Genomic DNA, 57,671 nt, shown 5'->3' on the forward strand with positions numbered 1-57,671 from the left:
TCATGAGATCTAACTTTGATAAATCAAAGTTCTCTTTTAAACGTTGTAGTATAAATATGTGACGGATGTCATTTATAAACGATTGGTAATCCGTATCTTTGCGTCGATTAAATTAAACAGATGAATTTCAGTTTTGGTACCAGAAGAGAAGTTATGAAGCATATCGAAAAATATATGCTCGAAAAAATGCCTGAATATCTTAAACCCATAGATACTATCTGGCAGCCTTCCGATCTTTTACCCGATGCAAGCCGCGAGGATTTTTTTCAGGAGATAAAAACATTGCAGGAGAGCGCTGAAGGTCTTTCTTATGATCTTGTGGCAGTCTTGATTGGTGATACAATTACAGAAGAGGCTTTACCGACATATGAATCGTGGTTAACGATGGTTGATGACGTTTCTAAAGATGAGCAGGGTGGATGGATGAAATGGGTTAGACACTGGACCGCAGAAGAAAATCGGCACGGAGATCTTTTAAATAAGTATTTATATTTATCAGGGCGTGTGAATATGCGTCAAATGGAGATATCAACTCAGTACCTCATAGCCGATGGCTTTGACATCGGTACCGGCTCTGATCCTTATCGAAACTTTATATACACAAGTTTTCAAGAACTAGCCACCAATATTTCACACAGGCGTGTTGCTTCACTTGCAAAAAAAGATGGCGATACCTTGCTTTCAAAAATGTGCGGTGTAATCGCATCTGATGAAGCTCGCCATGCAAAGGCCTATATTGATTTCATAAAAAATATTTTTGCAGTTGATCCAAGTGAGGCGATGATCGCTTTTGAAGATATGATGCGCAAAAAGATTGTGATGCCAGCACATTTTTTACGTGAAGTTGGCTTGCAAATGGGTCAGACTTTTGGACATTTCACAGATGCTGCGCAGCGCCTTGGAGTTTATACCGCGGTGGATTACGTTGACATTCTAAAACAACTGATCGAAGATTGGCAAATTGAAAGTTGTAAGGAGCTCAATGAAGCAGGTGAGAAAGCAAGAGATTATGTTATGAAGTTACCAGACAGACTTTTAAGAATAGCTGAGAGAATGAAGAATCCCTCTCTGGAATATAAATTTACCTGGATCGCCGGGTAACTAAAACAAAAAAGCAGAGATTAATCTCTGCTTTTTTGTTTTGAGCCCTTGTCAGTGTTCGAATTGCTGGTTTGGTCGGATTGTTGTCCGCCAGAATTGCTGATACCTGTTTTTTTCTTGTCCTGTTTTGTTGAATGGAATGCTCTGTCAGATGTACTGTTACCCTGTGTTTGATTTTTTACTGTATTTTTCATAGCCAGAAATTTAATTCGGTAATAGAAATATAACGGCATATCTGTTCAGATGTTTAAATTTTCAGTAGTCAATTCACGGAAAGCGCCAAATCTTATTTTCGTATCTTTGCGGAATTGATATGGGAACAGCAGTTGATTTTGGGCATAAAACCTATAATTATTATGGTGCTTACCTTCGTAAAAAGTACGATGGCAAACGCGTATTTAAGATAATTGTTGACGGTGGATTCACCTGCCCAAATAGAGATGGGAGTAAAGGTTATGGCGGTTGTACCTATTGTAATGTAGATTCATTTACGCCCGAGTTGTCAAGGACACTGCCTACCATCCGTGAGCAGATTGAACAAGGGATGCAGCGTGCCATCAAAGGCTATGCTGCAGAAAAGTTCATTATTTACTTCCAGCCGAATACAAATACTTACGCTCCCACGCATTACCTAAAAATGATGTATGATGAAGCATTAAGTATAAATACTGAAAACATCGTTGGTTTATCGGTTGGTACACGTCCTGATTGTATTGATGCTGAAAAGGTAGATCTGCTGGAGAGTTATTCGGACAGATTTGATGTAGATCTCGAAATGGGAATGGAGTCAATTTATAACGAGACATTGGCTAAAATCAACAGAGGCTGCACACATGAAGAATTGGAAAAGGCGCTGACTTTAGCAGCAAACAGAAAACTTGACCTTTGCGTACATACAATTTTTGGATTTCCCTGGGAGAGTCGTGAGATGATGTTACGCTATGCCGACGAAATCAACCGCTTTCCGCAAATCAAGTTTGCTAAGTTACACCATCTTCATATTGTCGAGGGATCAATAATGGGTGTCAAATACAAACGGGAGCCGTTTAAAGTGTTTACCCTGGAAGAATATACAGATTTTTTGGTTGAATTTATTCCGCTATTACGACCGGACATCGTTCTTCAGCGTTTGTTTGGACTGGCGGACTATGATCTTTTGATTGCACCGAACTGGAACCTGAAAAAAGCCGAAATACAAACCTATATCGATAAGCAATTAGAGAGAAGAGGAGCGGTCCAAGGATCGAAGTATAAACCTTTTATATTATCTCCGCAGGCTGTTTAAATATTTCATCAATTTTATTCTTCCGATAGAAAAATATATCATTCACTTTTTTATAGACGATCAACTTGTCTATTAGTGTTCCTATTAAACCAAATGGAATAGCGTAAGTTAAAATGTCCCGCATCACCACGCCATTTTCAACTTCTTCGAAAACATGTTGATGTACCCACAATTTATACGGGCCGGACTTTTGTTCGTCAACAAAAAGCTTATTCCTTTCCACCTTTGTAATCACTGTAATCCATTTTAGCGGAATATGGAACAAAGGCGATACGGTATAGCTGATTTCTTGTCCTTCAAACATCTTAACATTCTCATTCCAATCTGAAATAATTCTAAAATTCATCGAAGGTGGAGTTATCAGGCCCAGATTTTCCGGGTTAGAAAAGAAATTCCATACATTTTCAATTGTCGCTGGGACGAATTGATCAAAATTTAATGTTGTAGTGTTCATAATCCTATTTTGGATGATACTTTATTGATTTTTCAGATAAAAATCCAGCAATTTAATAAATAGTACGGCTTATATTTAAAGAAATGGCCATTTTTTTAAAAAAAATTATGATTTTAATATAAAATAATCGTAATTCGTGATATTATTAAATTAAACAAACCAATAACCAATTAAATTTTCAAAAAGTGATAAAAAGAATTGTTCCTCTTCTGGTTTTAGCTGTTGTCGCGATAGGTTCAATATTCATTCCTTCGGTTTCGGCATTTAGTGACGTTAGTAAGTATAACGGTGCCGACATCGCATGGGTTTTAGTTGCCACAGCATTAGTGTTTATTATGACGCCAGGTTTGGCTTTCTTTTATGGGGGAATGGTTCACCGAAAAAATGTGCTGTCCACAATGATCAAGAGTGTGGTTGCGGCGGGCGTTGTAAGTGTTCTTTGGGTGGTTGTCGGTTTTAGCTTGTGTTTTGGTAAAAGCTATCATGGCGTTATCGGCGACCCTTCAACTTTTTTCTTTTTTAAAGGAGTGATGTCCGGCCAACCATGGAGTTTAGCGCCAACTATTCCTTTGGCTTTGTATGTGCTTTTCCAATTAAAATTTGCTATTATAACTCCGGGTTTGGTTGTTGGTGCCGTTGCCGAACGGATCCGTTTCACATCATACATATTATTTATTTTATTATTCAGCTTGCTTGTATACGCTCCACTTGCTCATTGGACATGGCATCCTGACGGATTTCTATTTAAGTGGGGTGTGTTAGACTTCGCAGGTGGAACCGTTGTTCATATTTCTGCTGGTTGCGCGGCTTTAGCAGGGGCCTTAGTTTTAAAGCGCCGAAAAGTTCATATTGAGCAAAAGGAAGTCCCTCCGGCAAATATTCCTTACGTACTTATTGGAACAGCGCTTCTCTGGTTTGGGTGGTTCGGATTTAATGCCGGGTCATCACTCGGTGCAAACGGTTTGGCGGTAGCAGCGTTCGCAACAACAAATACAGCTGCGGCTGCTGCCGGGATAGCCTGGATGTTTTTTGATGTCGCCCGCGGAAAAAAACCATCTGTTTTAGGATTTTGCATTGGGGCAGTTGTCGGGCTTGTAGCTATTACACCAGGTGCGGGTTTTGTGGCAGTGCCTCAAAGTATTTTTATCGGAGTTATCGCATCTATTATATCCAATCTGGCGGTGCACTGGAAACATAAATCGCGATTGGACGATACGCTTGATGTTTTTCCATGTCACGGACTTGGCGGTATTGTAGGAATGATTTTAACTGGAATTTTTGCTACCAAAACGGTTAATGCTGCTGGCAACGATGGCTTATTTTACGGAAACGCTGCCTTTTTCATTACACAGCTAAAAGCGTTAGCCATCGTGGTGGTATATAGTTTTACTGTATCATACGGCATTTTCAAGCTAATTAATCTGATACAACCGCTCAGGGTTTCAGAGCAGGAAGAAGAGCTCGGCCTTGACGCCACACAACATAATGAATCATACGCAACAGGATCTATAGTTATAACAGAAAGGGGAAACGCTATCGAAACAGAAATAATTCAATAAATCACATAATCACCTTATTTAACTAAACAACTTAACTATGCTAAAGAAAATTACCTTCATGGCCGCCATGTTCACTGGCGGAGCCTTCGGGGCGGATGCGCAGGATTCAACAGCCACATCTCCCTTACAAATTTCGGGATCGGTGGATACGTATTATAAATACGATTTTTCCGGAACGCCAAATATACCGACGAGCTTTGCGTCTGATCAGAATTCTGTTTCCCTGGGAATGATTGATCTGGCACTTAAGAAAACGACCGGTAAAGCTTCTTTTGTAGGTGAGCTTTCTTTCGGGCCAAGAGGGCAGGCACAATCAATTCCTAACGCTGACGGTGTTTATGACGAGACGACCAACAGCTTTCACATTCAAAATCTTTATGTGAACTATGCTTTTTCGGATAAATTTTCCATGACAGCTGGTTATATGGGTACTTTCATTGGCTATGAAATTATTTCGCCGGTAGGTAACTTCAATTATTCAACATCCTATCTGTTTACAAACGGCCCGTTTCAGAATGCCGGAATTAAAGGTACTTACGCATTTTCAAGCAAAGCAAGTTTGATGGTTGGCTTGTTTAACGATTGGAACGTCTATCATGATTTCAATGGCGTTTCACATATTGGCGCTCAATTGATGGTCGCCCCGGTAGAGGGCTGGACAGCTTATTTTAACTTTCTTTCCGGGCGGTCTGATGGGGCGCCGGGCACCGGAACTATTTTTGACCTGACAACAGCATATCAGATCACTAGCGGCTTTAAGCTTGGTTTAAATGCTGCGGACTACACCGTGTCAAACGATAATGGTGGTTACAGTGGAGTAGCATTATATCCCCAATATGCCTTTAATTCGTCATTCTCCTTAGGCCTTCGCGGCGAATACTTTAAATATAAAGATGTAGCTGGGGAAGAACAACCAGATTTTAAAGCAATTACATTGTCAGGAAACTTTAAATCGGGCGGTTTAACATTTATTCCTGAAATACGTTTCGATAAAAGCTCGAATGATGTATTTGCCAGCGGACCCAGTTTTGCCGGTAGTCCCAATACGTCAAAAGCTTCACAATTTTCTCTTGCGGTTGTGTATGCTTTCTAAATCATAAGATATAAATTGTAATTTAAGCCGTCTGTTCATAAAGCAGGCGGCTTTTTAATTATGAAACAGACGGTAATTTTTTTCTTTTTTTTAGCGATCTCCATTTGTGCCATGGGTCAAAAGCAAACTTTACCTATTGATGAGCAGGGAAAGTATACGTTGTTTGAAGTAGTTAATAAGCCAGGGCTTAACGTTGATTCTTTGTCTCTGCGAGCGAAATCTTTTTTTAAAAGCAGTGGCTACAAAACACTTAAATTGGAAAATTTACAGGGCGATTCGATATATTCTGCAAAAGGCAAGTTTATGGTGACCAAGGCGGTGTCTGGTATTGGCCACCCAAGCGGTGATGTGGATTATAAATTGGTACTCGAGCTTCGGAACGGCAAATACCGTTACAAAATAACCGATTTCGTTTATACTGAATATGAACGTGACAGGTATGCGAACTTTGTTCCGGGAACAGTAAAAACACCGCTAGAAACGCCACCCGGAAAACTGAATAAAAGCGAGTGGGAGAACACCATGAATTCTGTGACGATACAGGCAAAGAAGCTTGCACAGTCATTAAAAACATTTATAAACAATCCTGTCAATACGAATACAAAAAAGCAGGCGGATAAAAAAACCGAGAAAGTAGAAACTGATAAGTGGTGAAACTAGTTATTTAAGTTCCGATTCAATAATCGAAATCATATTGTCGAATTCTTCAACCGTATAGCCGCTTGATTGGTAAATTATCGCACCGCTAGCATTAACTAAAACATTTCTTGGTATCAACTGGGTTGCAAAAAGGTTATAAACGCGCCTTAGTTCGTCGGGGACAATTGGAAAAGTAAAACCGTAATGTCTTTTAAATCCATTTACAACACCCCATCGTTCATCACGTGCAAAAGATAGAACGGCCAGGTTTTCATTGCTGTATCTTTCCCAGATTTCTTTTTGGACACGAGGCAGTTCAACTCGGCAATGGCTACACCAGGTAGCAAAGAAGTTAATAAGAACTACCTTACCCCGATAGTTTTTAAAGGAATCGACTTTCTGCTTTTCTATACTAAAAGGAAAGTCTGGTACTTGGTCGCCGACTTGTAACAATGAATTTGTATAACGAGTTTCCATGGTTCAACCTGCCGTTTGTTGAAAAATTACTGAACCATTTTATTAGCACAGGCAGAGCTGGCAAAGGCTTCCGGTTTTGCTTTAAATACAAATCCCATACTTAGGATGTAACCCATAGCTTCATGCAGCGCCTGGTTTGATTTAAACATTGGGTTGGTGTTGATATCGGCATGAACTTCCAGGTCAACATCGTAAAGATCAAGTAAATCACACAGTGAATAAGCTGTTTCGATTGATTTTTGAACTTCCGTTAACATGCGTTCCTTTATGCTCATTTTTTTCGAACTGCGTTCCTGATGAATGAACATAAAACCTCCCTTTTTTTCACGAAGAAAAACGATGACGGTCGCAAAGTCAATTATTGAACCCTTTACCTGCGAATCGGTACCGACACATACTTTAAGTTTGTTACTCAGGGCATACTCCCGCTCAATTGCCTGCTTAACTTCCTGATGAATAGGTAGACGGATGAGTTCTCCGCTGAATTTTTTCCAGGTCATATATTTCAGTTTATGGTTGAACGACCTTTTCTGCGCTTTGCAAAATTTTTAGAGGTCTTATAAAGATAAAAGGATAAGTGATATAAAAAATGAAAAGGGGGGTTAATTAATTGTTAACATATTAACAGTCAGTAAGGTTTGAGATCACATAGACAATCTTTGAAGTACAATAATCACAAATGCGGAATGGACCCAGAACGGATTCTAGCCGGCGATATAATCGCAGCTTTTAGTTATTTTTGCCGTCAAACCTGATTTAAATGAGTACCAAGAAAATTGAGAAACGACCAATCGATATATATTTTGATCAGTACGCCGAATCACATCATAACCCGACAAACAAACTGATACATTGGATATGTGTTCCACTTATCTTTTTTAGTATATGCGGATTAATCTGGGCTATTCCTTTTCCTTATTTGAATTTCCTGGGAAAGTATAACGGATACATCAACTGGTTTTCTTTCGTGCTGGCGGCCGTTATTTATTATTACTATCGTTTATCGCCGGTGCTATCGTATGCCATGCTGATTCTGATTTTTGTTTTCAGCGCTGGTATTGTTGGTTTAGAAAAGATGAATACACTTAACGGCTGGCTTCCTATGTGGGTTAGTTGTTTGATTATTTTTGTTGTGGCCTGGATTGGGCAGTTTATCGGGCATAAGATTGAAGGGAAAAAACCATCGTTTTTAACGGACCTGAAGTTTTTATTGATCGGTCCTGCCTGGTTGCTGCATTTCTTATTTAAAAAGGCTGGTATCAGGTATTAGTTGGTAAGTCCTATTGACTTGCTTTGCAATTTGGAATAAACCCATCGCTGCATATTTGAGGCGTACGCCGAATGTTCCTGTTATCCGTCGAAAAAGCGTGGTGGGTGTCTTACAAGAAAGTACTTTTGGTTAGTGATGCACTTAAGACACAATCTATGCTGAACCGTCGAACATTCATCAAGCAAAGCCTTGTTGCAGGAGCCAGTCTTTATATAGCACCCCGTAACCTTTTGGCGGCTCAAAAGCAACCCGTAATCATGACCGTAAAAGGCCCGCTTCAGCTAACAGAAATGAAGTTCACTTTAACTCACGAGCATGTTCTTGCTGATTTTATTGGAGCTGAGAAATACAGCAAGGATCGTTACAATTCCGATGAAGTATTTGATAGGGCTTTGCCATTTCTTTTAGATGTTAAGAAACGCGGCTGCAGTACGTTTGTTGATTGCTCCCCTGCGTTTCTTGGCCGTGATGTTAAGCTTTTAAAACGGCTGGCCGATGCTTCCGGCTTACAAATAATAACCAATACCGGATATTATGGCGCGGTAAACGAAAAGTTTCTTCCAAAGTTTGTTTACTCCGAAACGGCTGAACAAATTGCCGCACGGTGGATAAACGAATGGCAGAATGGTATTGATGGTACCGATATTAAACCGGGATTTCTTAAGACAAGCGTTGACAAGGCACCACTTACTCCAACACAGCGAAAAATCATTGAAGCGGCTGCATTAACACATCTTGCCACGGGTTTAACTATAGCAATCCATACCGGGAACGGAGATGCCGCCCTGGAACATTTTAGTATACTGACTTCTAAAGGTGTCTCGCCGACGGCCAGAATATGGGTTCATGCACAAAACGAGTCAGACAAAAAGTATCATGTGGAAGCGGCTAAAAATAAAAGCTGGGTTTCGTTCGACGGAGTCAATCCGGAAACCATCCGCGTTAATCTCGACTATCTCCAAAGCATGAAAGATAATGGTCTGCTGAACCATGTGTTGGTTTCGCAAGATTCGGGCTGGTATCATGTTGGCGAGCCGAACGGGGGGAACTATAAAAACTATAATTGTATTATCGACCAGTTTATTCCGGCTTTAAAAAAGCAGGGGTTTTCGCAACAAGAAATTAATCAGTTATTCATCAGCAATCCGGCAGAGGCATTTGCAATACGTTTTAGAAAAAATTGAGAAAATAATCACATTTGGGATCGCCTATGTTTGGATTGGCATGTCAATGAAAACTTAGCAGTATGCTGTGTGCTTAATTGAAGATGGCAATTGTGTTACATTTTCTCAAAACGTATCTCTTTTATCGCCCTGTTGAGACCTTTCCAGACCATGCTCTTACCGTCTTTACTTACTTCCATTTCGTAATTGTTGCCGATCAAAGTTAAGTTAGAAAGATAATTTTCCTCAGGTTCAGTTATGTGAGAAGTTCCGGACGGAAACCTGTATTCAAATAACGCGAAAACCTGCCCGCCTCCTTTTTGGCTTATACGTTGATAATTGGCACCCATAGTAAAGCCTACCGGGTAAGTTTTATTTTTGAACCGGATATTTCCGAAGACGTCGTTTTTAACGGTGGCAGGTATGGTGTTGCTGTTAATGTACGAAATGGTTAATATTGCCAGGTCTGTTAATGTCGTATCCTTATAGATGTTGATTTCATTAGTGCTGGAAGGAAATGGCTTTACGTCGACCTTCTTCATAAGCCATAAGCCAGGCAGTAATCTGCCCATTGAATCGATTAATTCAATCTCTGCCTTTTTATAGTCTATTGTCTTTACAGGAACAGTTTCTTTTTTACAGGCATTAACAAGAAAGATACAGGCAACTAAAAAATAAATTATATAATTAATTTTCATAATAGTGAAAAGATAATTACTAAAATATGAAAATGTTTTTTCGGGAATAGTATTTTGTTGTTGTAAACTTCTTTTGAAAGAGATAACTGATTATCGAAGTACGGAATGTGCTTCCGAATTATGATTCAGTAAATTGAGAATATTGAAAAGTTAAATATCTAATAATGATTCATAAGCCTTACTCGAATCTGCTAAACACAACCTGATTATCTTCTTTCGCCTGAACGATATCATATGTGTTTGCTCCCCAGCCGGTAGCGTTAAACACTCCCGGAACATAGTTTATCGTAATTATTTTACCGCGCAGGTCGGTATTCAGTTCATCGACATTCAAACCTTTTTTAATCCCGTCGCGGATGTAAAAGACGCCTTCGAGATGTTCGAACCGGATAACGACATCATTCAACCTGTTTTGAGTAACAGATATCACGCGATCCTGCGCTTGTTTGGCTTTTTCAACACTTACTTTTTGTGGGCGGAAAGCAAAAACACTTGCGCAAATAGCTAAAAGAATCACCAGTGGAAGGAGATAAGTTTTGCTGAATTTTCTCATGGTTTTTAGTTTATTAAAGATACGTAAATCGTTTGTTAAAAGCTGTTTACGTTGAATTGTTTAACAGTTAACTCCGAAGATGGTTTTGTTGATATCAGGCATATATGAAAAGATATAGAAGTTATGAATTGACATTTTTATTCATTTTCTTCGAACCATTTAACCATGGAAGGCATATTTTTCTCAAATCCTCCGGGAACATCAAGATTTAGCATTCCTGCTTTTTTATCAGTTCGGTTAGCGAAAGTGTGAATAGTGTTTGTGGGAATTCTGACAAATGTTCCTTTGTCAGCGTCTATCCAATTGTCTGCAACAAGTATGGACATCGTGCCTTCAAGCACATAAAATATCTGGTCCTGATCATCATGTTGATGCGGGCCTGGACCGTTTGAGTTTGGCTCAAGCCACCATTCGGAAACGCTATATTTTTCGTCTGTCTCCTTTTCGTCTGCTTTAAAAATAGCGGTCATCGCGCCCAGCTTATAACTTCGTCCTTGTCCCGCACGCAGAATAATTGTTTGGTTCTGTTTCATAATAAATCGTTTAAACAGTTCAGGAAACCGTTATATAAAATTAAAGCTTATTGCCCGTCACAGCATGCTTTAATTTCACCCGGATGTATTGCTGCAAAAGGTTGGTATAAAGAACAAGGCTGTCCAGAGCAGGTTGGGAATCATGTTGTAAATTTCCGCGATCCTGTTTATTTTTTAGAGTTTCTTCCTTTCCGGCGAAGTCATGCCTGGTGATTTCCAATATTTCATGAACCGCGTAAGATCTTATCCATCTTCCTGCCCTTCGCCAACTCGTCGACGAGCTTATCCAAATATCGCACCTGCTGCGTCAAAGGATTCTCTATTTCTTCTACCCGATATCCGCATATTACTCCGGTAATGAGATACACATTGGGATTGACTGAAGCCTGTTGGAAGAATGTTTCAAAAGTTACCTTTTCATTTATTAATTCCTGCAGCTTTTGGTTATTAAAACCCGTCAGCCATTCTATCACCTGTTGCAATTCTTCTTTTGTTCTGCCTTTCTTCTCGACTTTTGCCACATACATGGGATAGACGGAAGAAAAAGTCATCTTTGCGATACGCTGATTTTGTGTATTGGAATTGTTCATAAGCAGTACTAATTTAATTAAATGGAGTTAAGAACCGTATCATCATTGGGCAGTTTAGAACAAACCTCAACTACAACCAAAGATTTTTACGTTCTTACCGGGATTTTTTCCATTCAAAGGTTCCATTCTGATTAACCACGATCTTTGTAACTCTTCCAGCTTCGCTTACAAATTCACCTGTCATATCGCTTATGTCTTTTAATTGAAATGTTGTCGGCGTTTTGAACAGTATCTCGAAAGTGGCCTGCCCCGAAACCTGTGCGAATAAGCTGTTACTTTTTTTGATAACGGTAATAGTTCGCTTCTGATCTGTTGTAAGTGTATAAGTTCCGGCGTATAAATCCAGGAATTCATCATTCAGTTTAATCTGTGTTTGTAAGGGCTGTCCTAATACTATCTCTGATATTTTCTCCGAGATCCTGTCTTTCGCCGCGTTTTCACAATTAAATAAGGCAGCAATAAAAACACCCTGCTGCGGATAGTAAATTTCATTGGTGGTGAAGCCGCTCATGTTACCTGCATGTTCAATAGATTTTATATTTCCCAAAGTCATGATAGACCAGCCATAACCATAACTGATTACCGACCCGTCTTTAAGTGTAAAAGGTGTAAATGCCTTCTCCAGGGTTTCTTTTTTTAGGATCTTATAACTTAAAAGACCATTAAACCATTTGAGCAGATCTTCTGTATTAGAAAGTAAACCGCCAGCTGCATAAGCAATAGTGGGACTCCAGTAATCGGCATTTTTAAAAACAGCTTCATCTTTGCGGTAGCCTTTAACCCTGTTCGGTATAATGATACCTCCACCGTCAAAATAACTGTGACTTAATCCCAAAGGTGTAAGTAAGTTATCCCGGACATACTGCTGGTAACTTTTTCCGGAAACTTTTTCGATGATGTACCCTAATAGATAATAGCCAGAGTTGCTGTACGAATATTTAGTACCTGGTTCAAAGGTCAGAGGATAATTTTTAAAACTGTCAATCAACTGCCTGGGTTTAAAATCCCAACGCTCCATAAAGGGATTCGGGTAGTCGATTTGCATATAATCCCTGATTCCGGAAGTATGCGTTAGTAAATTCTCTATGGTGATCGTGCGGCCTTTCGAAGGAAAATCAGTAACGAATTTCTGCAAACTATCCTGCAACGAAATTTTTCCCTGTTCAACCAACTGAAGGATGGAAACCGCCGTGAATTGTTTGGTGACGGAAGCAAGATTGAAAACCATACCAGGAGCCATCGCGACATTTAATTCAAGATCAGCACTGCCGAAAGCCTTTTTATAAATAGTTTGGCCGTCTTTTGCCACGAGTATGGCGCAGCCGGGTTCGGTTGATTGGAATTCTTTGGAAAGCAGGTTGTCGAGTTGCTGTTCAATCCGGTTATCCTGCCCATAGGAAAACGCGGCGCTTAAAAAAGAAATTAAGAACAGAACCAGGTTTTTATACATTTCCATTTTTAAAGATTATTATAACAGCCGTGTCGGTTCATGTCAGTACTCATTTTTTTGCCGGCTCATAATAAAGCAGTATTGGGCCGGCCGTAAAAGGTTTTGTCTTTACAAGTTTAAGGGAAATACGATCCTGTATATTTTTGAACAACGGTAAGCCTTTTCCAAAAATAACCGGATTAACACAAAGTTGATATTCATCAATTAAGTCAAGCTGCGCCAGGGCGACGATTAAACTTGGACTGCCGGCAAATAAGTCCTTGCCTTCTTGCTGTTTGAGCTCTAAAATTTCTTCGCGAACAATTTCGTTTTTCAACGTGGTGTTCTTCCACCCGGTAATTATCGGGTCGATAGCTTTCAGCGTGCGGGAAAAAACGATCTTTGGAATATTGTCAATGAGTATGGCAAAGTCATCCGTTGGTTTGTTGCCGGTGGGGTTTTTTACGATCGCCGGCCAGTAGCTTTCCATCAGCTGATAGGTTTTCCTCCCGTAAATCAGGGCACCTGCATTTCGTAACAGCTCGTTATAGTGTTCATGAATTTCATCGTCAGCAATCATGCCTGTGTGGTCGCAAAACCCGTCAAGTGACATGTTGATTGCTGCAATTAATTTTCTCATTGGATATTGTTTAATTCGGTTGTAAATTGATATATCGGCTATTATAGTTCAGGCTGCAAAATATAATGAATATGCTTTGGCGTTAAATAAAGGCAGAGTCCAGAAAAGTTCTCTCTCCGACAGGCAGCTATATTACTTTACTACGAAGCAATATAAATTGCCAGCTTCCGAACCTTCGATTATATAACCCGGCCTGTTATTTTGGTAAAGATAAATATGCTGATCAGTGCCTTTGAATGTCAGTTGATAAAGAGCGGATGCACAATCGTTAGATCCGGATATCACTGTGCTTGGACTAGTGAAGCGCAACGCAAATATTCCGGTTGAACCGGGAATAATTCCAATCTTTAAGCTGTACTGATCGCTGAATTCCGAAAACCTAAAAAAATTGGTTTTGATATTAGGTTCTGCAGGTGCGATATATGAACCGGACGCGACGACGTATTTGAAATGATTTGCAGCCGGGTCCAAACCAGTACTATTAACACTACCGCCCGTCATTCTCTCGAGGGAAATGGATGTTATGAAGTTTGTAGCGTTGCTGTAATTAACACTGGTGTTGGAGTTTTGCTCTATAAGTGTTACCGGAATATCGGAGACAAACCATATTGTATCACCAATGCTTATTTCATTTTTATCCGGGTAAATTTTTACGTCCCCTTTAAAAGTCAAAGGCTTAATATCGCAGTATTGGTCATAATCCATGCATTTTTGTAACAGCAATATGCCAAATCCAAGAACGTAAAGAATAAGAGATTTGCCGATCATCATTTTAAGGCCTGCTGGATTAATTTATAAATACCTTGTTCAGAGTGGGTTCGGGTAAATTAAAGATACGAAGTTCTATCTTTAACATGTGTTATTTTCTCTGCTGAAACGCGGATTCGCGATTATATCGTTTTATGAAGAAGCACTGATCGGTGTCAAAACGTGATTGAAAACAGAATCGAAAATTTAAGTAATCCTCGTTATAAATGAGGAAAATTATTGGAAATTTTTCTGTCGCGTCGAATCAATACTATGTACATCACCAATACAAAGCCTGCATAAACATACTGGGTACGGGAAACTCCTACTCCATAGGGAAACCAAATCCCGGGAACGATATTCAATGCAGAAACCTCCTGTGAAAACAGGCCTGCTGATACCAATACCACAGCAAACAAGGCCAGCCACTCTTTCCGCTTTTGCTTAAGAATTCCCTGGCAAGTGATAAACAGCATCAATGCGACAAACAATAATCGTGTATAGTCAGCAATTGACTGAAAAAAAGTATGATTAACAGGGGCTGATATCCATGGAAGCGCCAACAGCTGAAGCCCCATGTAAATTAAAGTTAGTGTAGCGATAATGTTAGGTATCCATTCCGGTTGGCGCAGTTCATACCATTCCCACCAGGCCATAAGCCAACTCCCAAGTATCAGGGATCTCAGGATAACGGTTGTCAGAATATCGTATTGATGTGTACTTTCTATTTGCAACCAGAAGTAAACAGCTTGATTGGTACGTATCAGCGCTAACGAGATCAACGCTATAACAAACCATTTGCAGGACGGGATTTGCTTTGTGTTTCTATAAATAATAAAGATTGTTACTGCCAGGAGAATAAAAATTAGCGGCTCTATGATCTCAACGATATAGCCTTTTACAGTTTGTTCCCACTGGAGTTTATAGGTTAATTCGACGCTGCTCTTTTCCCCAAGTTTAGGAGCAATATGAATACCGCCCAGATCGGGACCTTGGCTCAGGGTAGCTGCGCTCATCCACACCCTGAATGCAATGGTTACCGTGTTATTCTTTTTTAAACTGTCCGGTAATAGAAACATGCGGGGTTGGATGCTATAAGCCGTCGGAACTTTGCCAGAGAAATCTCCTGCACTGCCCAGCAATGAACCATTAATAAATAGTTGATAGGTATCATCAACCGCAGGAGGTCCTGCTAAAGCTAAATCGCTTCCTTTTAAACTATCCAATGAAACTTTCATCCGATACCAGGCGTACCCTGAGTAGGCAGGATACCCTTTGGCAGTCCATCCTGGTACATAGCCTGAGAGTCCCACGTCGCCATCATGTGCTCCGGGAGGTGCAGTAAAGTCAATGGTTTCCCATTCAGAATCATTAAAGTCAGACCGCGCCCATTGTAAATTATCCCCTGTCTTAAATTTCCATGGAGTATTAAGTATTATGATGGTTTTACCGGTGTCGGATTGCAGTATTTCGTTCATCGGAAACTTAAGAAACAACATGGTAGCTACCATCAAAAACAGCGTAATAATTGCCATCACATACAGGGTAGCAGAGATTCTTGTCTTTTGCTGCGTAATCATGTTATGGAAGTTACGAACTTTTAAAATTTCTATGATGTTTCCGTGTCGGATTAAGAGGCTAAATTAAATTAACTTCTTAGGCGGTGAATTGATCGGACGCTTAAACTATGCGGATCATTTGAAAAGCAAAACCTGTTTATATCGGTTCGGGTAGCCCCGTCGTCCGCTTTTACTCCTCGCGCCACCGCGCTATTCCGATCTTCGCTGTGGGGTAACCGCTTCCACCGGGTTTAAATCGGCAACAACAGTGCTGCTATTTAAGGATTGAGAAGTGAAAAGAGAAACTGAAAACATTCCGGCTGAGACGCTTGCGGGATACATTTCATAATTGTACTTCAAAGCGTGGATCCTGCAACGGTTTTAAAGTAGCAAATAAATGTTTCAAATCTTGTGTATCACAAGCGGACGCGTACGGGAGCAGGGATTTATTTCTTTCGTTGTTTGAATAACCAATTTGGTAGCGTTTCTCCTAAAAGTTGTGTCGTGAAAATATTGTCATGTGTTGTTGCTTTCAGTTTCCAAAAGCGAACGTTACTGCTCATCTCCTTATAAAATTGCTCATCGCTATTGATGGGGTTTTCGGTGTCGTCAATTCCGTGAATTAACCAAATAGGAATAGCTGCTAATTCGTTTATTTTGTCGAACTGTGGAATACCCGAAATGCTAATTCCTGCCGCAAACAGTTCCGGTCTTGCGGATAATGAATTAATTACTGTTGAACCACCCATTGAAAATCCAACTACATAAATCCGTTCAGTGTCTATATTTAAATTGGATTTTAATGAGTCAATAAGTTGTAATACAGAATTTAGGCTGGGTCTTGCTATCGAAGAAAGCACATTTCTCGATGTGTCCATTACATAATCAGAAGAACGGGTTGGAAATTGTGGTGCTAAAACGTATGCAGGATATTTCTTTTGAATATCAGGACTTGCAAATAGTTTTTGCAATAGTCCGAGCTGAGATTTATTGTCAGTTCCAATAGGTCGTCCTGAACCATGATAAACAACCACTAACGGATACTTCTCCGTAGATGTTAGTTGTTCTTTTTTCGGCTTATATAAACGATACTTAATTTCGATTTTTTCATTCCCGGTAAAAGTTGACGAATCAAACAGGTCGTTATCTAAACTTCTGATTTTTAACACCTCTTGTTTTGAAATAGTTGTGTCGGCAGTATAGTTAATAAAGGTTTGTCCAAATTGATTTTTATTGGTAGAACAGGATGTCAATAAAGCTATGGAAATGGATAAAGTGAAAAAAAATCGTGTCATTAATAATGTGCGGTAAAAAATCGACTGAATGTAAATGAATTTATTAAGATTACGAGTGATGGCTATTGCAACAGCGCTAACCGCTAGGGAAACCGCTAATCACGTTTTTGAGCAAACAGCCAATCCCATAAACCGGGTGTGATAGTTACTTGATTCCATATGTCATGGCCTTGGTCAGGAAATTCTGTATAATGTGGATGCCCTCCGGCTTTTTTAATTGCTTTAATCATATCTCTTGATTCCTTAACCGGCACATTTTTGTCTCGTTTACCATGAAAAGCCCATACAGGTAAATTAATAATTTTCGATGCAAACTTAGTATTGCCGCCACCGCAAATCGGTATGGCTGCTGCGAACATATCCGGCCGGGTACAGATAAACTGCCAGGTTCCGTAACCGCCTCGTGATATACCCGTTACATAACGTCTTTTTACGTCTATCCCTTGTTCCTTCAAATCAGAAAGAGCTTCATAAACTAAAGAATCTATTGATAAAACATCAGGTAGACCTCCCCATCCGGTGCCTGGCCTGCAATTGGGAACAAAAATGAATGCAGGATACTTTTCCCGGTAAGTATCACTTGACAACAGTTCAGCAGCACCAGCTTCATAACCATTATAAGGCAGACATATAACCAGCGGATACTTCTTTAGAGAATCGTAATTTTGCGGCTTGATTAAAATATATTGCAGCTGATCGCCTTTCTTGTCAGTAAAGGTTTTTGTGCCGCCAGCGAATCTTACTAATTTCTGTGCTTGTTCAGCATTATAGTTTTTCCAATATAAACTTGACGTGGTATCTACGATCAAGGATGCTCCTAATGTTAACGTAATTAGCGCTACAAGTCCCAATACAATTTCGAGATACTTTGGCATGCCATCATAACCACTACCAGCCTTTAATGTCCGAAGTTCGCTCAGGAAGTTCATGATAAAAAACAAAGAAATTAATCCTCCAGCCCTAGACGCCCCTTGGCTGATCGCTCCTAAAACTTTACTGATTTGCGGATTATGAAAATATATACTTCCAACAATTGCCGAAATCAAAATCAATCCGATCACCAAGCCATATCCACCCGTAACCTTTAACCAAAATTTTTCCCGTGTTTTGGATAGCAGAAGGGTAGAAGTATATAAAATGCTGGCAAATAAGAAACATAGCAGGGCTGGTAAATAATAACTTTTTAAAGCAAGTGATGAAATCAGCGTATATGTGAGTATGTTATAAATGGTGTGGGCCGCTAAGGCGATAATCCCGGTAAAAAATGCATACCGGTAATGTCGATGGTAATAATATTTCAATATCGTAATGGAACCTATAGTCGCGTTGAGATTCACCACAAAAAACCAAACAGCATAAGAGCTGAAAGTAAAGACCTCGAAACCAAGTAGAATACTAATCAAGCTGTTTATTAAGCCTGACATTATCGTAAGGGACAAGAAAAAGATCAAAACAATGTAAAAGCCTCTGGTCATACTGATTGGAATATTTTTGCCTGTTTACATTAGCACCTATTATTTCTTATATCGTTTCTTGATACCACCAACCTTCGCGAATGTTTTTATAATCTTTCCCTCTATCGTCAATTATAATTACTTCACAAATAAATGGGCTTTGTAAAATTCTGACGTTACTTGAATGTGGTAAGGTTTGTCGTAAATCAAATTCAATTGTCATTGTCGCTGAAGCTACAAAGTCCATCGCCAAACCACTGCTTTCTACTAATGTCAGAAACCATTTTACCTGTGGTCGGTGTTATCACCCTACCACCAAATGTGTTCCATATTAGTATAGTTGAATACCGACGGTCGCGGTATGGTGATAACACCAACCGCAGGTGAAATGACTGAGAACATTTAGTGATAGTTCATCAGGCGTTATCCTCGAATAACACCTGCGGTCGTGGTATGGTGAGAACGTCAACCGCAGGTGGAACTGTTTCCGGATTTTTAGTTTTACTCCCGGGATTTAATAAGAGCGTTATTTACCGCCCAGTTCATTCAAAATTCTCTGCGTAATAGCAACATGTTCCTTAAATACCGCTAATGACAAAGTTGCCAAATGCCTGCCCTGATTTTCAGCAGCTCCGGCCAGCTTACCTTTGCTTATGTAATTAGCGGCGAGATCGCGCAAAAATTCGTGGTTTTCGAGTTGTGCCGCAATGTATGCTTTGTCAAACTCAGGACCAGCCGGTGTATTGCTGATTTTAGCCAGTGTGGCTTTAGCTTTAGCGTCCATCGGAGGAACAGGTGTGCCTAAATCCGTTAAAACACCGGTGACAGCAATAGCCTCGGTCAGCTCAAATCCGGCAAATTCTTTAGCATTTTTATTGGTCGCTTTTGTTTTGGCAATCTGGCTTGTCGCCAGCGAAAGTTCGGCGGGTCCGATTACACCCATCCTGAATTCTTTTTCGTTTGAGGCTGCCGGATTACCGCTTAGGTTAGTCTCCGATGCATTAGCATTAGAAATGTTGAGAAGAGACGCTGCAAGTGATAGTCCCGCACTCATAGCAATTGTCCCTGTGACGGATTTCTTGACGAAATCTCTACGTCCCGCGTTGTTGTTGTTCATATTTCTGTTTTTAAATAGATGTCTTTTTTTAACAAGGCCCGAAGCGGGTTTGTTTGATAGCGAGCGAATTACAGTAAATGAAGCCGGGGCCAATGAAATAAATATTGTTGCTCGGATTTTACCTGTGGTCGGTGTTATCGCCGTACCACTAAATGTGTTCCATATAATGAGTAACCAAGTTGTCAGCTTGATTGCAATAATAGTACATTGCCGACGAAAGCCTATACTGCTCGGGCAATTCGCACAAGCCCGCTTCAACCGGATTATTATGGATGTAATCTATCTTTTGTTCGATGATCTCTCTGGTAAACATCGTCGCTTTGTAAGGTCTTCTTTCCCAAAAGTGATACATACGGTCTGACTGTGTGCTTCTGTATTTTTTTAGATCTTGTGGAAAATGCTTTATCAAGTTAAATTTTATCTGCTGTGCAGTAAATTTCAAAAATTGCTGTTGGACGCTTTTGTCGATCCATTCATCTTGCTTTCTCCACAGGACATGTACATGATTCGGCATGATTACGTATGCATAAATCCATATCCGTGATTCACGGACATGAAACTGCAAACTTTCCAGCACGATTTGCTGATGCCTTTCTTCCTTTAACAGCGGCTGCCAGTTTAAACAAGTAGCGGTAAAAAATTCTATGCCTGATTGCATAGTTGAATATAAACGAATTCGTATAGTTGGATGGCGACGGTCGCGGTATGGTGATAACACCAACCGCGGGGTGAAATCCCGGCAGAAGTATAAGATTACCTTTTACTGGTTGAATCGGCTCAATATAACCATATGAAAAGGCTTCATTTTTTACTTTACCCTTTGCATTTTGAACGGTTTGCCCAACTGCGATATATGAAAAACTTAAAAAAAATAACGATTTGTAGGTATTTCATTTTGAAATATTTGTCGATAATATAAGGTTGGCTCCAGCAATGGGACACTTGTGGCTTACAAATTTATCAATTCGATCAATCCGCCTGACGAAAATATCAATTCAATAAACGTAGCAATACTTATAAAATATAAACCTTAGGAATTATGAAATTTATAGTTTCGGCTTATACTGGAAAATAGAAGTAAGCTTGTCAAATAATCTCGGCTCCCGCAAGCGGGACGCTTGCGGGAGCCGAGATACATGAAGCAGCTATTGTTGTTTATTAATCTTTTGCCTTAAGCTTTGGTTGATGGCCTCAATTTTTTGATTAGCTTCTTTCAGCTTATTAACACGCTGTAATCTTTCAACTTTTTCGTCTAGGATTAGTTCGATTCCTACTTTAACTGCGTCAAAATGCATCAGGCAATCCTCTTCCGAAAGGGAATGAATTCCCAAGCTCATTATAGAATACAAAGCTTTGTTCTTTAATAAAAATTCTGGTAGATAATCAGTTAACAGAACAATTTTGCCATCCATCCTTTCCTTCCGAAACATTTCAGCATCTACTTTCTGCTCTTTAAACGCTAATTCGTAAGCTTCTTGAATAAGATCTTCAAATATTCTCCTTAAATATACAAAAGACCCTATTCCTACGCCATTCGCAGCTAATCCGACCGCCTTCCCTAATTCACGAAGTTTATCCTTGGAAAGAACACTACGATATTTTTTGAGATCTTGTATCTGAAAATCTGCTACAGATGGAAACTGACCAACTTTCATGAATTTGTTGGTTTTTGAGTCAAAATGGAAATAGTAAGTTAAGATATGACCATCTCTTACACACCGTATAGATGTACCTCTTAAACCACCATATTTCAAAATATATTCAAAGTCTTCTCCACCAGGATGCCCGTAGCCAACAAATGTTGTCGGTTTGTTGCCCAGAAAAGGATTGTTCCCTTCAACGGCATTTTTATCATAACTTCCTAGTGAGAAGGTTAATATATGTTTGAATGCTTCAAAGTTTTCGCCTGTAATCAAAAAGGGAGAGTACAACGGCATCTTAAAGAAAACATATTCTGCACTTAGCTCATCCATGCTTTTAATTTAAAGCTTAAAAATACATGTAAATAGGTTATCGGCTGTTTTTGATGATAAATATATTTAAAATTTAATTCGAGATTTGCTCAGGACATTCTTCGCGCGTGACCCTCCAACTTATTTTATAGAAGCCATCATATTTCCTGAACCAGCTGCCGTTTAGCCAGCTTCAACCATATACGCTACTTCTATTACTAAGATAGTTCTATCGGTCAATAACGACAGCCACGATTATTTTCACAATCAAAGACGTTATTTCACATATCGAGATGCACGTTGGCATTTCGAAAATTCTTTCTCGACCCGTTAACATCTGTTGAGGCTCAGCAAAAATGTATTCTTGGTCCGTGAAAGTTTGTTAGAGCTTCGTAAGAATATGTTCCTGCTCCGTAAAAGTTTGTTGGAGCTTCGTAAAGATGTGTTCCTGCTCCGTAAGAATGTGTTCTTGCTCCGTAAAAGTTTGTTGGAGCTCCGGGGAAGTGTGTTCTTCCACCGTGAAAGTGTGTTGAAGCTTCGTGAAAATGTGTTCTTGCTTTGTGATGATTTGCTGGTTGGCACAAAAAGCTCCCGGCTTTTTAAAAACCGGGAGCTGAGAAGTTAATTTCTGAAATGCAGCGCCGTTACCTGCTTGTATGTTGGTGAGTCAGTTCCAAATGCAGACTTCAGGTACGCTTTAACAAGGTTTACGACATTATAAATCCCCGTGTCGCCGTACAACACCGTGTCACGCTGGTCGCGGGCATTCGCCAGGGCGTTGGCCGACTGGATTACCGCCGTATTCGCCGCTTTCAACCGCTCGATCAACGCATTTAAAGAAGTGATTTTCAGCTCCTCTTCATTGGGCTGATAGCTTGCCTGCATGGAAGCTGTTTGAACTAAATTGCTGAATGATTCAATCTGGCTGTCGAAACCCTGCTGCGAAACGGACCGTGTTTTTACAGCTTCTTTGGCTAAAGGATCAACGGTAACAGCAACCGCTCTTTTCCCCTGGATTTTTCGATTGGCCGTTTTCGCATCATCCAGCGTCTGGCTCGATACGCCCATTGCCTTCATAGAATTCATAATGCGTGTCGACAATTTTTTCAATGGTTCAAACGCCATTTCCCGGTTGTTAGTAGCGTTGTCATATGCCGCTTTTGTTAAGCGGACCTGCTGAATAGCCGTTTGCCCGCTGAGAATCAAAGCAGAAAGCGCTTCGGGTTTAATAAGTGAATTGGAAGGATTGTACGATGCGCCGCATCCGTTGCATACAACGATCAGGTCTTCCAAATTGGCCACGTTTTTCTCGTGACCGGTTTCGTTTAGTTTACTCATCTTGTGTAAGATTTAAGTTTGATAATTGGGTTTATTAATTTGAATATAATAAAATTCGTAATCGGAAATAAAAGCGATATTAAAATTAAACCACTGTCATTCTGACGAAGGAAGAATCTGTTTTAGCAGCATTGAATCGGTAAACTTCTGTCGGTCTTCGTCGCTTAAAGATCCTTCGTGCCTCAGGATGACAAAAGCGTCAACCGGAACTCGATTCAGGTCCTGGCTTGGTTGTACTGATCATTCTGATGAAGGAGGAATCTGTTTTAGCAGCACTGAATCGGTAAACTTCTGTCGGTCTTCGTCGCTTAAAGATCCTTCGTTCCTCAGGATGACAAACGCGTTAAACCGGAACTCAATTCAGGTTCTGGCTTGGTTGTACTGTCATTCTGACGATAGGAAGAATCTGTTTTAGCAGCGCTGAATCGGTAAACTTCTGTCGGTCTTCGTCGCTTAAAGATCCTTCGTTCTTCAGGATGACAAACGCGTTAACCGGAACTCGATTCAGGTTCTGGCTTGGTTGTACTGTCATTCTGACGAAGGAAGAATCTGTTTTATAGCAGTACTGAACCCGGTAAACTTCTGTCCGATCGTCGTCGCTTAAAGATCCTTCGTTCCTCAGGATGACAAACGCGTTAAACCGGAACTCAATTCAGGTTCTGGCTTGGTTGTACTGTCATTCTGACGAAGGAAGAATCTGTTTTATAGCAGCACTGAATCGGTAAACTTCTGTCGGTCTTCGTCGCTTAAAGATCCTTCGTTCTTCAGGATGCCAAACGCGTTAAACAGGAACTCGACGACTACGCTATCCAAAACACAACGATATTAAACCGCCCGCTTTTTTGCCGACACCAGCAACCAAACAGCCATCGACCCATAAATAATATAAACCAGCGGAAGGTACAGTGAGGTATCCAGTAAAGTTCCCAGCGTATTTTCTACGTTTCCATAAACGGTTACCATACGAACCGCTAGCCGCAGCGCATTTATTAAGAAAGCAGCTTTGAGCAGCCAGACGATGGATAGTAAGCTTTTATAAGTGAGGAAAAGCAGGAAACTTCCGAGCATCTGTGCAGCCATCAGCGGAAAATACAGAGCGCCCTGAACCCGCTGGATGACGGTAACGATCAGTATAATTTGTTGCCTGGTGCTTGAGTTAGCGGAAGTATACGCTTTGGGTAAATACGTTTGGATATAGAGAAGTTCAACAGAGCGCATGATAATTTCCAGGAAAAAGAAAACGAAGAAAGCTGAAAATGCAATGATAGACCAGGCTTTATTATTTGCGTAATTGTCAAAACAAAGGGTGAAAAATAAGTAGAACAATCCGAACATGGCAATCAGCATGAGCCATGATCTTATAATATGGAGGGTATTTGCGCCCGCTAAAAAATCATCCAGAAAATTACCTGTTTCGGGTATTTTGTCAAATACCCATGCCTGGTAAGATTGGATAATGATGTAGATAATGGCAGTTAATCCCGCGCCGATTTTCATGTTGCTTGTAACCATATTACATTTTTGTTGAATGTTATTAATGATTTGCGGCGGGCAACCGGAATAAATATAATTACAAAACAGCGACTGGTAAAATTATCGCGTTATGCCATTCTGACGAAAGGAAAAGCCCGTTTGATAGCAGCATTGAAACTGCTAAACTTCTGGCGATGTTCGTTGTGTACGATCCTTCGCGCCTCGGGATGGCAAATTCGTATGACTGCTGCGTTAATATTATGGCGAAGCCGGAAATGCCGGTAGTAAACGTTCGTCTTGCAATGATTAATAAAAATGTCACATTGAGGCGCCCGAAATGCGACATTTTTATGAAACGAAGCAAGCAATTACGGTCAGGCTGAGGTGCTCGAAGTCCCGTAATTGCTTGCTTCGTTTCATAAGTAAATAATGCTACATCCCCTGCCAGTTAAACCCGGTCGAAGTGGATACCGGCCCGTGGCTAAGGCCCTGCAGTATGAACGAAGAACGGGGCTGACTTTAATCATGGCAACTGCCTTGCTTTTCAAAAATTATCATTCCCTTTTTGTCCATAAAGTTCCGCAGGGCTCTGCGGATTGACAAATAGAATACAGTCTCCGACTCGCCCGGTGAAATGGATCCGCCAATCTCAATATGCATTCATCCCATAACGAAACCCATTCCATTTACATTATCCTAACATTACGATAATTGTTCCTTAATTAACATCTAATGTTCAGGTAACATTGCGGTAATACTTTTGGCAGGAACTAAACTAGCAAAAGTGAAATATCTTCTAAAACGCTCAGCGTTACTGGTACTCTTAACAGTGCTCGTAACCGTCGCCTTTGCCCAAACCGGAAAAATAACGGGTAAAGTAACCGACAAAAAAACAGGTGAAACATTAATCGGCCTTTCTGTAAAACTCGACGGATCAGCGAAAGGTGCATCAACCGACGTAAGCGGCAATTATGCCTTAACAGGACTGGCGCCCGGCAAGTACACGATTGTTTTTTCATATATCGGCTACCAGCCTAAACGTATTACGGATGTCGACGTTCAGAACGGTAAGCCGGCCATTGTGAATGTAGTAATGGAAGACGCACCGTCGCAACGATTGGCGGAAGTGGTCATTACTGCAACCGCAAGGCAGGAATCGGTGAATTCGTTGTATGCGGCGCAAAAGAACAGGGCCGTTATATCCGACGGTATTTCTTCGGATCAGATTACCAGAAGTCCGGATAAAAGTACTGGCGAAGTTTTGAAACGGGTTAGCGGTACTACTATCCAGGACAATAAGTTCGTAATCGTTCGTGGTTTGGGCGACCGTTACAATAATGCCCGCTTAGACAATGCCAGCTTACCAAGTACAGAGGCAAACCGGAAAGCGTTTTCTTTTGATATCGTTCCATCAAACCTGGTAGATAACATTGTGATTAGCAAAACCGCTACACCGGATCTTCCGGGAGATTTCGCTGGTGGTTCAGTACAGATCATCACCAGGGATATTCCAGCGCAGAACTTCTTCACGGTAAGTTTAGGAGCAGGTTACAATTCACAATCAACTTTTAAAGATTTCTATTACGGGCCGAGATACCTTTCTGATTATTTCGCTTTCAATACAGAGCGACAATTGCCAACTACTGGCTTTCCAAAAAATACCAGCCAGACTTTGTCTCTAACGCAGGAGCAAAGCACCGCTGCTATAAAAAAACTCCCTGGTGTATGGAACATCGGAAACTCGCTGGCAGCGCCATCGCAAAATCATCAGCTGAGTTTAGGGAGAGTTAAAGACTTTAACAATGGCGGGCGTTTCGGCGTGATTGCGTCGTTAACCTACCGTAATTCGCAAACAACGGTACCCGACGCGGAACGCACTTATTTGTTTTATGACTATGATGATCGCGTTAACCAGTTTTCTACCGCGATTGGTGCACTGGCAAACCTTTCGTACACTAAAGGAAAAAATAAATTTAGCTTCAAGAATTTGTATAACCGGATTCTGGAAGACCGTTTTACCTATCGGGTAGGTTCTGATTTCACCCGCTCGAGTGATTTGCAGTACTATGCTTTTGATATGCTGCAAAAAGGTTTGTTGAAAACATCCGTGGAAGGTGAACATACACTCGGCGCGAATAAAAACAGGTTTACATGGAACCTGGCCTATTCAAATGTTATAAACAATCAGCCGGATCAGCGAAAAATTGGTTACCAAAGAACAATTACAGACAGGGATAATCCAGAAGTGCCTTACCTGGCAAGTGTGCTTTCGATCAACAAGGAGAATAACAGGCTGTTTTCCGACCTGAAAGAAAATATCTATAACGGAGGTCTTAATTACCAGGTTCCGTTGAAGATTTCCAGTCAGCCTGCAACACTGAAATTAGGCGCCGGTACGCAGTATCGTACCCGCGATTTCGCCGCCAGATTGCTTGGCTCCGTACTAAACGGATTTGATGAGGATGTACAAACCCGCCCAATAAATACTTTATATGGCAAAGACCTGGTAAACGCGAATTATTACAGGCTGGATGAAATCACAAGTTTAACCGACTCATACGATGCTAATTCCCTGACGAGCTTCGGTTACGCGATGCTGGACAATAAACTGGCAAATAAGTTGCGCGTTGTATGGGGGTTACGTGCTGAAAACTTTAACCTGAAACTTAATTCATTCCGTACATCCGGCGAGCCTTTGAACGTAGAACGCAATGATTTAGACTTATTGCCGTCGGCCAACTTCACCTATGCCCTTACTCCAAAGTCTAATTTGAGAGCTTCTTATTACCGGACATTGGCAAGGCCGGAATTTACGGAACTTGCCCCATTCGCTTATTACGATTACGAAGTGTTGGCGGTAAGGCAGGGTAACGAGAATCTGAAAAGCACCAATATTGATAACGCCGACTTACGCTATGAACTTTATCCCGGAACCGGCCAGGTGTTTTCAGTATCAGCTTTTTACAAGCATTTCAACAATGCTATCGAGCCGAGCATTGATGATGTAAATTCAACGCCGACCATCTCTTACTACAACACGAAACAGGCGGTTAATTATGGTGCCGAACTTGAGTTCCGTCACACGTTAGGCTTTTTGAAAGATAATTCCGAGTCGCTTAACAATACAACGATCTACGTGAACGGTGCTTACATTAAATCAAAGGTTAACAATCCTGCGAATGCTGGTTACCTGCGCGATAATCGTCCAATGGTAGGCCAGTCGCCTTATACTATCAACGCAGGATTGCAATATAATGCGTTTCAAAACGCGCTGAATCTAAGTGTTCTTTATAACAGGATCGGCAAGCGTATCACTAGCGTGGGTGGTCAGCGCCTGGAAAACGTTTGGGAAAATCCGAGAAACGTTCTCGACTTCCAGGCGAACTACCGTGTGATTAAAGGTAAGGGACAGATCAAACTGAATGTAAGCGATATACTGAACAATCAGTCATTGTTCTACTTTGACTATGATGGAAATGGAAAATATACACCGTTACAGTCAGCCCCTGCAGATCCCAATATACGCCAGGATGAAGTGTTCTCACGTTTTAAGCGTGGCGTTGACGCTTCACTATCATTCTCTTATAATTTTTAAAAATAAGTTAACAAACACTTAACGTCATCTTGATGCTGAGTTTATCTCGCAGAACGAATTTTGAACAATAAATTAATAGCAAACAATAACAAAAATGAAAAAACACTTAATTAAAGTTTTATTAGGATTATCATTGTTCTCGGCAGCATGCTCGAATAAAAATGATGATGAGCCTATACCGGAGCCACCTGTAACAGGAAGTGTTGTGGAAGTTTCTGGTGACATTAAAGCAAATACTACCTGGACAGCAGATAAAATTTACTTATTAAAAGGATTTGTTTACGTAACTGACGGCGCTACGCTAACCATTGAAGCAGGCACATTAATTAAAGGCGATAAAGCATCAAAAGCAACATTAGTTGTTACAAGAGGCGCGAAAATTAATGCAACCGGAACTGCTGATAAACCGATTGTATTTACATCAAACCAGGCAGCCGGCGCAAGAAGAGAAGGCGACTGGGGCGGAATTATCCTTTTGGGTAAAGCTCCGGTTAACCAGGCTGAAGGTGTTAAGATCGAAGGTGGGCTTGATGCTAAAAACGATCCTGCTAAATACATTCAGTATGGCGGGTCAGACGCGGCAGACAATTCAGGCATTTTGAAATATGTACGTATCGAATTTGGAGGTATCCCTTTCTCAGTTGATAACGAGATTAATGGTTTAACAATGGGCGGCGTTGGTAATGGAACAACAATCGACTATGTTGAAGTTTACCGTTCAGGTGACGATGCTTTCGAATGGTTCGGCGGAACCGTTAACTGTAAACACCTTTTAGCTATCGGATCATGGGATGATGATTTTGACACTGATTTTGGTTATTCTGGTAAAATACAGTTTGCATTGGCTCAGCGTTACCCTTTAGTTGCAGATCAGTCAGGCTCTAACGGTTTTGAATCTGATAACGATGGTAACGGTTCGACGTTAACTCCTCAAACTTCAGCGGTATTCTCCAATGTTTCTATCGTTGGCCCATACGCTGACGCTACTACTAAAGTTAATGGCTTCTTCCAGCATGCAGCACAAATAAGAAGGAATTCAGCAATCAGTGCATTTAACTCCGTATTCGCTGGTTTTCCCGAAGGAATTTATATCGATAATGACACTAAAACTGCTGGCGCTGAAACTTATAATAACTACGCTGCAGGGAAACTAGTGTTCCAAAACAACCTGGTGTATGGTTGCAATGCAAAGTCTAATGAAGTAAAAGGACAAAGTAAAGCATCTTTTGAAACACAGATCAGAACTGAGAACGTGTTTAATTCATCAAGCTATGCTAACGCTTTAATCACTGATCCTTATAAATATCCTGCTGATATAGTTGCTTCGACTTCGGCAATGTTAGGTAGCCCTAATTTCACAGTAAAAGCAGGTACGCCATCTGAAACAGGCGCAGCGTTTACTAATGCGAAATTAGCAGATGCTTTCTTTGAAAAAGTTACTTACAAAGGTGCTTTTGGCACAACTGACTGGTCTTCCGGCTGGGCTAACTATGCACCTCAGGCATTAGCTTACGATGCTCCGGGAAAAATAAAATAACATCATCATACGCTAATACATTTGTGAATTAAACCCTGCCGCGAGGCGGGTTTTTTTGTTTTACACGTTTCCTGCACATTTTTTATGTATTCACGATTTCTTCATAAAGCCATTTTAATTTTGCTTACCACCCGCTGTGTGCTTGGTTAACTTAACGTAATCTTAGCATTGTCAGATTCTTACCATTTCGTTAAAAATGCATGAATGGTAATCATTTGTTAACATTGTCTTAATATCTCCGCCTCAATTTTGTGCCATCAATAAGCACGAAATGAAAATTGTCAGATTTTTACTTATCACATTTATAAGCCTCGGCAGTTATGCTGGTTTATATGCACAGGTTACTACATCCCAGATAAGCGGGAAAGTAATCGATGCTAAAGGCGAGGCATTACCAGGAGTATCAGTAAGCGTAGTCAATACGTCAACTGGTACCAAATACGGCGCATCCACCAATGCTGACGGACGTTACACACTCACCAACATTAATCCTGGTGGCCCTTACACCATTACAGTTACTTATGTTGGTTTTACAAAACAGGAGTCCAATGATGTTAACCTTGGCTTAGGAAGCACCACGCTTAACTTCGCTATGCAGCAGGAAGCTACCGCTTTGAAAGAAGTTGTTGTTAGTGGTGCTAACCGTACGGCAAGACGCAACGGAGCGGGTACCAATATCAGCCAGGCGCAGATTAAAACGCTGCCATCATTAAGCAGAAGCTTGCAGGATTTAACACGCGTAACTCCCCAAAGCAATAACAATTCTTTTTTAGGAACCAACTTCCGTTATAATAACGTAACGCTTGATGGCGCCATAAATAATGACGCGATCGGTTTTAGTCCATCGCAGGGAGGACAGACCAATACCTCCGGCCAGCCAGGCAGCAGTACCCGTACAAGCCCCGTTTCATTGGATGCAATTCAGGATATCCAGGTTTACCTTGCTCCCTACGATGTGAAGATCGGGAATTTTACAGGAGGTAGTATCAATGCCGTGACACGCAGCGGTACCAACAAAGTAAGCGGATCCGTTTACGGTTTTGGGCGTAACTCTTCATTTATTGGACCCAATAATGCCGGCGACGGATCAAAAGAACCTAAAGGCTTTCATGAGTATCAAACCGGTGTCCGTTTAGGATTTCCTATTATAAAAGATAAATTATTCTTCTTTACAAACGAAGAAATTACCCGTCGTAACGACCCGATAATACTTGGTGCCGGCTCGCCCGACATTTCCAAAGTGATCGATTTGGCAAGCGCGCAAAAAATCAGCGACAGGTTGAGCAGCGTTTATGGAATTGACGCGGGTACTTATAATAACTACAAGATATTTTCGAACTCCAATAAATTCTTTAACCGTTTAGACTGGAATATCAACGATAAAAACCAGTTATCTATCCGGAATAATACCATCACTTCAGAAGCTACCAACCTGGAGCGTGACCAGCAGAACTTCCGTTTCGGAGGGATTGATTACAAGCAAACCAACAATCAATCATCCACAGTTGCTGAATTGAAATCGAGAGTTTCGAATAACCTGTCGAACAGTTTTATCGCGGGGTACTCCGATATTCACGATTATCGTGATCCATTATCCAACGCCGCGGTTCCTCAACTCCAGATCACCGGCTTAACATCCGGAACAACGATTTTCGCCGGAACAGACCGCGAGGCTAGTATCTTCAACATGAAGCAAAAAACGCTTGAGTTTACCGATAACCTGACATGGACAAAAGGAAATCATACGTTTACTTTCGGTACACACAACGAGCTTTACAACATTACTTACGGTTTTGTCAACTCGTGGAACGGTCGCGTGGATTATGCTTCCATTGCTGACTTCCTTAATAACAATCCAAGCCGCGTTCGTACCAATTATAACTATTCAAATAACTCACGCGATAATATCATGAGTAATCCGCCAGCGGAGTTTAAAGTGAATATGTACAGCTTATATGCGCAGGATGATATTCAGATCGGCGATAAGTTGAAACTATCTCCCGGTATTCGTTTTGATTTGGCTGACCTGCCGAACATGCAGCCTTTAAGCGATAAAACTATAAATGCGCCGGTTGATCCCAATTACGGAACTACCTATACCTACACTCAACCGAAAAATATTAAGAATGATTTTTTTGGAAAAGTTCAGGTGTCGCCGCGCTTAGGATTTAATTACGACGTCAAAGGCGACCAAAGTGTGATCCTTCGCGGAGGAACCGGGTTATTTACCGGCCGGATTCCTTTTGCCTGGTTAGGATATGCTTATTATAACAATGGCGTAACCTACGGAGCTTATGACAACCGCTCGTCTTCGAAACCATTTGCCCCAGGTTCTGATCCTATCAGTGATGGATTAACTGGAAATGGCGAGGCTGGCTTTGTTGCTGAGCAAGGCGTCAATACCAGCGATGCCAAAGGAGCTACCCAGGTGGATTTGATCGATAATAATTTCAAAATGCCGCAAGCCTGGAGAAGCAGTCTTGGCCTGGATTATACCACATCAAATCAATGGAAATTTACGGTAGAAGGAATTTATACTAAAGTTATTAAAGACCTTCAGTTCCAGCAGGTAAATTACGTCGATAATCCCACTTACTTCGCTTACGATACACAACATCAGCAGCCAATTTATTCAGGAAGCAAAATCAATCCTTTGTACACAAATGCTTACCTGCTTTCAAATACTGATAAAGGGTACCGTTATAGTATCACTGGCCAGGTTAGCCGCTCATTTCCTTTCGGTTTAGGTTTCATGGCCGCTTATACCTACGGACAATCGAAGGATATCACAAATGGTATTCGTAACTCGATGGAATCAAACTGGCAATTGAACCAGGCCCTGAATCCAAACAGTCCGCAGCTTACATACTCCAACTTCGATGTGCGCAACCGGATCGTATCGTCTGTTAACTACCGACTTAACTGGAATAAGAAAAATAAATACATTTCTAACTTCTCGTTATTTGTTAGTGCACAGTCTGGCGCGCCGTTTTCATATGGTTTCGTAAATGCTACGATCGACGGAACTGGTCAGCAGGTTAGTTTGGTTTACATACCAAACGCGGGAGAAACTTCAAAATTCTTCGCTGATATTCCCGGCGGAAAAACTGCGGTTCAACAAGCCTCAGAGTTTGATAACTATATCAACAACAATAAATACCTGAACGGTAGAAGAGGGGATTTCACCGAGCGTAACGGCGGTCGCACGCCATGGAACACTCAGGCAGATTTCCGTTTCTCCCAGGATTTCGTTATCAATAAGAAACATACCGTTACTTTTACATACGATATCGTTAACCTTACAAACCTGTTAAATAAGGATTGGGGTATTCAATATTTCTCTCCAAACACCTTTAACTCAATGGCTGGTGTTGGTTTGAAACAAACGACTGTTAAAAATGCAGCGGGAGCAACTGTTCCGTTAGTAGTAAACGGATATCCGGCTTATACGTGGTCAGATCCGGGAACTCCTTACTCAAAAGATTTCTTTGCATCACGTTATCAGATGCAACTGGGATTAAGGTATTCGTTCTAATAGCGGATATTGTATAATAAATAAACGAACAAAGGCCGGGATTTCCTGGCCTTTGTTCGTTTACGTAATTTGTTGTACTTATAGCGTATCTATTTCTTAGATAGAGTAATTCGTTTTGAAAGCAGTGTTCTTCCGTTGTAGTATCCGATAGTCCCGTTTTTCGCTTTTACTCCTCACTCATCCGCACTTCTCCAATTCTTCGTTCCGGGGTAACCGCTTCAACCGGGTTATAGTACACAGGGCAAACTTCCATAGTAACGCAAGCCTGTGCAAAGCACATTTCGACTCTGCTCAACGTGGTATTTTTAATGATTTAATTGCAGTTTGTAGCAGTTCATACAGCAATGGCCTGATGCTTGACTTTTTGGTACCGGTGCTATAGAATGCGGACATTGCAAGCTAAACCCGGGCAAAGCGGATACCGGCCAATGCGGTTAAGGCCTTGTGGCGTATTAGCGTAGCACGGGACGAAAGGACGAAAGGATTACTGGCATTGCTTTTCAAATAACTGCACAGTTATGTTATGAATTGCGCCAATTTTATTGACATCTCAACTTAATAGCATTGACTCACGTCTACGCGTTGTAAGTGCAGAGCAGGAGGAAAGACGAGATGTAAAGCACAATCATTTCAAAAACCTAAATATCACATCTAGACAGGTTGTGAAATAGTAGCCTATATTTGACAGATATGCATGTTACAAATACTAATCGTGACTATACAAGCATCAAAAATTCTTGCTTAACTTCTCAATCATTTCCGCCGGAATCTTTTCTACATCGACGATCAAAAAGCCATCAAGGCAATCAGCGAATTTCGGGTCTATATTGAAGCTGATAATCCGGGCATTTAAATTCATATATTGGCGAAGCAATACCGGAACTTTCATATGTGACGTTTCGATTTCGGAAATAAGTTTGTCAAGGTCTTTGAACGATTCTGTATCGTCAAGCAGAATATCGGCGTTGATGCTGGCGAAATCAACCTTGAATTTCTTTTTAGGTTTTATGTACTGGGCTTTCTCGTGATCAAACCAGTTTCTGGTGATGTAATCCACAATAATTGATTTGGATAGTTGTGAGAAGCGATTACTGATGCTAACAGGGCCGATCATGTAGCGATACCGTGGGTTGTCAATCAGGTACTTGCAAATTGCTTTCCACATTAAAAATAGCGGAAGCGGTTTGTTTTGATACTCTTTACGAATCCAGGAGCGGCCCATCTCGAGACAGCTGCGAAGAACCGGGAAAAACTGTTCCTTTATCTTAAACAGTTCGGAGATGTAAAAGCCCCGTTTTCCCATACTGTAAAAAATCTCGTCTCCTTTACCTATGCGGTAACCGCCCACAAGCATTTCGGCTTCCTTATCCCAGATGAAAAGGTGATTGTAGTAAATGTCATACTCATCGAGGTCGATCGCCTTATTGGTGCCTTCGCCCACTTCACGGAACGTCACTTCACGTAACCGTCCTATTTCTTTAATTGTATTGGGAATTTTAGAAGTTGGTACGATATATACTTCGTAATTCTTCTCATCCCATATTTTATAATTTTCCAGCTGGGCAACTTCTGAAACCAGGGCATCCGGTTTTACAGGAGGAACAATTCTTTCGGGATATTTTTTAATCTTAAAAAGATTACTCGGACTGAATAATTTCTTTTCGTTTTCAAGTCCGGCGCCCAGTGCATAGGTTTTAGCACGCAGGTAATTCAGTAAATTATTAGTGTTGTTGTGGTTTGGGACATCTTCAATGTTAATCGGCTTGCCAATTCGCAGTTTGATAGTATGTCCCTGTTTGTTAAATAGTTCGGAAGGAAGTTTTGCTGTCCGCAGAGTCGGATGAATCAGGCTAAGCAGGTTAAAAAGTAATCCGTTATTTCCATGGAAGTAAATAGGAATTACGGGAACCTTGGCTTTCGCAATAATTTTACCAACAACGGGATGCCATAACTTGTCGGTTACTTGCTGGCTCTCGATTTTAAAGGTCGACACTTCGCCGGCAGGGAATATACCGATTGGTGTTCCATCTCTTAACAATTCCAGGGTAGTTTTTATTCCACTGATGCTCGAAGAATGGTCTATATTTTCAAACGGGTTTACTGCAATGAAATAATCGCTGAGGTTTGGAATCTTCTTTAAAATGAAGTTTGCCATGAGTTTGGCATCCGGCCTTTTTTCCAGTAAAATTCGGAGCAGCACCAAACCTTCTATTCCGCCGTACGGATGATTTGCAATGGCTATAAAAGCTCCGTCCTTTGGCAAATTTTCTAGTTCTTCTTTGTTGTATTCAACTTTGACGCCGAATACCTGCAGGATTTTATCCACAAACGCGGTACCCTCAAGATGCTGAGCCTTAGAAAAAGCTTCATTTACATCATTGATTTTCATGATCTCCATCAGGAAGGACGCAAGTCCGGGCATCCGTAGCTTATCGATTTTGGTGGCTTTGGCAAATTCCTCTTTAGTAATTATCTTCATACAATTTCCTTGCTTCCTGCTATTGAAAAAGCTCCAAATTTCTAAAAATATCCTTTAAATTTAGAATAAAAAACTTCGCTTTGATTAAACGATACCTAAAATCTTATTTCGGATTTACAAAAAAAGAGTTAAACGGGCTGATGGTGCTCAGTTTACTGTTACTATTTATATTGATTGTTCCTTCTATTTATCAGGCATTTCTGCCAAAGCGTATTGATCAATCGATTACTTTTCAGAAACAGGTCGATGAATTTATCGCGTCGGCCGAAACGAAACGCTCAACTTACAGACAGGTAAAAGATAAGCTTGAAGATGCGGAACTGGAGCCCGACTACTTTATGTTCGATCCAAATAAGCTTTCTGAAAGTGAATGGCTCAGGCTTGGCCTCCGCAGCCGACAAGCCAAAGTGATCCTAAATTATGTAAGCAAAGGCGGGCATTTTCATAAAAAAGAAGACCTGCAAAAAATCTACTCTATAACACCGGAAGATTATCAAAGGCTCGCGCCATATATCCAGCTGCCGAACGGTGATGAGAAATTTCAAAAGTTTAGTGAAACCAAAGCAGTTTATGTAAAGAAAGTAAAAGCCGCCATTTATATTGATTTGAATCAAGCAGATTCTGCAGAACTTGAAACCGTCGACGGAATAGGGCCGGCATTTGCTCTGCGAATTATTAAATACAGGGATCGCCTGGGTGGATTCGTCAGTAAAGACCAGTTACGAGAAGTATTTGGCATTGATTCGGCAAAGTTCCGGCAGATCGTTCCTCAAACTTTTGTCGGCAGCAGCCAGGTGAAAAAAATTAACATCAATACCGCTACGTTTGACGATTTGAAACAGCATCCCTACCTTACATATAAGCAAATGAATGCCATTGTAAAATACCGTAAACAACATGGAAATTTTAATGGCGCGGATGATCTGAAAAATATCGCGATTTTAAACAACGACGTTATTGAGCGTATCAAACCATACCTCGAGTTTTAACAAGCTCCTTAATTGAAATTTTTATTTTTAATGTGTTAAAAATCACTATCTTTGTCGTCCTAACTGAAAGGAGGTATTACAGAGTTATGATTATTATCAACGTAAAAGAAGGCGAATCATTGGACAAAGCGTTAAAACGCTTCAAAAAGAAATTCGAAAAAACAGGTGTTTTAAGAGAGTTACGCAGTCGTCAGGCTTTTGAGAAAAAATCTGTAGCACGTCGCAATGTTGTGAAAAAAGCGATTTATAAACAAGGCCTTAATCAGGAAACTGTTTAATTACAATATTCACCAAACTATATCGAAACTATTTGTATATTCAATTTTGGATATATAAATAGTTTTTGATGTTTATAGAGCGTTTTCTCCAGTATCTCCAATACGAAAAAAGGGTTTCTGTTCATACCTTAAACGCTTATAAAAATGATCTCGATCAGTTCAGTACATTCTTAGAACAGAGCGAATTATTAATTCCCGAAGTGCAACATCAGCATATACGCAGCTGGCTGGTTGAACTGCTTGAAAATGGCAGAGAGGCGAAAACTATTAATCGCAAACTTTCCGCTCTGCGTTCCCTTTATAAGTTTCTTCTTCGTGAAAGTTTGATCGACAATGACCCCTTAGTATTGGTCGTGCCACCCAAAATTCCAAAGAAATTGCCAACTTTTGTGGAAGAGACTAAGCTCGTTCAATTATTAGATAACAAAATTGATGATCCGCAGACACTGGAAAAAGCATTTACGGACGATTTCTTTGGATTACGAGACAAGCTGGTTATTGAAATACTTTTTGGAACCGGAATTCGCCTTGCGGAGCTTGTCAACCTCAAGCAAACTGACATCGACTATCAGGGCAACGTGCTCAAAGTTTTGGGTAAGCGTAATAAGGAAAGGATTGTTCCGATTAACTTTTCTCTGAAACAACTTTTAACAGAATATCAGGAATTAAAAAAAAATCAAAGTTTTGATAACAAATCGTTAACGTTGATCGTTACAAATTCAGGATATCCTGTATATCCAAAGTTTATTTATAGGACCGTTAATAGATACCTGGAAATGATATCTACTCAAAAGAAAAAAAGTCCCCATGTGCTCAGGCACTCATTTGCTACCAGTTTATTAAATGACGGAGCCGATATAAATTCCATTAAAGAACTTCTGGGCCATTCAAATCTTGCGGCTACGCAGATCTATACCCACAATTCCGTTGAGCGATTAAAATTAATTTATAAACAAGCCCATCCAAAGGCTTAAAAATGGAGGTTAACATGAAAATTAGTGTTCAATCAATTCACTTTAATGCTGATAGGAAACTATTGGATTTTATTCAGAAAAAAGTCGACAAGTTAGACCTGTTCTTTGACCACATCATTAGTGGTGAAGTTTATTTAAAACTCGAAAATACAGGAGATGAATCTAACAAGATAACGGAGATCAAGTTAACGCTCCCAGGTCAACAGCTTTTTACCAAAGAGCAATGTAAAAGTTTTGAAGAGGCTACCGATCTTGCGATTGAATCGCTGCGCAAGCAGGTAGATAAGCACAAAACGAAAGTTCGTTCGAAAGTAAGTAATCACAAAGAAATACTTGTAGAAAACGAAAATATTATCTAAAATACTCATTATCATATCGCTAAATTCGACTGCCGGAAAGCAGTCGAATTTTTTTTGAAAAAAATTTTGCAGAGGTATTAATTTTTGTAGATTTGCAGTCCCTTACGGAAGGGTGCTATACAAGCAAAAATAAATCCGTATTGTTCTTTTAAACTATTGTAAAGTAATAAAACATAAGCCTCCTTAGCTCAGCTGGTAGAGCAACTGACTTGTAATCAGTAGGTCATTGGTTCGATCCCGATAGGAGGCTCTTTTTGATTTTAGATTGAAGATTTTTTTGATTTACGGTTTAAATCGTAAATCTGAAATTATAAATCTCTGATCATTGGGGGGATACCAGAGCGGTCAAATGGGACGGACTGTAAATCCGTTGCTTCGGCTACGAAGGTTCGAATCCTTCTCCCCCCACAATATTGATTTTAGATTAATGATTACTATTGATTGTCGTATCGCTTGTAATTCAAAAATCATAAATCTGAATACAGAAGCGGAAGTAGCTCAGTTGGTAGAGCGATAGCCTTCCAAGCTATAGGTCGCGAGTTCGAACCTCGTCTTCCGCTCAATGAGCTAATCGTAGTTAATGGCAAAGGAAACTTAGCTGTTAACTGTTTAGCGTTAAAAGCCGAAGTAGCTCAGCGGTAGAGCACTTCCTTGGTAAGGAAGAGGTCGTGGGTTCAAGTCCCATCTTTGGCTCAGGTTGCATTTAATTCAAACAATAAATATAAATAACCTACTAATAAGTATAAAAAAATGGCAAAAGAAAAATTTGACCGCAGTAAGCCGCACTTAAACATCGGTACTATCGGTCACGTTGACCACGGTAAAACAACTTTAACTGCCGCTATTACAAAAGTATTGGCTGATGCAGGTTTATCTGAAGCTCGTTCTTTCGATTCAATCGACTCAGCTCCTGAAGAAAAAGAAAGAGGTATCACTATTAATACAGCACACGTTGAGTACTCAACTGCTAACCGTCACTATGCTCACGTTGACTGTCCAGGTCACGCTGACTATGTGAAGAACATGGTTACAGGTGCTGCTCAAATGGATGGTGCTATCCTTGTAGTTGCTTCTACGGATGGTCCGATGCCACAAACTCGCGAGCACATCCTTTTGGCTCGTCAGGTAGGTGTACCAGCGCTTGTTGTTTTCATGAACAAAGTGGATATGGTTGACGATCCGGAATTATTGGAACTTGTTGAAATGGAAATCCGTGAATTATTATCATTCTACGAATTCCCAGGCGATGATATTCCAGTAGTACAAGGTTCAGCACTTGGTGGTTTGAACGGAGATGCTAAATGGGTTGGAAAAATCATGGAGCTAATGGATGCTGTAGATAACTACATTCCAATTCCTCCACGTTTGACTGAGCTTCCATTCTTGATGCCAGTTGAGGACGTATTCTCAATCACTGGTCGTGGTACAGTAGCAACTGGCCGTATCGAGCGTGGTGTAATCAACTCAGGTGAGCCGGTTGAAATCCTTGGTATGGGTGCTGAGAACTTGAAATCAACTGTAACAGGTGTTGAGATGTTTCGTAAGATCCTTGACAGAGGTGAAGCAGGTGACAACGTAGGTTTATTGTTACGTGGTATTGAGAAAACTGATATCCGTCGTGGTATGGTTATCTGTAAACCAGGTTCAGTAACTCCTCACACAGATTTCAAAGCTGAGGTTTACGTATTGTCAAAAGCAGAAGGTGGCCGTCACACTCCATTCTTCAACAAATACCGCCCGCAATTCTATTTCCGTACTACAGACGTAACTGGTGAAATTTCACTAGCTGAAGGTGTAGAAATGGTTATGCCTGGTGATAACGTTACAATCACTGTTAAGTTGATCAACGCTATCGCGATGGAAAAAGGTCTTCGTTTCGCTATCCGTGAAGGTGGCAGAACCGTAGGTGCTGGTCAGGTAACTGAAATTTTAAAATAATTCTAGCCTTTTAGGATAGAAAAGTATACTCAAAGTACTCAGATTTATTTCTGGGTACTTTGTTATCTAAAAACACACGGGAATAGTTCAACGGTAGAATAGAGGTCTCCAAAACCTTTGATCAGGGTTCGAATCCTTGTTCCCGTGCTTATAAGCTGAAATAAATGGCGAACGTAACTGAATTTATAAAAGAATCATATATTGAAATGACCCAGAAGGTTACATGGCCTACCTGGAGAGAATTGCAAAATTCTGCTGTTATTGTTTTAGTTGCTTCTATCATTATTGCTTTGATAGTATTAGCGATGGACCGTTCTGCCGGCGGATTACTCGAGCTGTTCTATAAATCACTTGCTTAAACTGAAAAGGAAATGAGTGATCAATTGAAATGGTATGTCGTTCGTGCAGTAAGCGGTAAAGAAAAAAAAGTAAAGCAATACCTGGAAGCTGAGATTAACCGTCTTGGCATTTCGCATATGATACCGCAAGTATTAATTCCTATGGAAAAATACTATCAGATGCGTGATGGAAAAAAAATTGCCAAAGAGCGTAACTACTATCCTGGTTATGTATTAATTGAGGCTGCATTGGACGGTGAATTAGAACACATCATTAAAAATGTAAACAGTGTTATCGGCTTTTTAGGAGATAAAGGCGGAAATGCCGTGCCTATGCGTGCTGCAGAAGTGAATCGTATCCTCGGTAAAGTGGATGAGATGAGCGAGCAGGGCGAAATGATGAACGTTCCATATTATGTTGGCGAAAACGTCAAGGTAATGGATGGGCCGTTCAACGGATTTACTGGCGTAATTGAAGAAGTGAACGAAGAGAAAAAGAAGTTGAAAGTGATGGTCAAGATCTTCGGGCGCCGTACTCCTCTGGAGTTAAATTACATGCAGGTAGAAAAAGAATAATAAAATATGGATTGGTTATGACGATATATTGCTGTTATAACCCGATCTTTGCAAACTATTTGAATGCGAGTGTAAGGTAAAAAAGTTTTTTTAAATCTTCAATCAAGTTCAAAAAAATCTTAAATGTTACATAGCTTCCAACTTACTAACATTGAGTAATAAATAAAGTAAATTAAAATGGCAAAAGAAGTCAGTGCGTTAGTAAAATTACAAGTTAAGGGTGGCGCTGCAAATCCATCACCTCCGGTAGGACCTGCATTGGGTGCTAAAGGGGTGAATATTATGGAGTTTTGCAAGCAATTCAATGCACGTACCCAAGACAAGCCAGGTAAAGTATTGCCAGTTGTAATCACTGTTTATGCCGATAAGTCATTTGACTTTATTATCAAAACTCCACCAGTTGCCATCCAGCTTTTAGAAGCTACAGGTATTAAAAGTGGATCAGCAGAGCCAAACCGTAAAAAAGTTGCCAGTGTAAACTGGGAGCAGGTTGAAACTATTGCAAAAGATAAAATGGTTGACTTAAATGCATTTACTGTAGAATCAGCGATGAAAATGGTTGCTGGTACAGCTCGCAGTATGGGGATAACCGTTAGCGGTTCAGCTCCCTGGAATAATTAATTAACACAAAATCAGTTTAAGAAGTGGCTAGATTAACAAAAAATCAAAAAACGGCACATTCAAAACTTGAGGCTGGTAAAGCATATTCTTTGCAGGACGCTACTGCTCTTGTAAAAGAAATCACAACCACCAAATTCGATGCATCAGTTGATATTGATGTTCGTTTAGGTGTTGATCCGCGTAAAGCCAATCAAATGGTACGTGGTATTGCAACATTACCTCATGGAACCGGTAAAACTGTACGTGTTTTAGCTTTAGTAACTCCTGATAAGGAAGAAGAAGCTAAGGCAGCAGGCGCAGATTTTGTTGGTTTAGATGAATATATTGCTAAGATAGAAGGTGGCTGGACTGACGTTGACATCATTATTACTATGCCTAGTGTTATGGCTAAAGTAGGTAAACTCGGACGTATTTTAGGTCCTCGTAACCTTATGCCAAACCCTAAATCAGGAACTGTAACTACCGAAGTTGGTAAAGCAGTAACTGATGTAAAAGGCGGTAAGATCGATTTCAAGGTTGACAAAACCGGTATCATCCATGCTTCTATAGGAAAGGTATCATTTGATGCAAATAAAATTTATGAGAATGCGTTAGAAGTAATTCAAACGATCTCTAAATTAAAGCCATCAGCTGCGAAAGGAACTTATTTCAAGAGCATTCATGTTTCTTCGACAATGAGTCCGGGAATTGAAATTGAAACTAAATCAGTAGCGGGGATCTAATCATGAATAGAGAAGAAAAACAAGAGATTGTTCAAAGCTTAACTGAGCAGATCAAAGAGTACGGTAATTTTTATATTACTGATACTTCCAATCTAACTGTTGCTAAGATCAATGAAATCCGTCGCAAATTTTTCGAAAAGGATATCAAGATCCAGGTTGCTAAAAATACCCTTATTACTAAGGCGTTAGAAGCAGCAGGAGTTGATTCAGGAGAACTTAAAGAAGCCCTAAAAGGTTCATCAACTATTCTATTTTCAACGGTAGCTAATGCACCTGCTAAAGTTATCAAAGAACTTAGAAAAGGTAGTGATAAGCCGGTTCTTAAAGGTGCCTACATTGATTCAGCCGTATTTATCGGCGACAAGCAATTAGATGCTCTGGCTACTCTGAAATCGAAAGAAGAGCTCGTTGGCGATATTATCGCATTACTGCAATCTCCAGCTAAAAACGTTATTTCCGGACTTAAGTCAGGTGGTAGCAAAATCGCAGGAATTGTTAAAACATTACAAGAAAGAGGTTAATCGAACGCCTGAAAGTTTCGAACATTTAAAAATTAGTAATTTTTCAAAAACAAAATACAATGGCAGATTTAAAAGCGTTTGCTGAGCAGTTAGTAAACTTAACAGTAAAAGAAGTTAACGAGTTAGCTCAAATCTTAAAAGACGAGTATGGTATTGAGCCTGCTGCTGCTGCAGTTGCAGTTGCTGGTCCGGCTGCTGGTGGTGATGCACCTGCTGCTGCTGAAGAGAAAACTTCTTTCGATGTTATTCTGAAAGAAGCTGGAGGCCAAAAATTAGCAGTTGTTAAATTGGTTAAAGATTTAACTGGTCTAGGTTTGAAAGAAGCAAAAGATCTAGTTGACGGAGCACCAAAAGAATTGAAAGCTGGTGTTGCTAAAGACGAAGCTGAAGCTTTGAAGAAACAATTAGAAGAAGCAGGAGCTGTTGTTGAAATTAAATAATTCCAACATATCTTATTAATGGTTTTAGACTCCGGTTTTCACCGGGGTCTATTGCCATTTGTATATACCCGTTATTGTTTGACTTTACAATCCGCCAGCCGGCAGAAAAAAAGTCGCAGTTTATTTTTTAAACTAAAATCTCAAATCCCTTGGCAAACAACAATATGCGCAACGAAAGAGTAAACTTTGCAACCAGCAAAAAGGTTATCGACTATCCGGATTTTCTGGATGTGCAATTAGAATCTTTCAGGGAGTTTTTCCAGTTAGAAACAACTTCTGACAACCGCCATCAGGAAGGGCTGTTCAAGGTTTTTTCTGAAAACTTTCCGATTTCAGACTCACGCAACATTTTTGTTCTTGAGTTCCTTGATTATTTTATTGATCCGCCACGTTACGACATTCAGGAATGTATTGAGCGTGGTTTAACTTACAGTGTGCCTCTAAAGGCTAAGCTTCGTCTTTCATGTAATGACGAGGAACACGAAGATTTTGAAACAATTGTTCAGGATGTTTATTTGGGAACTATCCCTTATATGACGCCAAAAGGAACATTTGTTGTAAACGGTGCGGAACGTGTTATTGTGTCACAATTACACCGCTCACCGGGTGTGTTTTTCGGCCAAAGCCGCCACACAAACGGAACGAAATTGTATTCTGCCCGTGTAATTCCTTTTAAAGGATCATGGATCGAGTTTGCTACAGACGTTAACAACGTGATGTACGCTTACATCGACCGTAAGAAAAAATTCCCGGTAACTACTTTACTGCGTGCCATCGGCTACGATTCAGACAAGGACATTCTTGAACTATTCGAATTGGCTGATGAAGTAAAAGTGAGCAAATCTGGCTTGAAGAAATTCACCGGCCGTAAGCTTGCTGCGAGAGTATTGAAGAAGTGGGTGGAGGATTTTGTCGATGAAGATACCGGTGAGGTAGTTTCAATTGACCGTAACGAGATTATTCTTGAGCGTGAAACTATTCTTGAAGATGATCACATCGATATGATTGTTGACGCAGGTGTTAAAACCATCATCTTGACTAAAGAAGATGCATCTAACAATGCTGATTACTCAATCATCTATAATACATTACAAAAAGATACTTCAAACTCTGAGAAAGAAGCGGTAGAGCATATCTATCGTCAATTACGTAACGCTGAACCACCTGATGAAGAAACAGCTCGTGGTATCATTGATCGTTTATTCTTCTCGGATAAAAGATATGATTTGGGAGATGTTGGTCGTTACCGCATCAACCGTAAATTAAAGCTGGATACACCTGATGAAACTAAGGTGTTAACTAAGCAGGATATTATCGCTATCGTTAAATATCTGATCAAACTGATCAACTCGAAAGCGGAAGTGGATGATATCGATCACTTATCAAATCGTCGTGTTCGTACGGTTGGTGAGCAGTTGTATGCACAGTTCGGTGTTGGTTTGGCTCGTATGGCACGTACTATTCGTGAACGTATGAACATCCGCGACAATGAGGTGTTTACTCCAACTGATTTGATCAACGCACGTACACTATCATCGGTGATCAACTCATTCTTTGGAACAAACCAGTTGTCACAGTTCATGGATCAAACAAATCCGCTTGCAGAGATCACTCACAAGCGTCGTTTGTCAGCTTTAGGCCCAGGCGGTCTATCTCGTGAGCGTGCAGGTTTCGAGGTTCGTGACGTTCACTATACGCATTACGGTCGTTTGTGTACAATCGAAACTCCGGAAGGACCGAACATTGGTTTGATTTCGTCACTTTGCGTTCATGCGAAGATCAATAACTTAGGTTTCATTGAAACTCCTTATCGTAAGGTCGACAATGGTCGTGTTGTTGTTGAAGAACCGGTAATTTATTTATCTGCTGAAGATGAAGACGGTAAAACGATCGCTCAGGCAAATGCATCGTATGATGATAAAGGTAACTTTGAGACACCGCGTGTAAAAGCACGTTTTGAAGGTGACTTCCCGGTTATCGAGCCTGAAAAACTTGATCTTATGGACGTTGCTCCAAACCAGATCACCTCGATTGCGGCTTCATTGATTCCGTTCCTTGAGCATGATGATGCTAACCGTGCTTTGATGGGATCGAATATGCAGCGCCAGGCAGTGCCGTTATTACGCCCTGAAGCTCCTATTGTTGGAACTGGCTTAGAAGGCCGCGTTGCACGTGACTCACGTACGCTTATTAACGCTGAAGGAAATGGTGTTGTTGAATACGTAGATGCTAATGAGATCAAGATCCGTTACGAACGTAATGAGGATGATGTTCTTGTATCGTTCGAAGGTGAAGTTAAATCATACCGCTTAACTAAGTTCAAGAAAACAAATCAAAGCACTTGTATTAACCTTAAGCCAATTGTAATAAAAGGCCAGAAAGTTGAAAAAGGCCAGGTGCTTTGTGAAGGATATGCAACACAGGACGGAGAATTAGCTTTGGGACGTAACCTGAAAGTAGCATTCATGCCTTGGCAAGGATTCAACTTTGAGGATGCGATCGTAATTTCGGAGCGTGTGGTTTCTCAGGACATCTTTACATCTCTTCACATCGAGGAGTTTGAATTAGAAGTTCGTGATACAAAACGCGGCGAAGAGGAATTGACACCAGATATTCCAAACGTTTCAGAAGAGGCTACGAAAGATCTTGACGAGAACGGAATTATCCGTGTTGGTGCCGAAGTTAAAGAAGGCGACATCCTGATCGGTAAGATCACACCAAAAGGCGAATCTGATCCTTCACCGGAAGAAAAACTTTTACGTGCAATCTTTGGTGACAAAGCAGGTGACGTAAAAGATGCATCTTTAAAAACTCCGCCATCAATTAGTGGTGTAGTTATCGATACTAAATTATTCTCACGTGCTAAGAAAACTTCAAAAGCTGAAGAAAAGGCAGCCTTAGATAAGTTGGACAATGGCCACGAAAGAGTGATTAAACAACTTAAAGAAGGGTTACTTGATAAGTTGTTCACCATTGTAAATGGTAAAACTTCTCAGGGAGTTTATAATGTATACAAAGAGCTTTTAGTTCCAAAAGGAGTTAAGTTCACACAAAAGATCCTCGCTGATCTTGAGTTTGCCAACATCAATCCAACAAAATGGACAACTGATGATGACAAGAACGAACTGATCAAAATGACTCTTCACAATTATAACATTAAGCTTAACGAAGAGCTTGGTGCTTACAAACGTGATAAGTTTGCAATCAGCGTTGGTGATGAGCTTCCATCGGGAATCGTTCAGATGGCTAAAGTTTATATTGCTAAAAAACGTAAGCTGAAAGTAGGTGATAAGATGGCCGGCCGTCACGGTAACAAAGGTATCGTAGCACGTATCGTACGTGATGAAGATATGCCTTTCCTTGAAGATGGAACACCGGTTGATATTGTGTTGAACCCACTGGGTGTACCTTCACGTATGAACCTTGGACAGATCTACGAAACAGTTTTAGGCTGGGCAGGAAAAGAACTTGGAATGAAGTTCGCTACGCCAATTTTTGACGGTGCATCACATGCGGAAGTTGAAGAGTGGGTTGCTAAGGCAGGTGTGCCGACTTCAGGCAGGACTTACCTGCACAACGGCTTAACTGGTGAGCGCTTTGACCAGCCAACTACAGTAGGTATTATTTACATGCTGAAACTTGGTCACATGGTTGATGATAAGATGCACGCCCGTTCAATCGGACCATACTCATTGATTACTCAACAGCCGTTGGGTGGTAAAGCTCAGTTTGGTGGTCAGCGTTTTGGTGAGATGGAGGTTTGGGCTCTTGAGGCATTCGGTGCTTCAAATATCCTTCAGGAGATTCTGACAGTTAAGTCGGATGATGTTGTAGGCCGTGCTAAAACTTACGAAGCCATTGTTAAAGGTGAAAATCTGCCAACGCCGTCAGTTCCTGAATCATTCAATGTATTGGTTCATGAATTAAGAGGATTAGGTTTAGATATTACGTTAGACTAAATAAGCCGAAAGCTAAAAGACTAAAGCAAAAAGCCTTAGTCTTTCAGCTTTCAGCTTTAATCTTAAAAAAGCTATGTCTTACAAGAAAGATAATAAAATCAAAAGTAACTTCACGTCGATTACGATCAGTTTAGCGTCTCCTGAGTCAATTCTTGAGCGTTCAAGCGGTGAAGTTTTAAAGCCAGAAACCATTAATTACCGTACCTACAAACCGGAGCGTGATGGTTTATTCTGCGAACGTATTTTTGGTCCGGTAAAAGATTACGAATGCCATTGCGGTAAATACAAACGTATCCGTTATAAAGGTATTGTTTGTGATCGTTGTGGTGTTGAGGTTACTGAAAAGAAAGTACGCCGTGAGCGTATGGGACACATCAGTTTGGTGGTTCCTGTTGCGCATATCTGGTATTTCCGTTCATTGCCAAATAAAATAGGTTATTTGCTAGGCCTTCCTACCAAAAAACTTGATTTAATCATTTACTATGAGCGTTATGTAGTTATTCAGCCGGGTATTAAAGAAGCTGACGGAATTTCAAAAATGGACTTCCTGACAGAAGAAGAATACCTTGACATTTTGGATACCCTTCCAAAAGAAAATCAATATTTAGACGATAAAGATCCTCAGAAATTCGTTGCAAAAATGGGTGCTGAGGCTTTAGAAGAGTTATTGAAGCGTATTGACCTGGATCAGCAATCTTATGATTTACGTCACCAGGCTGCAAATGAAACTTCTCAGCAACGTAAAAACGAAGCGTTAAAACGCCTTCAGGTTGTTGAAGCTTTCCGTGGTTCACGTGATCGTATCGAGAATAATCCAGAGTGGATGATCGTTAAGATCGTTCCGGTTATTCCGCCAGAATTACGTCCTTTAGTTCCATTGGAAGGTGGCCGTTTCGCAACTTCCGATTTGAATGATTTATATCGTCGCGTAATTATCCGTAACAACCGTTTAAAACGTTTAATCGAGATCAAAGCGCCGGAAGTAATCTTACGTAATGAAAAACGTATGCTTCAGGAAGCTGTTGATTCGCTTTTTGATAATTCACGTAAAGTTAACGCCGTTAAAACTGAAGGTAACCGTGCGCTTAAATCTCTTTCAGATATCCTGAAAGGTAAGCAAGGTCGTTTCCGTCAAAACTTATTGGGTAAACGTGTAGATTATTCGGCACGTTCAGTAATTGTTGTTGGACCGAACCTGAAATTACATGAGTGCGGTTTGCCGAAAGATATGGCTGCTGAACTTTTTAAACCGTTCATCATTCGTAAAATGATTGAAAGAGGTGTTGTGAAAACAGTTAAGTCTGCGAAAAAAATTGTAGACCGAAAAGACCCATTAGTTTGGGATATTCTGGAAAACGTATTAAAAGGACACCCTGTGTTGTTAAACCGGGCGCCAACGCTTCACCGTTTAGGTATACAAGCTTTTCAGCCAAAATTGGTTGAGGGTAAAGCGATCCAGCTTCACCCATTGGTTTGTACCGCGTTCAACGCCGACTTTGACGGTGACCAGATGGCGGTTCACTTACCTTTAGGTAACGCTGCGATTCTGGAAGCGCAAATGTTGATGCTTGCATCTCACAACATTTTGAACCCTGCGAACGGAACGCCGATCACGGTTCCATCTCAGGACATGGTTTTAGGTCTTTATTATATCACTAAAGGCCGTAAAACTGATGAAGGACGTGTTGTAAAGGGTGAAGGACAAATTTTCTATTCGCCGGAAGAAGTAATCATTGGTTACAATGAGAAACGCGTAGATCTTCACGCCTTCATTAAGGTGAAAACCAACGTGAAAGAGAAAGACGGGGCGATCGTTAATAAAATCATAGATACAACGGTAGGGCGTGTGTTATTCAATCAGCATGTTCCTGAAGAAGTTGGATATATCAACGAGCTTCTGACTAAAAAGTCGCTTCGTGATATTATCGGTGAAGTTGTGAAGATTACCGGTATGGCCCGTGCTGCGCAGTTCCTTGATGATATTAAGGAATTAGGATTCCAAATGGCATTCCGCGGCGGACTTTCGTTTAACTTGCTGGATCTAAATATCCCTGAAGCGAAAGTAAAACTAATCGAGCAGGCGTCTAAGGAAGTTGAAGAAGTTATGGGTAACTATAACATGGGCTTCATTACCAACAACGAGCGTTATAATCAGATTATCGATATCTGGACACGTATCAACAATCGCTTAACTGCGAATGTAATGGAGATATTGTCTACAGACAATCAAGGCTTCAACTCGGTGTATATGATGCTTGATTCCGGAGCCCGTGGTTCTAAAGAGCAGATTCGTCAGCTTTGCGGAATGCGTGGTTTGATGGCTAAGCCTCAGAAATCTGGCTCAGGTGGTGAAATTATCGAAAACCCGATTCTTTCTAACTTTAAGGAAGGGTTATCAGTACTCGAATACTTTATTTCTACCCACGGTGCTCGTAAAGGTTTGGCGGATACGGCGTTGAAAACAGCGGATGCTGGTTACCTGACCCGTCGTTTACATGACGTGGCCCAGGATATGATCGTTGGAGAAACCGATTGCGGTACATTACGCGGAATTTATACAACTGCTCTTAAAGACAACGAAGACATCGTTGAGCCTTTATATGAGCGTATCTTAGGCAGAACATCACTTCATGATGTATTCGATCCGTTAACTGGTGAGTTACTGGTTGCCGCTGGTCAGGATATCGAAGAGGATGTTGCCCGCAATATTGAAAACTCTCCGTTAGAAGGTATTGAAATTCGTTCGGTATTAACATGTGAGAGCAAACGTGGAGTTTGTGCATTGTGCTACGGACGTAACCTTGCAACAGGTAAACGCGTTCAGGCCGGAGAAGCCGTCGGTGTAATTGCCGCACAGTCAATTGGTGAGCCTGGTACACAGTTAACACTTCGTACATTCCACGTGGGTGGTACTGCATCGAACATCGCTGCTGAATCACAAATTACAGCGAAATTCGACGGTGTTATTGAGTTTGAAAATATCCGTACGGTTCCTTTTGAAACTGAAGAAGGTCCGGTTGAGGTTGTTTTAGGTCGTTCAGGTGAGTTCAGGATCATTGAGCCAGGAACTAACCGCGTGATTATGACCAATAACATTCCTTATGGTGCATACCTGTATGTTAAGGAAGGTGCTCAGATTGTCAAAGGAGATAAGATTTGTAGCTGGGATCCATACAATGCGGTTATCATTTCTGAATTCGGTGGTAAAGCAGATTTCGAAGCGATCATTGAAGGAGTTACCTTCCGTGAAGAATCGGATGAACAAACCGGTCACCGTGAAAAAGTTATTATCGATACCCGTGATAAAACAAAAAACCCTGTTATCCGCATCGTAGATAAAAAGGGCGACTTTATTAAGGGCTATAACATCCCGGTAGGAGCTCACATTGCGGTTGATGAAGGTGAAGCGGTTAAATCCGGAGCTGTTATCGCAAAAATTCCTCGTTCGACAGGTAAAACCCGTGACATCACCGGTGGTCTGCCTCGTGTGACTGAGTTGTTTGAGGCTCGTAACCCATCGAATCCAGCAGTTGTTACTGAGATCGACGGCGTCGTGACTCTTGGTGGTATCAAACGCGGTAACCGTGAAATTTCTATCGAGTCAAAAGATGGTCAGGTTAAAAAATATCTTGTACCGTTGTCTAAACACATCCTTGTACAGGATAACGACTTTATAAAAGCTGGTATGCCATTGTCTGATGGATCTATATCGCCTGCCGATATATTGGCGATTAAAGGTCCAGCGGCAGTACAGGAATATCTTGTTAACGGTATCCAGGAAGTTTATCGTTTGCAGGGTGTGAAGATCAATGACAAACACTTCGAAGTGATTGTTCACCAAATGATGCAGAAAGTTATGATCGAAGATCCGGGAGATACACGTTTCCTTGAGAAAGATTCTGTTGACCGTTGGGATTTCATGCTTGAAAACGACGATATTTTTGACAAGAAAGTTGTAACTGATCCCGGTGATTCAACAACGTTGAAAGCAGGACAAATCGTTTCTGTTCGTAAATTAAGGGACGAAAATTCTGTGCTAAAACGTAAGGATATGAAACTTGCAGAAGCTCGTGACGCTGTTGCAGCAACTTCAAGCCCTATTTTACAAGGTATTACACGTGCGTCGTTAGGAACAAAATCATTCATCTCGGCAGCTTCCTTCCAGGAAACTACTAAAGTTTTGAATGAGGCTGCAATTAGCGGTAAGCGTGATAACTTGTTAGGATTGAAGGAAAATGTAATCGTTGGTCACTTAATTCCATCGGGTACAGGTTTGCGTAATTACGAGCGTATCATTGTTGGCTCGCAAGAAGAATATGATAAACTACTTGCATCTAAACAAGAAGAAGTAGAAGCATAATCTTTAAGGTCTACTATTTGAAAGTCCCTGCTCATAAGGCAGGGACTTTTTTGTTTAGCTTTATACTTGTATCTTCTTCTCTATGAATGTATTAGAAATACAACTATTTCAAAACACTTAAAACAAAATCAGGCGAGAGAGAAGCTGAAGTACTAGTAACCGCTTTTAAATCGGAAGCCAAGACAGAGTTTTATAACTGGCGGGATATTCTAACAACAAAAAAAGGTTTTGTCACCGTGAAGGCAGATCTTATGAAATCTATATATTGTTGGTTTAATTCAATTTAGCGATTGCTGGTTCGGTGTTGGCAACTTTCAATTTTATGTTGAAATAATATATTAATAAATTCAGATTTAAGTCCTCTCTAATCAAGAGGACTTTTTATTTTTACACAATGGAAGATCAAAATAAGGACAACCAGTTAAATATTGAACTGAACGAGGAAACTGCAGAGGGAATCTATTCCAACCTTGCGATTATAACACATTCAAACACAGAATTTGTGCTTGACTTTATAAGAGTAATGCCCGGTATACCCAAAGCAAGGGTTAAATCCAGGATTATTTTAACGCCGGAGCATGCTAAGCGGCTGGTGCATGCACTTGAAGATAATATTTCAAAATTTGAAGCAATAAATGGACGTATCAAAACTCAGGAAGAGCCTCCCGGCTTTCCTATGAACTTCGGCGGGCCGACGGCACAAGCGTAAATTTACTTGTGAAAAATTAACCAATTATTTTCTCATTTTATAAAATAAATACTATGTTAGCATAGTATTATATGGCGTTTGCCATTACTAACCAATCTTTTTAATTATGCGTAAAATTTTATTAGGCATTCTCATGTCATTGCCGGTATTGGTATTTGGACAGGGATTTCAAGTCAATCTGCAGGGGCAGAAACAAACCGCAATGGGAGGTGCAGGAACAGGTCTCGCTATCGATGAAGCGTCATTGTTTTTTAACCCTGGTGCTGTAAGTATGTTAGAAAAAAACGGTGTTCAGGTTGGCGCTAACCTGGTTTTCCTGAAATCTGCGTTTTTACAGACAGGGTCATCGACGGTAGAGTATAATAAGAGCGAAGTGGCGCCGCCTTTTCAGGGGTATGCTGTTTTCGGATCTGACAAGATAAAGTTTGGTATCGCTGCTTATACCCCTTTCGGTGGATTAATGAAATGGGATGACAACTGGTCAGGCAAATATTCTGTTACGTCGTTGAATCTAAAAGCCATATATGTTCAACCAACTGTAAGTGTTAAACTCACAGATTATCTGGGTTTAGGCGGTGGTTTAGTGTACACGTATGGAGATGTTAATCTTCAGCGTGGTGTGCCTTTGTCGAATTCAGCCGGGGAGAGTGGAAAAGCAACACTTGATGGTCATGGAAACGGATGGGGATGGAACGCGGGAATTTACCTGAAAGCCATCACCGGCGTAACTATTGGTATTTCACACCGTTCGAAAGTTGATGTCAAAGTTAAAGATGGCGACGCGGTATTTGAATTACCAGCCTCGTTAGGCCCGTATCCAACTAGTTTTAGTTCACAGTTAGCCTTACCAGCGACAACGACATTAGGTTTCGGTATCTATCCCTCTAAAAAAACGACAATTGCTTTTGATGCAAACTGGGTTCAATGGCACGTATATAGAAACTTAGCATTTGCTTACTCGCCGACAGGGACACGTATACCAAATACTAATTCGCCACGTAATTACAAAGATGCTGCGGCACTTCGTTTAGGTATACAAAATCAGACAACCTCGTCATTAACCTTAAGAGCTGGAATTGGCTATGCCTGGTCGCCGGTGGTGGATGGCTATGTAACGCCAGAGGTGCCTGATGCGGATAGGTTGATGTTAAGTGCTGGTTTAGGATACAATGTTACACCTAAATTCAGTGTTGACGCTTCGTTCCTTTTTGAGGGCTTGAAAGATCGCACTCAAACAAATATCGAAACAGGGTTGTCAGGTAAGTTTGCTTCCGATGTATACGTTCCGGGTATTTCTTTATCGTACAAGTGGTAGGATTTAATACGAAATAAAATGAAATTCAATAATAAAATTAATTATATCGTTGCTTCCGCACTATTATTTATTGCGGCTTGCAAACCATCAATTGACGCGCCTTCCGTTAGTAAAGGCCAGGCTGACTTTAGTCGTTATATTTCCGTAGGCAACTCATTGACAGCAGGGTACGCTGACGGAGGACTTTACTTGGAAGGACAGAAAGCTTCCTATCCTGAAATGCTTGCCGGGCAAATGAAAGCTGCAGGCGGCGGCGATTTTAAAACACCTTTCTTTAATGAAGATCAGGCTAATGGATCTGGCTATCTTCATATCAGCGGATTTAACACTGATGGTACTCCTCAGATAACGCCAGTTAAAGATAACCTGGCAGTTCGCGGACAGGTTGCTATTCCCGGTTTCGGAAATGTAACTCTTTACACAAAATACTCAGGCGACATAAATAATTACGGTGTACCAGGAATTAAATTGCAGCAGATTAATTATGCGCCTTACGGAAACCTTAATGGTTATTATGAGCGATTACTGCCGGGTAATGCAGGAACCAATAATACTCCTTATATCGATTTTGTGACAGCAAAACCATTTACATTCTTTAGCTGTTGGCTGGGAAATAATGACGCTTTAGGTTATGCAACTTCCGGTGGCGCTAATCCTGCTGATCAGTTGACGGATAAAAACCAATTTGCTCAGCTATATACGTTCGCTATAGCTCGTTTAACAGCAAATGGCGCTAAAGGTGTTGTTGCAACAATTCCTGACGTTACCTCTATTCCTTATTTCACCACGGTAACGTACGCTGCCTTGCTTGCGGGAGCACAAAAAGTTAGTCCGGCAGTGCAGGCAATCTTTATTCAGGCCAGTGACGCTCCGGGCGGTGTAAGAGCAGCGACGGCTCAGGATCTTTTCACATTGACGCTCAATTCCGACGGTGTGTTCGGCAAACCTAATGCTGCAGGAATACCTTATGGTTTACATCCGTTAAACCCAATTGAAAGTAAATACGTTCTTGACAAAACTGAAACCGCAAACGTTAAGGACTATGTAAGTTACTATAACAGTGTTATTAAATCTGTTGCTGCATCAAAAGGTCTTGCGGTGATGGATGCATTTACAGTTTTGGGCCAATTTAAAGCCGGAAAAGTTGTAGATGGCGTAACCGTAAATTCAAACTTTGTTACCGGTAATCTCTTTTCACTGGATGGTGTACATCTTACGCCATTCGGATATGCCTTAGTAGCAAATGAATTTATAAAATCAATTAACAGCCAATATGGCTCAACATTGAGTACTGTTGATCCGACGAAGTACCGGATGGTTAAATTTCCCTGATCAGGAAAGTCTTCCTGAAATATAACTTATAATCTTCTCAAAATCGCCTGGCTCAAACCAGGCGATTTCTGTATCACGCCTGAACCAGGTAATCTGCCGCTTTGCGTACCGACGCGTATTTTGTTTTATTTGATCAATGGCTTTATCGAGCGTTATTTTATCATCAAAGTAATCGAACAGCTCACTGTAGCCAACCGTTTGCAGAGCGTAATGATTTTTGTATGGAAGAAGGGTTCGCGCTTCTTCAACCAAACCATTTTGTACCATGAGATCGACACGTTTGTTAATTCGGTCATAAAGAATCTCTCTTGGCATATTAAGCCCGACCTTTATTGTTATAAAATTGCGTTGCTTTTTTTCACCGCTTTGGAACGAAGAGAAAGGTTTATTAGTCGCCCTTATAACTTCCAAAGCCCTTATTATACGCTGCGGATTTTGCAAATCTACCTGTCTGTAATAATCAGGATCCTTAGTTCTAAGTTCCTCTTGAAGAGGTTCGATACCTTCGGTTAAATGAAGTGAATTTAATTGCTGGCGTATATCTTCCGGAACTTTAGGCAGATCATCTATTCCATTCAATAAGGCATTTATAAACAAACCTGATCCGCCTGCCAGGATAGCAAGAGGGTTTTGATGGAAGATTTTGTCTATCACAGATAAGGCCTGCGTCTCATAGTCACCGGCGGTCACTGTTTCCTCGATGGAATGTGAGTTTATGAAATGATGCCTGGCCTGGGAAAGTTCCGTATCATTCGGCTTTGCCGTACCTATTTCCATCTCACGATAAAACTGCCTGGAATCCGCAGATACAATTTCAGTATTAAAATGCCCAGCCAATCTTATTGCAAGTTCTGTTTTTCCAACTGCAGTCGGTCCAACCACCGTAATTAACGTATGTTGTTCAGGTTGCAATAAGATGAAATGCTGGAAACCAATTAATAATCTTCCTTTTCAAAATCGTCACCGAAATGCTCATCTTCAGAAAATTCATCGCTTTCGCTATCATCTGAACTTTCTTCTTCACTATCTCCATTTGACTCATCCAATTCATTTACATCGTCTAAGTGCTCTTCAGCGTCCTCAATGCCGTATTCGGTTTCATTAAGGAAATCGAAATCGTCATCGCTGATTGCTGGCGTTACAACCGGAGCTGTATTTAAACCCAGAGGTCTGGGTGCATCGCCGACACTTTTATTAAGGTAAGGATATTCTTTGCCTTTTTCTTCGTCAATGATGATTTTAACGAGTTCTACATGGAAATCATATGGGCGGTCGAAATTGTATGTGTAATAGAATTTTTGATGAGGATCATCTACAAAACTGCTCAACTTTGATTTCTCCATGAGTGCAATTCCCCGGTCTGCTTTTCGCTGCGCAGGCATGAAGGCAATTTCCTCATTTTTAATCCATTGATCGTTACTTACATAAAAGGACGACGACACATCCTGTTTGTAGCCAGTTGACTTATGGATGGCAGTATGCAAATCCATAAAAGTTTGATTTGATTTTATATCAATCTCACGTATTATATCGTCGTAATCTTCAAATGAAACTTTGAATCTGTATATAGCCATTGGTAAAAAGTGTCTAAATTTGCGTAAAAATAACGTTCTTTTGAAAAAATGGTTTCAAAAATTAAAATCTACTGAAACCTGCGTTTTGAGTCCGAGCTCTTCACCCTTTTCTTTCATGAACTGAATTGCCTGTTCGCGGCTGTTTTCAATGTCACCTTCGAGAATAGCTTCTCTGATTTGGTTTTTTATGATGCCTACTTCTTTACCGGCGGGAATGCCAAAAGCTTTCATGATATCTTCACCGGAAACGGGCGGCTGCCAGTTACGTAACTGATCACGTTCCTCAACATCTTTAAGTTTTTGTTTAACGAGCTCGAAATTTTGACGGTACTTTTTTACTTTGAACTCGTTTTTCGTAGTAACGTCAGCGTGACATAACAGCATAAGGCTATCAATGTCATCGCCTGCCTCAAAAAGAAGCCTTCTGACGGCCGAATCGGTTATTATATCTTTTACGAGTACAATGGGCCGCAAATGAAGCTGCACTAACTTTTGAACAAACTTCATCCTGTCATTCAGGGGCAGTTTAAGCTGCGCAAAAATTTTAGGAACCATTCTTGCGCCTCGATCTTCATGGCCATGGAACGTCCAGCCGTGACCAGGTTCAAATCTTTTTGTCGCTGGCTTAGCGATATCATGCAGAATTGCGGCCCAACGCAGCCATAAATCATCCGATACTTCTGAAACGTTATCCAGTACCTGTAAGGTATGATAAAAGTTATCTTTGTGACCTTTTCCGTTTATTATTTCTACACCATACAGCGCAGTCATTTGCGGAAAAATTATTTCTAGTAAGCCGCTGTCAAAAAGATAATTAAACCCTATTGATGGTTTCGGCGAAAGAACAATTTTATTCAACTCGTCAGTAATGCGTTCTTTTGAGACGATTGTTATCCTTTCCTTGTTAGCCTTAATTGCATTAAATGCATCATCAGCAATTTTAAAACCAAGCTGAGAAGCAAAGCGTGCGGCTCTCATCATTCTCAGGGGATCGTCAGAAAAAGTTATAAGCGGATCCAGCGGCGTTTTGATGATCCTGTCTTGTAAATCAGCCATGCCGTTAAAAGGATCAAGCAGTTGGCCATAACTTGACTCATTCAA

The 57,671-nt window shown here is 40.7% G+C and carries 52 protein-coding genes and 5 tRNA genes (1 of these 57 running past the window's edge); 31 read left to right on the top strand and 26 right to left on the bottom strand.

Going from position 1 to position 57,671, the window contains the following annotated elements; translation table 11 throughout:
* The first annotated feature begins 120 nt into the window (after window positions 1–120).
* Window positions 121–1,101, top strand: coding sequence for an acyl-ACP desaturase (locus tag GS399_RS18975; protein WP_160846242.1), 981 nt, complete (start codon window positions 121–123; stop codon window positions 1,099–1,101).
* 20 nt (window positions 1,102–1,121) lie between these two features.
* Here the strand turns inward: GS399_RS18975 and GS399_RS20730 are convergent, their stop codons facing one another.
* Window positions 1,122–1,295, bottom strand: coding sequence for a hypothetical protein (locus tag GS399_RS20730; RefSeq protein ID WP_202409518.1), 174 nt, complete (start codon window positions 1,293–1,295; stop codon window positions 1,122–1,124).
* Between the two features lie 119 nt (window positions 1,296–1,414).
* On the opposite strand from GS399_RS20730, the gene mnmL reads away from it, so the two are divergent.
* On the top strand, window positions 1,415–2,386 hold the full coding sequence (mnmL, locus tag GS399_RS18980) for a tRNA modification radical SAM protein MnmL/YtqA (RefSeq protein ID WP_160846243.1): 972 nt from the start codon (window positions 1,415–1,417) through the stop codon (window positions 2,384–2,386).
* Here mnmL and GS399_RS18985 read toward each other — a convergent pair.
* Window positions 2,361–2,840 carry an SRPBCC family protein gene (locus GS399_RS18985; protein WP_160846244.1) on the bottom strand — a complete coding sequence of 160 codons (480 nt, stop codon included), beginning with the start codon at window positions 2,838–2,840 and terminating at the stop codon, window positions 2,361–2,363. The two genes, mnmL and GS399_RS18985, sit on opposite strands and share 26 nt — an antisense overlap.
* A 188-nt stretch (window positions 2,841–3,028) precedes the next feature.
* Here GS399_RS18985 and GS399_RS18990 point away from each other — a divergent pair, with 188 nt between their 5' ends.
* From GS399_RS18990 to GS399_RS19000, 3 genes are read left to right on the top strand one after another with little or no spacing between them, the layout of a single operon-like run.
* Window positions 3,029–4,399, top strand: coding sequence for an ammonium transporter (locus tag GS399_RS18990; RefSeq protein ID WP_369410138.1), 1,371 nt, complete (start codon window positions 3,029–3,031; stop codon window positions 4,397–4,399).
* Between the two features lie 37 nt (window positions 4,400–4,436).
* Window positions 4,437–5,492: an outer membrane beta-barrel protein gene (locus GS399_RS18995; protein ID WP_160846245.1), complete on the top strand. Its 1,056-nt coding sequence runs from the start codon at window positions 4,437–4,439 to the stop codon at window positions 5,490–5,492.
* A gap of 60 nt (window positions 5,493–5,552) precedes the next feature.
* Window positions 5,553–6,146 carry a DUF4468 domain-containing protein gene (locus tag GS399_RS19000; RefSeq protein WP_160846246.1) on the top strand — a complete coding sequence of 198 codons (594 nt, stop codon included), beginning with the start codon at window positions 5,553–5,555 and terminating at the stop codon, window positions 6,144–6,146.
* 6 nt (window positions 6,147–6,152) lie between these two features.
* Here GS399_RS19000 and GS399_RS19005 read toward each other — a convergent pair whose 3' ends face one another.
* Window positions 6,153–6,608, bottom strand: a complete 456-nt coding sequence (locus GS399_RS19005) for a TlpA family protein disulfide reductase (RefSeq protein ID WP_160846247.1) — start codon at window positions 6,606–6,608, stop codon at window positions 6,153–6,155.
* A 26-nt stretch (window positions 6,609–6,634) separates the two neighbouring features.
* The gene (locus GS399_RS19010) at window positions 6,635–7,108 is read right to left on the bottom strand and encodes a ribonuclease H-like YkuK family protein (RefSeq protein ID WP_160846248.1); all 474 of its coding nucleotides are present in this window, start codon (window positions 7,106–7,108) and stop codon (window positions 6,635–6,637) included.
* A 260-nt stretch (window positions 7,109–7,368) separates the two neighbouring features.
* On the opposite strand from GS399_RS19010, the gene GS399_RS19015 reads away from it, so the two are divergent.
* Together GS399_RS19015 and GS399_RS19020 are read left to right on the top strand one after the other, a co-directional pair.
* On the top strand, window positions 7,369–7,878 hold the full coding sequence (locus GS399_RS19015; RefSeq protein WP_160846249.1) for an Mpo1 family 2-hydroxy fatty acid dioxygenase: 510 nt from the start codon (window positions 7,369–7,371) through the stop codon (window positions 7,876–7,878).
* A gap of 71 nt (window positions 7,879–7,949) precedes the next feature.
* On the top strand, window positions 7,950–9,062 hold the full coding sequence (locus GS399_RS19020; protein WP_160846250.1) for a phosphotriesterase family protein: 1,113 nt from the start codon (window positions 7,950–7,952) through the stop codon (window positions 9,060–9,062).
* Between the two features lie 95 nt (window positions 9,063–9,157).
* Here the strand turns inward: GS399_RS19020 and GS399_RS19025 are convergent, their stop codons facing one another.
* From GS399_RS19025 to GS399_RS19105, 17 genes are all read right to left on the bottom strand, one after another.
* Window positions 9,158–9,739 carry a hypothetical protein gene (locus GS399_RS19025; protein WP_160846251.1) on the bottom strand — a complete coding sequence of 194 codons (582 nt, stop codon included), beginning with the start codon at window positions 9,737–9,739 and terminating at the stop codon, window positions 9,158–9,160.
* Window positions 9,740–9,917: 178 nt separating this feature from the next.
* Window positions 9,918–10,292, bottom strand: coding sequence for a hypothetical protein (locus GS399_RS19030; RefSeq protein WP_160846252.1), 375 nt, complete (start codon window positions 10,290–10,292; stop codon window positions 9,918–9,920).
* Between the two features lie 137 nt (window positions 10,293–10,429).
* The gene (locus GS399_RS19035) at window positions 10,430–10,825 is read right to left on the bottom strand and encodes a cupin domain-containing protein (RefSeq protein WP_160846253.1); all 396 of its coding nucleotides are present in this window, start codon (window positions 10,823–10,825) and stop codon (window positions 10,430–10,432) included.
* 224 nt (window positions 10,826–11,049) lie between these two features.
* Complete coding sequence (locus GS399_RS19040) at window positions 11,050–11,415, bottom strand: DUF2200 domain-containing protein (RefSeq protein ID WP_160846254.1); 366 nt, start codon at window positions 11,413–11,415, stop codon at window positions 11,050–11,052.
* A gap of 94 nt (window positions 11,416–11,509) precedes the next feature.
* Window positions 11,510–12,871 carry a serine hydrolase domain-containing protein gene (locus tag GS399_RS19045; protein ID WP_160846255.1) on the bottom strand — a complete coding sequence of 454 codons (1,362 nt, stop codon included), beginning with the start codon at window positions 12,869–12,871 and terminating at the stop codon, window positions 11,510–11,512.
* 43 nt (window positions 12,872–12,914) lie between these two features.
* Window positions 12,915–13,484: a dihydrofolate reductase family protein gene (locus GS399_RS19050; RefSeq protein WP_160846256.1), complete on the bottom strand. Its 570-nt coding sequence runs from the start codon at window positions 13,482–13,484 to the stop codon at window positions 12,915–12,917.
* A 132-nt stretch (window positions 13,485–13,616) separates the two neighbouring features.
* Window positions 13,617–14,255, bottom strand: a complete 639-nt coding sequence (locus tag GS399_RS19055; protein ID WP_160846257.1) for a hypothetical protein — start codon at window positions 14,253–14,255, stop codon at window positions 13,617–13,619.
* A gap of 197 nt (window positions 14,256–14,452) precedes the next feature.
* Complete coding sequence (locus GS399_RS19060) at window positions 14,453–15,811, bottom strand: glycoside hydrolase family 2 protein (protein ID WP_160846258.1); 1,359 nt, start codon at window positions 15,809–15,811, stop codon at window positions 14,453–14,455.
* Window positions 15,812–16,236: 425 nt separating this feature from the next.
* Complete coding sequence (locus GS399_RS19065; RefSeq protein ID WP_160846259.1) at window positions 16,237–17,085, bottom strand: carboxylesterase family protein; 849 nt, start codon at window positions 17,083–17,085, stop codon at window positions 16,237–16,239.
* Window positions 17,086–17,180: 95 nt separating this feature from the next.
* Window positions 17,181–18,488: a carboxylesterase family protein gene (locus tag GS399_RS19070; protein ID WP_160846260.1), complete on the bottom strand. Its 1,308-nt coding sequence runs from the start codon at window positions 18,486–18,488 to the stop codon at window positions 17,181–17,183.
* 577 nt (window positions 18,489–19,065) lie between these two features.
* Complete coding sequence (locus GS399_RS19075; protein ID WP_160846261.1) at window positions 19,066–19,656, bottom strand: DUF4142 domain-containing protein; 591 nt, start codon at window positions 19,654–19,656, stop codon at window positions 19,066–19,068.
* Window positions 19,657–19,804: 148 nt separating this feature from the next.
* Window positions 19,805–20,314 (bottom strand): REP-associated tyrosine transposase, encoded by a 510-nt coding sequence (locus GS399_RS19080; protein ID WP_160846262.1) that lies wholly within the window; start codon window positions 20,312–20,314, stop codon window positions 19,805–19,807.
* 487 nt (window positions 20,315–20,801) lie between these two features.
* Window positions 20,802–21,629, bottom strand: a complete 828-nt coding sequence (locus GS399_RS19085) for a hypothetical protein (protein ID WP_160846263.1) — start codon at window positions 21,627–21,629, stop codon at window positions 20,802–20,804.
* A 600-nt stretch (window positions 21,630–22,229) separates the two neighbouring features.
* Complete coding sequence (locus GS399_RS19090) at window positions 22,230–22,946, bottom strand: hypothetical protein (protein ID WP_160846264.1); 717 nt, start codon at window positions 22,944–22,946, stop codon at window positions 22,230–22,232.
* 355 nt (window positions 22,947–23,301) lie between these two features.
* Window positions 23,302–23,478 carry a hypothetical protein gene (locus GS399_RS19095; protein WP_160846265.1) on the bottom strand — a complete coding sequence of 59 codons (177 nt, stop codon included), beginning with the start codon at window positions 23,476–23,478 and terminating at the stop codon, window positions 23,302–23,304.
* Between the two features lie 293 nt (window positions 23,479–23,771).
* Window positions 23,772–24,458, bottom strand: coding sequence for a hypothetical protein (locus GS399_RS19100; RefSeq protein WP_160846266.1), 687 nt, complete (start codon window positions 24,456–24,458; stop codon window positions 23,772–23,774).
* A 58-nt stretch (window positions 24,459–24,516) separates the two neighbouring features.
* Window positions 24,517–24,765: a hypothetical protein gene (locus tag GS399_RS19105; RefSeq protein WP_160846267.1), complete on the bottom strand. Its 249-nt coding sequence runs from the start codon at window positions 24,763–24,765 to the stop codon at window positions 24,517–24,519.
* Between the two features lie 438 nt (window positions 24,766–25,203).
* Between GS399_RS19105 and GS399_RS19110 the strand changes: the two genes are divergently transcribed.
* The 3 genes from GS399_RS19110 to GS399_RS19120 all read left to right on the top strand — a co-directional run bounded on the left by GS399_RS19110 (window position 25,204) and on the right by GS399_RS19120 (window position 33,086).
* Window positions 25,204–28,014, top strand: coding sequence for a TonB-dependent receptor (locus tag GS399_RS19110; RefSeq protein ID WP_369410137.1), 2,811 nt, complete (start codon window positions 25,204–25,206; stop codon window positions 28,012–28,014).
* A 94-nt stretch (window positions 28,015–28,108) separates the two neighbouring features.
* Window positions 28,109–29,551 (top strand): beta-helix domain-containing protein, encoded by a 1,443-nt coding sequence (locus GS399_RS19115; protein WP_160846268.1) that lies wholly within the window; start codon window positions 28,109–28,111, stop codon window positions 29,549–29,551.
* Window positions 29,552–29,822: 271 nt separating this feature from the next.
* Window positions 29,823–33,086, top strand: coding sequence for a TonB-dependent receptor (locus GS399_RS19120; RefSeq protein WP_160846269.1), 3,264 nt, complete (start codon window positions 29,823–29,825; stop codon window positions 33,084–33,086).
* A 166-nt stretch (window positions 33,087–33,252) separates the two neighbouring features.
* Here GS399_RS19120 and GS399_RS21020 read toward each other — a convergent pair whose 3' ends face one another.
* Both GS399_RS21020 and GS399_RS19125 read right to left on the bottom strand, forming a co-directional pair.
* A complete protein-coding gene (locus tag GS399_RS21020) occupies window positions 33,253–33,381 on the bottom strand; it encodes a hypothetical protein (protein WP_255491731.1) in 129 nt (42 codons plus the stop codon).
* Between the two features lie 432 nt (window positions 33,382–33,813).
* The gene (locus GS399_RS19125) at window positions 33,814–35,565 is read right to left on the bottom strand and encodes a bifunctional lysophospholipid acyltransferase family protein/GNAT family N-acetyltransferase (protein WP_160846270.1); all 1,752 of its coding nucleotides are present in this window, start codon (window positions 35,563–35,565) and stop codon (window positions 33,814–33,816) included.
* Window positions 35,566–35,645: 80 nt separating this feature from the next.
* Between GS399_RS19125 and GS399_RS19130 the strand changes: the two genes are divergently transcribed.
* The 21 genes from GS399_RS19130 to GS399_RS19230 all read left to right on the top strand — a co-directional run bounded on the left by GS399_RS19130 (window position 35,646) and on the right by GS399_RS19230 (window position 54,996).
* Window positions 35,646–36,554, top strand: coding sequence for a ComEA family DNA-binding protein (locus GS399_RS19130; protein ID WP_160846271.1), 909 nt, complete (start codon window positions 35,646–35,648; stop codon window positions 36,552–36,554).
* 86 nt (window positions 36,555–36,640) lie between these two features.
* The gene (gene rpsU / locus GS399_RS19135; RefSeq protein WP_160846272.1) at window positions 36,641–36,832 is read left to right on the top strand and encodes a 30S ribosomal protein S21; all 192 of its coding nucleotides are present in this window, start codon (window positions 36,641–36,643) and stop codon (window positions 36,830–36,832) included.
* A 68-nt stretch (window positions 36,833–36,900) separates the two neighbouring features.
* A complete protein-coding gene (locus GS399_RS19140; RefSeq protein ID WP_160846273.1) occupies window positions 36,901–37,806 on the top strand; it encodes a tyrosine-type recombinase/integrase in 906 nt (301 codons plus the stop codon).
* 14 nt (window positions 37,807–37,820) lie between these two features.
* Window positions 37,821–38,165 carry a ribosome hibernation-promoting factor, HPF/YfiA family gene (gene hpf / locus GS399_RS19145; RefSeq protein WP_160846274.1) on the top strand — a complete coding sequence of 115 codons (345 nt, stop codon included), beginning with the start codon at window positions 37,821–37,823 and terminating at the stop codon, window positions 38,163–38,165.
* A 177-nt stretch (window positions 38,166–38,342) separates the two neighbouring features.
* Window positions 38,343–38,415, top strand: a tRNA-Thr gene (locus GS399_RS19150).
* 77 nt (window positions 38,416–38,492) lie between these two features.
* Window positions 38,493–38,573 (top strand) — tRNA-Tyr (locus tag GS399_RS19155).
* A 79-nt stretch (window positions 38,574–38,652) separates the two neighbouring features.
* A tRNA-Gly gene (locus GS399_RS19160) sits at window positions 38,653–38,725 on the top strand.
* Between the two features lie 61 nt (window positions 38,726–38,786).
* Window positions 38,787–38,858 (top strand) — tRNA-Thr (locus tag GS399_RS19165).
* A gap of 57 nt (window positions 38,859–38,915) precedes the next feature.
* Entirely contained in the window at window positions 38,916–40,103 is a 1,188-nt protein-coding gene (gene tuf, locus GS399_RS19170) for an elongation factor Tu (protein WP_160846275.1), read from the top strand.
* A 76-nt stretch (window positions 40,104–40,179) separates the two neighbouring features.
* Window positions 40,180–40,250 (top strand) — tRNA-Trp (locus GS399_RS19175).
* A gap of 17 nt (window positions 40,251–40,267) precedes the next feature.
* Window positions 40,268–40,462, top strand: coding sequence for a preprotein translocase subunit SecE (gene secE, locus GS399_RS19180; RefSeq protein ID WP_160846276.1), 195 nt, complete (start codon window positions 40,268–40,270; stop codon window positions 40,460–40,462).
* 12 nt (window positions 40,463–40,474) lie between these two features.
* The gene (gene nusG, locus GS399_RS19185) at window positions 40,475–41,017 is read left to right on the top strand and encodes a transcription termination/antitermination protein NusG (RefSeq protein WP_160846277.1); all 543 of its coding nucleotides are present in this window, start codon (window positions 40,475–40,477) and stop codon (window positions 41,015–41,017) included.
* A gap of 177 nt (window positions 41,018–41,194) precedes the next feature.
* Window positions 41,195–41,638, top strand: a complete 444-nt coding sequence (rplK, locus tag GS399_RS19190) for a 50S ribosomal protein L11 (RefSeq protein WP_160846278.1) — start codon at window positions 41,195–41,197, stop codon at window positions 41,636–41,638.
* Window positions 41,639–41,661: 23 nt separating this feature from the next.
* A complete protein-coding gene (rplA, locus tag GS399_RS19195; RefSeq protein ID WP_160846279.1) occupies window positions 41,662–42,360 on the top strand; it encodes a 50S ribosomal protein L1 in 699 nt (232 codons plus the stop codon).
* A gap of 2 nt (window positions 42,361–42,362) precedes the next feature.
* Window positions 42,363–42,881, top strand: coding sequence for a 50S ribosomal protein L10 (rplJ, locus tag GS399_RS19200; RefSeq protein ID WP_160846280.1), 519 nt, complete (start codon window positions 42,363–42,365; stop codon window positions 42,879–42,881).
* Window positions 42,882–42,940: 59 nt separating this feature from the next.
* Window positions 42,941–43,321 carry a 50S ribosomal protein L7/L12 gene (gene rplL, locus GS399_RS19205; RefSeq protein ID WP_130856890.1) on the top strand — a complete coding sequence of 127 codons (381 nt, stop codon included), beginning with the start codon at window positions 42,941–42,943 and terminating at the stop codon, window positions 43,319–43,321.
* Window positions 43,322–43,485: 164 nt separating this feature from the next.
* A complete protein-coding gene (gene rpoB, locus GS399_RS19210) occupies window positions 43,486–47,280 on the top strand; it encodes a DNA-directed RNA polymerase subunit beta (protein WP_439649254.1) in 3,795 nt (1,264 codons plus the stop codon).
* Window positions 47,281–47,353: 73 nt separating this feature from the next.
* Window positions 47,354–51,640, top strand: coding sequence for a DNA-directed RNA polymerase subunit beta' (rpoC, locus tag GS399_RS19215; RefSeq protein WP_160846282.1), 4,287 nt, complete (start codon window positions 47,354–47,356; stop codon window positions 51,638–51,640).
* Between the two features lie 394 nt (window positions 51,641–52,034).
* The gene (locus GS399_RS19220; protein WP_160846283.1) at window positions 52,035–52,349 is read left to right on the top strand and encodes a DUF3467 domain-containing protein; all 315 of its coding nucleotides are present in this window, start codon (window positions 52,035–52,037) and stop codon (window positions 52,347–52,349) included.
* A gap of 106 nt (window positions 52,350–52,455) precedes the next feature.
* Window positions 52,456–53,664, top strand: coding sequence for an OmpP1/FadL family transporter (locus tag GS399_RS19225; protein WP_160846284.1), 1,209 nt, complete (start codon window positions 52,456–52,458; stop codon window positions 53,662–53,664).
* An 18-nt stretch (window positions 53,665–53,682) separates the two neighbouring features.
* A complete protein-coding gene (locus GS399_RS19230) occupies window positions 53,683–54,996 on the top strand; it encodes an SGNH/GDSL hydrolase family protein (protein ID WP_160846285.1) in 1,314 nt (437 codons plus the stop codon).
* Here the strand turns inward: GS399_RS19230 and miaA are convergent, their stop codons facing one another.
* The 3 genes in view from miaA to GS399_RS19245 are tightly spaced (at most 54 nt apart) and all read right to left on the bottom strand, a layout consistent with a single transcriptional unit that may run on beyond the window.
* The gene (gene miaA, locus GS399_RS19235; protein ID WP_160846286.1) at window positions 54,997–55,908 is read right to left on the bottom strand and encodes a tRNA (adenosine(37)-N6)-dimethylallyltransferase MiaA; all 912 of its coding nucleotides are present in this window, start codon (window positions 55,906–55,908) and stop codon (window positions 54,997–54,999) included.
* Between the two features lie 23 nt (window positions 55,909–55,931).
* Window positions 55,932–56,570, bottom strand: a complete 639-nt coding sequence (locus GS399_RS19240; protein ID WP_160846287.1) for an IS1096 element passenger TnpR family protein — start codon at window positions 56,568–56,570, stop codon at window positions 55,932–55,934.
* A gap of 54 nt (window positions 56,571–56,624) precedes the next feature.
* Window positions 56,625–57,671, bottom strand: partial view of a CCA tRNA nucleotidyltransferase gene (locus GS399_RS19245; protein ID WP_160846288.1) — the 3' portion only. 375 nt of this gene lie beyond the right edge of the window; the window shows 1,047 of its 1,422 coding nt (coding positions 376–1,422); its start codon lies beyond the right edge, outside the window; the stop codon is at window positions 56,625–56,627.

This window comes from Hufsiella arboris (assembly GCF_009834875.1).
GTDB lineage: Bacteria > Bacteroidota > Bacteroidia > Sphingobacteriales > Sphingobacteriaceae > Hufsiella_A > Hufsiella_A arboris.

Coding starts and splice junctions, on each gene's coding strand:
- GS399_RS19000 (WP_160846246.1), top strand. CDS start 5,553: ATGAAACAGACGGTAATTTTTTTCTTTTTTTTAGCGATCTCCATTTGT.
- GS399_RS19230 (WP_160846285.1), top strand. CDS start 53,683: ATGAAATTCAATAATAAAATTAATTATATCGTTGCTTCCGCACTATTA.
- GS399_RS19085 (WP_160846263.1), bottom strand. CDS start 21,629: ATGGATGAGCTAAGTGCAGAATATGTTTTCTTTAAGATGCCGTTGTAC.
- mnmL (WP_160846243.1), top strand. CDS start 1,415: ATGGGAACAGCAGTTGATTTTGGGCATAAAACCTATAATTATTATGGT.
- rpoB (WP_439649254.1), top strand. CDS start 43,486: ATGCGCAACGAAAGAGTAAACTTTGCAACCAGCAAAAAGGTTATCGAC.
- GS399_RS19090 (WP_160846264.1), bottom strand. CDS start 22,946: ATGAGTAAACTAAACGAAACCGGTCACGAGAAAAACGTGGCCAATTTG.
- GS399_RS19025 (WP_160846251.1), bottom strand. CDS start 9,739: ATGAAAATTAATTATATAATTTATTTTTTAGTTGCCTGTATCTTTCTT.
- GS399_RS19045 (WP_160846255.1), bottom strand. CDS start 12,871: ATGGAAATGTATAAAAACCTGGTTCTGTTCTTAATTTCTTTTTTAAGC.
- GS399_RS18975 (WP_160846242.1), top strand. CDS start 121: ATGAATTTCAGTTTTGGTACCAGAAGAGAAGTTATGAAGCATATCGAA.
- GS399_RS19105 (WP_160846267.1), bottom strand. CDS start 24,765: ATGTCGCATTTCGGGCGCCTCAATGTGACATTTTTATTAATCATTGCA.
- rplJ (WP_160846280.1), top strand. CDS start 42,363: ATGAATAGAGAAGAAAAACAAGAGATTGTTCAAAGCTTAACTGAGCAG.
- GS399_RS19095 (WP_160846265.1), bottom strand. CDS start 23,478: ATGACAGTACAACCAAGCCAGAACCTGAATCGAGTTCCGGTTAACGCG.
- hpf (WP_160846274.1), top strand. CDS start 37,821: ATGAAAATTAGTGTTCAATCAATTCACTTTAATGCTGATAGGAAACTA.
- GS399_RS19140 (WP_160846273.1), top strand. CDS start 36,901: ATGTTTATAGAGCGTTTTCTCCAGTATCTCCAATACGAAAAAAGGGTT.
- GS399_RS19220 (WP_160846283.1), top strand. CDS start 52,035: ATGGAAGATCAAAATAAGGACAACCAGTTAAATATTGAACTGAACGAG.
- GS399_RS19080 (WP_160846262.1), bottom strand. CDS start 20,314: ATGCAATCAGGCATAGAATTTTTTACCGCTACTTGTTTAAACTGGCAG.
- GS399_RS19240 (WP_160846287.1), bottom strand. CDS start 56,570: ATGGCTATATACAGATTCAAAGTTTCATTTGAAGATTACGACGATATA.
- tuf (WP_160846275.1), top strand. CDS start 38,916: ATGGCAAAAGAAAAATTTGACCGCAGTAAGCCGCACTTAAACATCGGT.
- GS399_RS19055 (WP_160846257.1), bottom strand. CDS start 14,255: ATGATGATCGGCAAATCTCTTATTCTTTACGTTCTTGGATTTGGCATA.
- nusG (WP_160846277.1), top strand. CDS start 40,475: ATGAGTGATCAATTGAAATGGTATGTCGTTCGTGCAGTAAGCGGTAAA.
- GS399_RS19015 (WP_160846249.1), top strand. CDS start 7,369: ATGAGTACCAAGAAAATTGAGAAACGACCAATCGATATATATTTTGAT.
- GS399_RS19020 (WP_160846250.1), top strand. CDS start 7,950: ATGTTCCTGTTATCCGTCGAAAAAGCGTGGTGGGTGTCTTACAAGAAA.
- GS399_RS19040 (WP_160846254.1), bottom strand. CDS start 11,415: ATGAACAATTCCAATACACAAAATCAGCGTATCGCAAAGATGACTTTT.
- GS399_RS19115 (WP_160846268.1), top strand. CDS start 28,109: ATGAAAAAACACTTAATTAAAGTTTTATTAGGATTATCATTGTTCTCG.
- GS399_RS19065 (WP_160846259.1), bottom strand. CDS start 17,085: ATGACACGATTTTTTTTCACTTTATCCATTTCCATAGCTTTATTGACA.
- GS399_RS19035 (WP_160846253.1), bottom strand. CDS start 10,825: ATGAAACAGAACCAAACAATTATTCTGCGTGCGGGACAAGGACGAAGT.
- GS399_RS18985 (WP_160846244.1), bottom strand. CDS start 2,840: ATGAACACTACAACATTAAATTTTGATCAATTCGTCCCAGCGACAATT.
- GS399_RS19010 (WP_160846248.1), bottom strand. CDS start 7,108: ATGACCTGGAAAAAATTCAGCGGAGAACTCATCCGTCTACCTATTCAT.
- rpsU (WP_160846272.1), top strand. CDS start 36,641: ATGATTATTATCAACGTAAAAGAAGGCGAATCATTGGACAAAGCGTTA.
- rpoC (WP_160846282.1), top strand. CDS start 47,354: ATGTCTTACAAGAAAGATAATAAAATCAAAAGTAACTTCACGTCGATT.
- GS399_RS19125 (WP_160846270.1), bottom strand. CDS start 35,565: ATGAAGATAATTACTAAAGAGGAATTTGCCAAAGCCACCAAAATCGAT.
- GS399_RS19120 (WP_160846269.1), top strand. CDS start 29,823: ATGAAAATTGTCAGATTTTTACTTATCACATTTATAAGCCTCGGCAGT.
- GS399_RS19060 (WP_160846258.1), bottom strand. CDS start 15,811: ATGATTACGCAGCAAAAGACAAGAATCTCTGCTACCCTGTATGTGATG.
- GS399_RS20730 (WP_202409518.1), bottom strand. CDS start 1,295: ATGAAAAATACAGTAAAAAATCAAACACAGGGTAACAGTACATCTGAC.
- rplL (WP_130856890.1), top strand. CDS start 42,941: ATGGCAGATTTAAAAGCGTTTGCTGAGCAGTTAGTAAACTTAACAGTA.
- GS399_RS19050 (WP_160846256.1), bottom strand. CDS start 13,484: ATGAGAAAATTAATTGCAGCAATCAACATGTCACTTGACGGGTTTTGC.
- GS399_RS19030 (WP_160846252.1), bottom strand. CDS start 10,292: ATGAGAAAATTCAGCAAAACTTATCTCCTTCCACTGGTGATTCTTTTA.
- GS399_RS19005 (WP_160846247.1), bottom strand. CDS start 6,608: ATGGAAACTCGTTATACAAATTCATTGTTACAAGTCGGCGACCAAGTA.
- GS399_RS19100 (WP_160846266.1), bottom strand. CDS start 24,458: ATGGTTACAAGCAACATGAAAATCGGCGCGGGATTAACTGCCATTATC.
- secE (WP_160846276.1), top strand. CDS start 40,268: ATGGCGAACGTAACTGAATTTATAAAAGAATCATATATTGAAATGACC.
- GS399_RS19075 (WP_160846261.1), bottom strand. CDS start 19,656: ATGAACAACAACAACGCGGGACGTAGAGATTTCGTCAAGAAATCCGTC.
- GS399_RS18995 (WP_160846245.1), top strand. CDS start 4,437: ATGCTAAAGAAAATTACCTTCATGGCCGCCATGTTCACTGGCGGAGCC.
- GS399_RS19225 (WP_160846284.1), top strand. CDS start 52,456: ATGCGTAAAATTTTATTAGGCATTCTCATGTCATTGCCGGTATTGGTA.
- rplK (WP_160846278.1), top strand. CDS start 41,195: ATGGCAAAAGAAGTCAGTGCGTTAGTAAAATTACAAGTTAAGGGTGGC.